The sequence below is a fragment of the Acidovorax sp. GW458-11-26-14-TSB4 genome (genome assembly GCF_059423865.1).
In genome coordinates, this window is sequence record NZ_JBWKYR010000013.1 from 110,848 (window position 1) to 157,420 (window position 46,573).

30 protein-coding genes and 3 pseudogenes (1 of these 33 cut by a window edge) are annotated in these 46,573 nt (G+C 68.8%); 14 read left to right on the plus strand and 19 right to left on the minus strand.

Annotated features, from left to right (window positions below):
- The 4 genes and pseudogenes from AC07X5_RS23155 to AC07X5_RS23170 all read right to left on the minus strand — a co-directional run.
- On the minus strand, positions 1 to 569 hold the 5' portion of the coding sequence (locus AC07X5_RS23155; protein ID WP_494772011.1) for an alpha/beta hydrolase. Its footprint begins 427 nt before the window's first position; 569 of the gene's 996 nt are visible here — the first part of the coding sequence; its start codon is at positions 567 to 569; its stop codon lies off the left edge, out of view.
- A 61-nt stretch (positions 570 to 630) separates the two neighbouring features.
- Positions 631 to 1,209 (minus strand): annotated as a pseudogene (locus AC07X5_RS23160) (substrate binding domain-containing protein); the annotation flags it as partial.
- 266 nt (positions 1,210 to 1,475) lie between these two features.
- Positions 1,476 to 1,820 (minus strand): annotated as a pseudogene (locus tag AC07X5_RS23165) (LysR family transcriptional regulator); the annotation flags it as partial.
- A gap of 56 nt (positions 1,821 to 1,876) precedes the next feature.
- Positions 1,877 to 2,860 (minus strand): quinone oxidoreductase family protein, encoded by a 984-nt coding sequence (locus tag AC07X5_RS23170; protein WP_494772012.1) that lies wholly within the window; start codon positions 2,858 to 2,860, stop codon positions 1,877 to 1,879.
- An 888-nt stretch (positions 2,861 to 3,748) separates the two neighbouring features.
- Here AC07X5_RS23170 and AC07X5_RS23175 point away from each other — a divergent pair.
- A complete protein-coding gene (locus AC07X5_RS23175; RefSeq protein ID WP_494772013.1) occupies positions 3,749 to 5,545 on the plus strand; it encodes an RCC1 domain-containing protein in 1,797 nt (598 codons plus the stop codon).
- Between the two features lie 187 nt (positions 5,546 to 5,732).
- Here the strand turns inward: AC07X5_RS23175 and AC07X5_RS23180 are convergent, their stop codons facing one another.
- Both AC07X5_RS23180 and AC07X5_RS23185 read right to left on the minus strand, forming a co-directional pair.
- Positions 5,733 to 6,581 (minus strand): hypothetical protein, encoded by an 849-nt coding sequence (locus AC07X5_RS23180; protein ID WP_494772014.1) that lies wholly within the window; start codon positions 6,579 to 6,581, stop codon positions 5,733 to 5,735.
- Positions 6,571 to 7,320, minus strand: coding sequence for a hypothetical protein (locus AC07X5_RS23185; RefSeq protein ID WP_494772015.1), 750 nt, complete (start codon positions 7,318 to 7,320; stop codon positions 6,571 to 6,573). Before AC07X5_RS23185 ends, AC07X5_RS23180 begins: the two co-directional genes overlap by 11 nt.
- A gap of 313 nt (positions 7,321 to 7,633) precedes the next feature.
- Here AC07X5_RS23185 and AC07X5_RS23190 point away from each other — a divergent pair, with 313 nt between their 5' ends.
- Positions 7,634 to 8,470: a dienelactone hydrolase family protein gene (locus AC07X5_RS23190; protein WP_494772016.1), complete on the plus strand. Its 837-nt coding sequence runs from the start codon at positions 7,634 to 7,636 to the stop codon at positions 8,468 to 8,470.
- 82 nt (positions 8,471 to 8,552) lie between these two features.
- On the opposite strand, the gene AC07X5_RS23195 is transcribed toward AC07X5_RS23190, so the two are convergent.
- Positions 8,553 to 10,595: a tetratricopeptide repeat protein gene (locus AC07X5_RS23195; RefSeq protein ID WP_494772017.1), complete on the minus strand. Its 2,043-nt coding sequence runs from the start codon at positions 10,593 to 10,595 to the stop codon at positions 8,553 to 8,555.
- Between the two features lie 204 nt (positions 10,596 to 10,799).
- Here AC07X5_RS23195 and AC07X5_RS23200 point away from each other — a divergent pair, with 204 nt between their 5' ends.
- The 5 genes from AC07X5_RS23200 to AC07X5_RS23220 all read left to right on the plus strand — a co-directional run bounded on the left by AC07X5_RS23200 (position 10,800) and on the right by AC07X5_RS23220 (position 20,201).
- A complete protein-coding gene (locus tag AC07X5_RS23200) occupies positions 10,800 to 12,629 on the plus strand; it encodes an RCC1 domain-containing protein (RefSeq protein WP_494772018.1) in 1,830 nt (609 codons plus the stop codon).
- 49 nt (positions 12,630 to 12,678) lie between these two features.
- Positions 12,679 to 14,526: an RCC1 domain-containing protein gene (locus AC07X5_RS23205; RefSeq protein ID WP_494772019.1), complete on the plus strand. Its 1,848-nt coding sequence runs from the start codon at positions 12,679 to 12,681 to the stop codon at positions 14,524 to 14,526.
- 281 nt (positions 14,527 to 14,807) lie between these two features.
- Complete coding sequence (locus tag AC07X5_RS23210; RefSeq protein ID WP_409958828.1) at positions 14,808 to 15,068, plus strand: hypothetical protein; 261 nt, start codon at positions 14,808 to 14,810, stop codon at positions 15,066 to 15,068.
- A gap of 655 nt (positions 15,069 to 15,723) precedes the next feature.
- Positions 15,724 to 19,797: a hypothetical protein gene (locus AC07X5_RS23215; RefSeq protein WP_494772020.1), complete on the plus strand. Its 4,074-nt coding sequence runs from the start codon at positions 15,724 to 15,726 to the stop codon at positions 19,795 to 19,797.
- Positions 19,767 to 20,201 (plus strand): hypothetical protein, encoded by a 435-nt coding sequence (locus AC07X5_RS23220; RefSeq protein WP_494772021.1) that lies wholly within the window; start codon positions 19,767 to 19,769, stop codon positions 20,199 to 20,201. The genes AC07X5_RS23215 and AC07X5_RS23220 overlap by 31 nt, the downstream gene beginning before the upstream one ends.
- Before the next feature lie 96 nt (positions 20,202 to 20,297).
- Here the strand turns inward: AC07X5_RS23220 and AC07X5_RS23225 are convergent, their stop codons facing one another.
- Together AC07X5_RS23225 and AC07X5_RS23230 are read right to left on the minus strand one after the other, a co-directional pair.
- Positions 20,298 to 22,262 carry a sensor domain-containing protein gene (locus tag AC07X5_RS23225; protein ID WP_494772022.1) on the minus strand — a complete coding sequence of 655 codons (1,965 nt, stop codon included), beginning with the start codon at positions 22,260 to 22,262 and terminating at the stop codon, positions 20,298 to 20,300.
- Between the two features lie 130 nt (positions 22,263 to 22,392).
- Positions 22,393 to 22,722 (minus strand): annotated as a pseudogene (locus AC07X5_RS23230) (GFA family protein); the annotation flags it as partial.
- 302 nt (positions 22,723 to 23,024) lie between these two features.
- On the opposite strand from AC07X5_RS23230, the gene AC07X5_RS23235 reads away from it, so the two are divergent.
- The 3 genes from AC07X5_RS23235 (at position 23,025) to AC07X5_RS23245 (ending at position 26,298) form a co-directional block, all read left to right on the plus strand.
- On the plus strand, positions 23,025 to 24,257 hold the full coding sequence (locus AC07X5_RS23235) for an NAD(P)/FAD-dependent oxidoreductase (RefSeq protein ID WP_494772023.1): 1,233 nt from the start codon (positions 23,025 to 23,027) through the stop codon (positions 24,255 to 24,257).
- Between the two features lie 252 nt (positions 24,258 to 24,509).
- Positions 24,510 to 25,301, plus strand: a complete 792-nt coding sequence (locus tag AC07X5_RS23240; protein ID WP_494772024.1) for a hypothetical protein — start codon at positions 24,510 to 24,512, stop codon at positions 25,299 to 25,301.
- Between the two features lie 193 nt (positions 25,302 to 25,494).
- Positions 25,495 to 26,298, plus strand: a complete 804-nt coding sequence (locus AC07X5_RS23245; protein WP_494772025.1) for a hypothetical protein — start codon at positions 25,495 to 25,497, stop codon at positions 26,296 to 26,298.
- Positions 26,299 to 26,337: 39 nt separating this feature from the next.
- Here the strand turns inward: AC07X5_RS23245 and AC07X5_RS23250 are convergent, their stop codons facing one another.
- Complete coding sequence (locus tag AC07X5_RS23250; protein ID WP_494772026.1) at positions 26,338 to 26,739, minus strand: hypothetical protein; 402 nt, start codon at positions 26,737 to 26,739, stop codon at positions 26,338 to 26,340.
- 215 nt (positions 26,740 to 26,954) lie between these two features.
- On the opposite strand from AC07X5_RS23250, the gene AC07X5_RS23255 reads away from it, so the two are divergent.
- The 3 genes from AC07X5_RS23255 to AC07X5_RS23265 all read left to right on the plus strand — a co-directional run bounded on the left by AC07X5_RS23255 (position 26,955) and on the right by AC07X5_RS23265 (position 30,240).
- On the plus strand, positions 26,955 to 27,710 hold the full coding sequence (locus AC07X5_RS23255; RefSeq protein WP_494772027.1) for a hypothetical protein: 756 nt from the start codon (positions 26,955 to 26,957) through the stop codon (positions 27,708 to 27,710).
- Between the two features lie 217 nt (positions 27,711 to 27,927).
- A complete protein-coding gene (locus AC07X5_RS23260) occupies positions 27,928 to 29,490 on the plus strand; it encodes a M12 family metallo-peptidase (RefSeq protein WP_494772028.1) in 1,563 nt (520 codons plus the stop codon).
- 447 nt (positions 29,491 to 29,937) lie between these two features.
- Positions 29,938 to 30,240, plus strand: coding sequence for a hypothetical protein (locus tag AC07X5_RS23265; protein WP_494772029.1), 303 nt, complete (start codon positions 29,938 to 29,940; stop codon positions 30,238 to 30,240).
- Positions 30,241 to 30,607: 367 nt separating this feature from the next.
- Here AC07X5_RS23265 and AC07X5_RS23270 read toward each other — a convergent pair whose 3' ends face one another.
- From AC07X5_RS23270 to AC07X5_RS23310, 9 genes are all read right to left on the minus strand, one after another.
- Positions 30,608 to 31,693 (minus strand): hypothetical protein, encoded by a 1,086-nt coding sequence (locus AC07X5_RS23270; protein ID WP_494772030.1) that lies wholly within the window; start codon positions 31,691 to 31,693, stop codon positions 30,608 to 30,610.
- A 32-nt stretch (positions 31,694 to 31,725) separates the two neighbouring features.
- On the minus strand, positions 31,726 to 32,697 hold the full coding sequence (locus AC07X5_RS23275) for a hypothetical protein (protein WP_494772031.1): 972 nt from the start codon (positions 32,695 to 32,697) through the stop codon (positions 31,726 to 31,728).
- 343 nt (positions 32,698 to 33,040) lie between these two features.
- Positions 33,041 to 33,880, minus strand: coding sequence for a hypothetical protein (locus AC07X5_RS23280; RefSeq protein WP_409960448.1), 840 nt, complete (start codon positions 33,878 to 33,880; stop codon positions 33,041 to 33,043).
- Complete coding sequence (locus tag AC07X5_RS23285) at positions 33,877 to 34,410, minus strand: hypothetical protein (RefSeq protein WP_409960449.1); 534 nt, start codon at positions 34,408 to 34,410, stop codon at positions 33,877 to 33,879. Before AC07X5_RS23285 ends, AC07X5_RS23280 begins: the two co-directional genes overlap by 4 nt.
- A gap of 10 nt (positions 34,411 to 34,420) precedes the next feature.
- On the minus strand, positions 34,421 to 35,308 hold the full coding sequence (locus AC07X5_RS23290; RefSeq protein WP_494772032.1) for a hypothetical protein: 888 nt from the start codon (positions 35,306 to 35,308) through the stop codon (positions 34,421 to 34,423).
- Positions 35,309 to 35,311: 3 nt separating this feature from the next.
- A complete protein-coding gene (locus tag AC07X5_RS23295; RefSeq protein WP_409960451.1) occupies positions 35,312 to 35,758 on the minus strand; it encodes a GNAT family N-acetyltransferase in 447 nt (148 codons plus the stop codon).
- A 1-nt stretch (position 35,759) separates the two neighbouring features.
- Positions 35,760 to 37,169, minus strand: coding sequence for a hypothetical protein (locus AC07X5_RS23300; protein WP_494772033.1), 1,410 nt, complete (start codon positions 37,167 to 37,169; stop codon positions 35,760 to 35,762).
- A gap of 2 nt (positions 37,170 to 37,171) precedes the next feature.
- Positions 37,172 to 37,408, minus strand: coding sequence for a hypothetical protein (locus AC07X5_RS23305; RefSeq protein ID WP_409960453.1), 237 nt, complete (start codon positions 37,406 to 37,408; stop codon positions 37,172 to 37,174).
- Positions 37,409 to 37,424: 16 nt separating this feature from the next.
- Positions 37,425 to 39,710, minus strand: a complete 2,286-nt coding sequence (locus AC07X5_RS23310) for a portal protein (RefSeq protein ID WP_494772034.1) — start codon at positions 39,708 to 39,710, stop codon at positions 37,425 to 37,427.
- Between the two features lie 565 nt (positions 39,711 to 40,275).
- Here AC07X5_RS23310 and AC07X5_RS23315 point away from each other — a divergent pair.
- On the plus strand, positions 40,276 to 46,573 hold a 6,298-nt coding region (locus tag AC07X5_RS23315; RefSeq protein WP_494772035.1), incomplete at its 3' end, for a DUF4347 domain-containing protein.

The following is a 46,573-nucleotide window of genomic DNA, read 5'->3' on the forward strand; positions in this document are numbered from 1 at the left end:
GCCGGGTTGGCGCGCAACTGGTCGCGCAGCACCTGGCCCAGGGGGCGGCCGGGCGTGGCCGCCAGCACCAGGCCGCAGATGCCGCTCGCGGCCTCTCTGCCTTGCAGGGCCGCCAGCGCCACCATGCCGCCTTCGCTGTGCCCCAGCACCCAGACGCAGGGCACACCCGTGCTGCGCCGGATGGCGCCTACCCAGCTGTGCACGTCGGCCACGTAGTCGGGAATGGTGACGGCGTTGGCATCGGCCACGGCCTTGCTGCTCTCGAACATGCCGCGCTTGTCGATGCGCACCGTGGCAATGCCCCGGGCCGCCAGGCCCTGCGCCAGCAGCCTGTAGGTGGCGGCATTGACGCCCAGGGGGTTGTTGTTGCCGTTGCGGTCCGTGGGGCCCGAACCGGGGACGATGAGCACCACGGGCACCCCTGCCTGGGCAGGGGCCAGCAGGCTGCCCTTGAGCGGGCCCAGCGGGCCGCGCGCCTCGATGGGCTGGTCGCGCGGGCCAGCCGCCGGCTGCGCCATTGCAGCCAGGGCCGCGGTCGACACCACCAGGCCGAACAGAAATGTTTTCATGGAGCCGAGTATGCCCACCGCCCGGAGCAGGAATGTGAGAAGTCGTTGCCCCATGGGGTATTCATCGCAACCGCCACGGCGCGCCCTGCGCGAACTGCCCCACCATCCACGCCTTGAACGCGGCCATGGCCGCCGTGCTGAAGCGCCCCGAAGGCCGCACCAGGTAGATGCCGGCATGCGCATTGAGCCCCCAGGGTGCCAGCACCGGCACCAGGTGGCCTGCAGCGATGTCGGGACTGACCAGCCAATCGCCCGCGGCCATGATGCCCAGGCCCAGGCGCGCGGCGGCCAGCAGGGCCTCGTTGTCGTTGCTGATGAGGGTGCCCTGTATCTGCACCGATTCGGTCACGCCATCGCGCGTGAGGCGCCATTCGGGGTACGAGCGCAACCCCGTGAAACCCAGGCAGTTGTGCTGCGCAAGATCGCCCGGCACCCGCGGCGTGCCATGGCGCTGCAGATAGGCCGGCGCCGCGCAGAGGATGCGCCGGTGCTCGCACAGCCGCGTGGCGACCAGGCGGCTGTCTTCCAGTTCGCCGATGCGGATGGCCGCGTCGAAATGCTCGGCCACGATGTCGACGAAACGCTCGGCGTATTCCACCTCGACCACCACCTCGGGGTGGGCCATGGCAAAGCCGGCCACCATGGGGTGGGGCCTGTTAGCCCTATTTTCGGGGTCGCGAAGGCCCTTGTCGGCGTGCCAATCTAGGCACGCGACGCCGCGTGTGCATGTGCACAGGCAAGGAGCGCAACGACGAGTGGCGCGCCGGCAAGGGCCTTCCCTTCGGGTTGCCCGGCCTGGGGGCCGTCTGCGGCGTTGCCCGCGCTTGCAAGGTGCACACCTTGCTGCGCACGGGTGCCTAGCATCCAGCCCCCAGGCCGGGCAACGCGATCCCCGAAAATAGGGCTAACAGGCCCCAGCCACCTTCGCCCCAACGCAGCGGGCATGGAAAGGCGCAGGCGCCCACGCACCTCGCGCGCGCCCTGCGCGGCCTCTTTCTCGGCCTCGGCGATCAAGAGCGCGGCATGGCGCACCTTCTCGACCAGGCGCAGGCCATCGTCGGTAAAGCGCAGCTGGCGCGTGGTGCGCTCCACCAGGCGCACGCCCAGGCGTGCCTCCAGCGCGGCCAGGCGCTTGGAGAGCACCGAGGGGTGCTTGTTCAGCGCCCGGCCTGCGGCCGCGAACGAGCCCTCGGCATGCAGCGCGAGCAGCGTGGCAAGTTCATCGGCATGTTGGCTGTCGAGCAGGTCCATGGGGCATTCGCAAAGCAGTCACGGGGACTGTACGCCATGGCCCTGCCCTCATTTTTTCAGGGGATCAAGACAATCGCGCCTTGGGATCGGCCTTGCTCCAGATCCGCATGCGCCGCCGCCACCTCGGCCAGCGGGTAGCGGTGCCACACCTGGGGCCGGATGATGCCTGCCGCCACCGCGTCGAGCACATCGCGCGCCCGCTCCTGGTACTCGGCCGCCGTGGCGGTGTGGGCGGCCAGCGAGGGGCGCGTGGCGAACAGCGAGCCCTTGGCATTGAGCGTGCCCATGTCGATGGGTGCAGGCGCACCCGAGAGTGCCCCGAACGACACGAACAGCCCGCGCGGGCGCAGGCTGTCGAGCGAGGCCTCCAGCGACACCCGACCGATGGGGTCGTACACCACGTCGGCGCCCTGGCCCTCTGTGGCCTGCTTCACCTGCGCGGCCAATGTGGCGGGGTCGAAAACGAAGGCCTCGTGACAGCCCGCAGCCCGCGCGCGCTCCACGCTCTCGGCCTTGGACACCACGCCGATGACCAGGGCCCCCAGGTGCCGCGCCCAGGCTGCCATGATCTGCCCCAACCCGCCTGCCGCGCCGTAGAGCACGATGCGCGTGCCCGGCCCCACGGCATACGTCGTCTTGAGCAGGTACTGCACCGTGATGCCCTTGAACAGCACGGCCGCCGCATCGTCGAACGATAGCGCATCCGGCAGCTTCACCAGCCGGTCCGCCGGGAAGCGCCGCGCTCTGGCATAGGCCCCGAGCGGCCCCGCGGCATAAGCCACGCGGTCGCCCACGGCGACATTCGTCACTCCCGTGCCAATGGCCGCCACCGTGCCCGCCCCTTCGAGCCCCAGGCCCGATGGCAAGGCGATGCGCACCGCACCCTTGCGTTGGCTCACATCCAGCGGGTTCACGCCGATGGCGGCCTGGGTGAGCCAGACTTCGCCAGGGCCGGGGGACTGGGTCTGCGCTTGTTCAAGGCGCATCACCTCCGGGGCGCCGGTTGCGTGGATGACGACTTGGTGCTGCTGCTGTGCCATGCGGGCTTTCCTGCTTCTTGCGGTTGGGATCCGCCAAGGGTTAGGCATGCGAGCCCGCGACAGCAATCGGGCTGGCTGCAGTTGAGCCGTGCATGGGTTGCAGCAATGGGAGGCGTAGCGCGCTCACCCCACCACTTGCAAAGACAGGCACCGGCTCAGTCGTACGAATAATGGAAGGGCCGCGGGTCCTTCTTGGGCCACAGATCGGTGAAGTCCTCGCCCGTGGCCTCGCGGAACGCCACCCGCAGCTTCTTCTCCACCTTGCGCGTGCCCAGTTACTTCCTGAAGGTCCAGAAAGCCGCATTGGGATAGCCGGTGTAGATGAAGAAGTTGACGGTGCCCGAACCGACATCGTGTCCATCGACATCGCAGGTTTAGAACGTGTTTACGATCTTTGCGAGGCCGCGTTGGGGTGCAATCGGGATGAGTGGATGCTTCGGGTGCGCCGCATGGGCTCGTGCCCATGCAAGCAGCCGGGGCGTCCAATCGCCCGATTTCGCCCCAACCTTCGGGCAAGTGCCTTGCCGGGCGGTCCGCGGCGTTGCGGCACTTTTTGATAGCCGAGCTATCAACTGCGCACCGCGCCTTGCATCCCATCCCGGCAAGGCGCTTGCGCGGCCCCGTAAAGATCGTAAACACGTTCTTAGGCATGCAGGCGATCAGGCGGTCTTCAAAGGCATGCACCTAGTCCAGCGAGGTGAAGTAGCTGCCGGGAAACTGGAGGACCAGTTGGTAGCGCACGGGCTCGGTCGTCATGGGACAGCTTGGATTGAAGGGTTTGCAAACAGAAATTCCGGTCGGCATTGTGTCGCGCCTGGGCGCCAGGCCATTCGTGACCAGGTGTTTTTTGTGTGTGCATACGGCAGCAAAGCTGATAGAACGGCCGCCATGCGCAACACCTTCTCAGCTCCCCTCCTCTGGCTTGGGGCCCTGCTCGCCAGCCTGTTGATTCTGGCCGCTGCGCCGGCCCAAGCCACCACGCTCAGCACCGGCTACGACACCTCGTGCTCCGTCTCCAACGACTGGGTCGCCCAGTGCTGGGGCGCCGTGCCGCTGGCCAGGACCAGCAGCGCAGGCATTGCCGACCTGCGCGCGGGCAAGGGCTTCAACTGCGCGCTGCGCAAGGACGAAACCGTGAGCTGCTGGGGCACCATGGGCAGCCTCTCGTTCGGCCCGGCCACGGCTGACACACCGGGCCAGGCCATCGCAGGCGTGCGGCAGGCCACCCAGTTGGCGGTGGGCGCCACCCATGCCTGCGCGCTCAGCGGCGCTGTTGTGTACTGCTGGGGCGATGGCAGCCGGGGCCAGCGCGGCGCGCCGGTGAGCGCCACGCCATCGGCCCAGGCCTCGTATGCCGAAGGCCTGTACGACGTGACCCGTGTGGCCGCCGGCAACGGCAGCACCTGCGCGGTCAAGCGCGATGGCAGCGTGTGGTGCTACGGCACCGGCAGCCCGCAGCTCACCGCGCCGGGCGGCATGGCCCCCGCGCCCGGCACGGGCACGCGGGTGCCGGGCATCGGCGATGCGGTGGACGTGGCCCTCTTCGACGGCCACGCCTGTGTGCTGCGCAAGACCGGCGCCATCGCCTGCTGGGGCAGCAATGCCCAGGGGGAGCTGGGTACGCCGGCCAGTGCCACGCCGGTGACCGCACCGGTGGAGGTGCAGGGCCTGGGCGGTGCGGCCAAGGCCGTTGCCGTGGGCCCCGGATACAGCTGCGCCGTGCTCACCGACGGAACGGTGAAATGCTGGGGCGGCAACGCCGGCGCACAGTTGGGCATCGGCTACCACCGTGATTCAGCCGCGCCGGAAACGGGCAATGTGCTGGGCATCACCGATGCCACCGCCATCAGCACAGGCGCCACACACGCCTGCGCGGTGCTCGACGGCGGCTATGTCAACTGCTGGGGCACCGGCATCGGCCGCGGCGACGGCCTGTGCGATACTGCAGGGGCTTACTACCCGGGCGTGCAGTACAGCCATCCCACTTCCAATCTCGCTGCCTGCTTCAGTAGAGTGTCTGCCACGCCCTACGCAGTGCAGGATCTTGGCCCGCTGGCCGATGCGAACATGGTGCTGGACTGGGCAGAGGCCAGCCTTCCAAGGACTTTTCCACCCCAGTTCAACCTCCCCTCGTTGCCCGGTCGCATCGGAAACTACCTGGTCCGCGCCTACCCGGGCAACACCTACCTCGCCGTCAACGGCCACGGCACCCCGCACCTGATGTACCTGGGCCCCGACAGCGGCGGCCAGCTGCGCGACCTGGGCCGCCTTGCCCACTGGGCACGGCAAGCCCGTGCCTCCCAGCCCGTCACGCCGCCCATCAGCAACAGCTTGCAGCTGCAGCACGTATCGGTCAACGTGGACTTCTTTGGCAAGTCGTCCCAGACCAGTTGCAACAACCTGTATGTCTGGTTCATGGTGAGCCCCACCCCTGGCCATACCCTGCCCGCCGGATTCAAGCCGACCTCGATCCGGCTGCTCAAAGGCGACACCTATGTGGATGTGCCCAACGTGACAGAGGAAAGTCAATACACCCCATCACCCGACGTTTACAGGGGCCGTGCCTCGGGCTGTCCCGCCACCATCATCCGCGGGGACGCCGACGTGGAGCTGGTGCTGTATTTCACCATCGACGGGCAAGCGGGGCAGGTGCGGGCGCGGGCCAAGGTGTTGGAGACGTCCTGAGAACAAGTCCCGAGTCCTGGCCTCGGGTCAGAAATCACACGTGGTGCGTGCCGTGCACATGTTGCCGCGCTGCCGGTAGGCCTGGCTATACAGGCAGGCCGCCTCGCTCTCTACCAGCCTGATGCTGCCGAAAAGCGCCGGCCCCGCGCGGTGCGACTGCTCGCGGTGCGGCGCCCAGTAGGCCCGGTCATCGGCCGTGCACCTGCTGCACATGCAGGCCCAGCCGCGAAACGCGGCCAGATACAGCGACCGTATCGTCCGCTGCTGGCACCGCTCCCGCAAGTCGGCCATCCAGGCAGATGCGGGCCGTAGCGCCCTTGAATTCAAGCCGGGCAGATTGATCGCAGTTGCGCTTCCTTCCATCGTGCACCTGCACCGAGGCGACACGCACATCCACGCGCGAAGGCGCGCCGAAGGTCCACCCCAGCAGGGCCGCCCATCCCCATGGGATGGAAATCAAAAAGCCCGCCATGAACACCACCATCGTGGGATACAAGAAAACCCAGCGCACAAACCCTGTAGGGTACTGCGCTCGAATCGACCCGGTCGATCTTTCATGGAGATACAGGCCCACCGCGCATACCGGTGCCAGCACCACAAACAATTGCCCTCCCAACGCACCGTAGGCAGTACCTCCCGACCAGATGAAACCCGATCCAAGGGTGACTTCCAACAACAGCCCGGCGAACGCGGCGGCAAAAACCAGTGCGACGACGATGCGCACCCTGTCCGATGTCCCTCGGTGGCGAAGCGGCCTCCCCGCACTGCGGTGCGCAGCATGGGCATCCGGGGTCTCAATGGCTTGCTGCGGTTGCTGCGGTTGCTGTTGCGGCAACCCCGCCGCGCGCATCTGGGCCTGCAGGATGGCATCCAGCCGGGCCTCGATGGCTGCGCTGGCCTTGGCATCCAGCAGCCCTTTTTCTTCGAGCGCCATGCCTTCCCGAAGCACGGCCGCCACCTCCGGCCCCAGGGCGTCGACGGCGTTACCTGGCGCGGTCTGCGCAGGCAGCAGGGTGTTGGCAGGCTTACTTGGCATGGATCTCCCGCACATACAAACCCAGGCGCGAAACGCGCCCATACACCGCCACTGCATCCCCAGCCCCTGGCGCCTTGGCTGCCAGGCGATCCTCCACGCAGATGCGTGCAACCGTGCCACGGAACTCCAGGCGCGCATGCTGGCCGCAGGGAACATAGTTGCGCAGCACTTCGACCGAGACCACGCGCGCGTCCACGCGCTGCGGCGTGCCGGCCATCCACCCCAGGTAAGCCACCCAGCCCCAGGGCGCAGCGGCCATCGCTGCTGCGCACATCAACGCCAGGAAAGGGTACGCGATCACCGTGCGGAAGAACGCGCCAGGAATGGTTTGCGCCAGCTCGGGCAAGACCCGTTCAAAGCGAAAGAATGCCCAGACGAAGACCGGGACCAGGGCACCCACCACCCAAGGCATGGCAGCGCGCAACGCGGCGCTGCCGAAGAACAGGAAGCCCCCGCCCATGGACAGCTCGAAATACAGGCCGCCAAGCACAAACACCAGCGCTACAACGGCGGGAATCGCGAAGCGGTAAGCCAGCAGCTTCCTGGCGGAAAGCCTTTCGCGCTGCAGCCGGTTCAACCGGGCCTGCCGCGCCCGCGAGGCATAGGCATCACCCATGCCACTGCGGATCTGGTCCAGCACCTGCAGCTCGGCATACCGCTGCCGGGCGGCCAGCTCCTGCGGGCTTTTACGACGGCTTGGCTGAGCGCCGGCATGGGCGCTGCTGGTCAGTGGCGTCACCTCCCCTGTGCGAAGCGCCTTGCCAGGCGGTGCATTACTGGCCGCAGGCAGCAGGGAGGCTCCCGGGCGGAGCCTGTCTCTCATGTTCTGGTCGTTCTTGTTTGTTGGATGGAAAAAATCCCTCGCAACCATCGTAAGCGCAGCCCCGGAATCGGCCAATTCCGCGTTTGCCATGCAGTTTGTGGGTGATTTGGGCAGCCCTCAACGCACCGCGCAACGGCGCCAAAACGCCTGCAGCATTCATGTTTGTCACGTACCATGGCACGCCCTGCCGCAACTGTTTTGTTTTGACCGAAAAGGAGCTGGACCTACCATGTGCGATTCCAACGACGATCTCCACAAGTACACCCGCCGCGACTTCACCGCGTGGGCGGCTTCCGCCGGTTTGCTGACCACCTTGCCGGCGGTGGCCAACGCCGCAGCGGTGGCCGAGCGTGACGTGACCATCACCACGCCGGACGGCAGCTGCGATGCCTACTTCGTCGCCCCGACCTCTGGCCCGGCCCCCGGCGTGCTGGTATGGCCCGACATATTCGGCCTGCGCCCGGCCTTCCGGCAGATGGGCAAGCGCCTGGCCGAGTCGGGCTACAGCGTGCTCGTCGTCAACCCCTTCTACCGGCAGAAGAAGGCGCCGACCGCACCACAGGGCGGCCAGACGCCGATTGCCGAGGTGATGCCCCTGATGCAGGCCCTGACGCCCGCCATGCACCTGAGCGACGGCAAGACCTTCGTGGCCTGGCTCGACGCCCAGGCCGAGGTGGACAAGGCGCGCAAGATCGGTACCACCGGCTACTGCATGGGCGGGCCGATTGCGGTGCGCACGGCCACGGTGGCGGCGGGCCGCGTGGGTGCCGTGGCGAGCTTCCACGGCGCCGCCATGGTGACGCCAGCGCCCGACAGCCCCCACCGCCTGGTGGCGCAGACCAAGGCGCAGTACCTGATTGCGATTGCCGAGAACGACGACACCAAGGACCCCGAGTCCAAGACCAGCCTGCGCACCGCGTTCGAGAGCGCCAAGCTGCAGGCCGAGGTGGAGGTCTACCCCGCCGCGCACGGCTGGTGCCCGCCCGACACGCGGGTCTACGACGCCGCCCAGGCCGACCGCGCCTGGACACGCATGCTCGCCACATTCGGCAAGGCACTGGCCTGATCCCGGCCTGAATGAACGCATCCCCGGCGCTGCGGCGCCCGGGCATGCATGTGCGGGGTTGCCTCAGGGCAGCCCAGGTGGTTCAATCCCGCCCGCGAAACGACTTCATCAGCATCCAGATGCACACGGCCATGCCCACCAGCGGGATGGCCGCCACCGCGGCCACCAGGGCGCGCGCGGCCGGGCCCCAGTCGAAATCGCGCCCCGTGCGCCAGGCGCCGAAGGCGGCGATCAAGCCCAGGATGTACATGCCCGTGCGAAAGCTCGGGCCGGATTTGCCCGAGGCGATGAGCAGCACCACGCTGGCCGCGCCGATGGCCAGGCCCAGGTGGCCCAGGTGCACAGAGGTGCCCTTGCGGGATGCATCGCTGCGGCGCGCCCCGGCCCGGCGGGTGCCGTTGTCCTCATCTTCTTCTTCGTCGGCGCGGTTGCGCGAGGGCCTGGGCGGGGAGGATGGCGACGGCGATGCACCACCCTGCGGCGGTGCGGCGCCGCCGCCGGCACGGCCCCAGTCGGTGCCCGACAACCCTGCCATCGCTGCACCGCTGGCCGCACCTGCGACGGCGGAAGCGGCGGGCGCAACGCCCCGCCCTGCCGCGCTGCCGGCGCCAGCCTGCAAACCCTTCTCGCGCAGCACGGCGCGCAGGCGGCCGGGTTCGCGCAGGGCCGCGACCAGCGCGCGCACAGGGCCTTGTTCGTTTGGCGCGATCTTCAGGGCGTCCACGCGCACGGTGGTGCCGCGCGTGTTGGCCAGCATGAAGAGCGCCTGGGCCACCAGCCTATCCCTGGGCCCGCCGCTGCCGTTCTCGATGGCCACCCCCAGGTTGTAGGTCGCGTCGGCGTGGCCGGCCTCGGCCGCCTGGGCATACCAGTCGCGCGCCAGGGCCAGGTTCACCGCGCCGCCGTCGCGGCCGTGCTCGTCCAGCGTGCCCATATGGTAGGCCGCATGCGGGTTGCCCTCGCGCGCAAACCAGCCCACCAGGTCGCGCGCGACCGAACCGGTCCACACGACGGGAGCGGTCGCGTGCGCGGCCGGCTCCAGGGGCGCCAGGCTCAGCCCGCCTGGGGATGCGGCCGCTTCCTTCGCCTGGCGCTGCCTTTGCTCCTGCTGCCGCTGCTCTTGGGCCGCGGCGTTCCACTTGGCGGCCAGGGCCATGTCCACCGGGCCGCCCCAACCGCGCTCGTGCATCAGCGCGAACAGGCGCTTGGCGGGCTCGTGGTCCCAATCCACGGCGCGCTGGCACCAATAGCGCGCGTTCTCGAAATTGGGCTCCTCCCAGCCGATCACCGCCTCCAGCGCGCGCTGGAAGGCCGCCACCTCGTGGCCCTGCAGGGCCGCAGCCTCCAGGCCGTCGGAGGCTTCAATGCGCTTTCGGCTGTAGAGCATCATCTGCTCGGTGCGCGCAAAGGCCTCGTCCAACGCCTTGCGTTCGCTGTCGATGATGGACAGCAGCAGCGAACCCGATGCGGACTTGAGCCGCGCATGCAGGGTCTGGATGCGCCCCTTGGCATCGTCCGGGAAGCGCTCGTAGAAGGCCTGCGCATCCGCGCGCGTGGCCTGGTCGTAGGCGCCCATCATCTGCAGCGCGGCCGCCAGTTCGAAGTGGCGGCGCCGGTCCAGCGTGCCGAAGCGCAGCGCCCGGCCCAGCGCGTACTGGGCATGCGGATTGCCGCGCGCGGCATGGTGGCGGTACTCGGCCCAGGCGGTGTCCAGATCACCCGCCTCGCGCGCCTGCTCTGCGCGCCGGACCTGCAGGTCCGGCTCCTCGGGCGTGTCGCCATTGCCCAGGTAGTGCACGCCGCTTTGCGGGTCGTACAGGTTCAGGCCCAGCCGGGTGGCCTGCTCCCAAGCCAGGTTGAAGGCCGCATCCCAATGCTCCGTGCGGGTGTTGATGCCAAAACCCAGCGTGGCATCGTCGGTGACACCGTCCTCGCTGCCGTCCAGCCACACGTCCATCGCTTCGGGGTAGCGCTCCTGCAGCGCCCGGCCCCACTCCAGGAACTTGGGGTTCTGCCCTGGCGGCGGGCTGTCGCTGACGCGCTCGAACTGCGCATCGGCCTCCTTCTTGGTGGTCGGCCACGGCCAATCGGCGGGTTTTTCCCACAGCTGCAGGGTGTAACTCATCGGTAGGTCCCTCCCAAGAACGCGGCGGTGCCGGTGTTTTGGGGGGAATTCTAGGGCGCTGCGTGCGTGTCGGGCGGGCCACGGCAGCGCCGCAGCCGGCTCATCTGCCGCATTTCGTTACACCAAGCCTGTGACCGCAGCCACACGTGCCGGGGAAGCCGCGTTCCTAGAATCGCCCAAAAACATCCCGAGAGGTTGAGGACCATGGACGACAGACACACCCCGGTGCGTGCACCACGGCTGGTGCGCAGGGCATTGGCCATCGTTGCGCTGGCGCTGCCCGCTGCCTTTGCGCCCCCGGCATCGATGGCCACCACCGTGAGCATGGGCTACGGCCATGGCTGCTCGGTGGCCGATACCACTCTGGCGACCTGCTGGGGCAGCCTGGCGCTGCCGGACCTCGGTCCTTTCACGGTGAGCGACGTGAAGGTGGGCCGCGACTTCAGCTGTGCCCGGCTGGGCGGCGTAGTCAAGTGCTGGGGCAACAACGATGTCTCGCAGCTGGGCGAGTCGGCCACCAACCCCGAAGGCCAATGGGCGCGCGGGCCCCAGCAGGCACAGCAGATCGCCGTGGGGCCGCGGCACGCATGCGCTCTTTCCTATGGCGCAATTTACTGCTGGGGCGATGCCAGCCAGGGCCAGATGGGTGAGCCCGCCCGGGCGAGCGTGCCGGTGGCGAGCCAAGTCCAGGGGCTCAAGAGGGTTGTGCACATTGCCGCAGGCAACGGCGCCACCTGCGTGGTCCAGGAGGACCGCAGCGTGGCCTGCGTGGGCGCGGGCAGCGGCCTGGCGGGTGCCGCCGAGGCACCGCGCACGCCCCGCACGGTGCCCGGCATCGGCGACGCGCTGGAGGTGTCGATCTTCGATGGCCATGCCTGCGTGCTGCGCGTGGGCGGCAAGGTCTCGTGCTGGGGCAACAACCGCTACGGCGAGCTGGGCGTGCCGGCCAGCAGCGGCCCGCTCACCAGCCCCGTGGAGGTGCCCGGCCTGGGCGCGGCCGCCAAGGCCGTGGCAGTGGGCAATGGCTACACCTGTGCGCTGCTGGAGGGCGGCACGGTGAAGTGCTGGGGCACCCATGCCAACGGCCAGCTGGGCACGGGCCTGGCCCCCAGCACCGCCACCCCGGCCACGGGCCTGGTCATCGGCATCACCGATGCCACCGCCATCAGCGCAGGCCAGACGGCGGCGTGCGCGGCCCTCGAAGGCGGCTACGTACAGTGCTGGGGCGAAGGCGCGGGCTGGAGCAGCTACCCCTGCCGCGTCCCCGGCGGCCCCTACCCCGGGCATGCCGACTCCTTTATCGACCTGCCCGTATGCCGCGCGCCCGGCTCCGCCGCGCCCATGGCCGTCAAGGGCCTGGGTCCGGCGAACGATGCGGTGCAGGTGCTGGAGTGGGCAGAGAGGACCCTGCCGCAGATCTTTGCCGCCCAGGCCGCCGACATGCCGGGCCATATCGACAGCTACTACCTGCGCACGTACCCGGGCGGACACCAGCTGGCCGTCAATGGCAATGGCACGCCGCACCTCATGTACCTGGGGCCCATCACAGGGGGGCAACTGGCCGACCTGGGACCGCTGCGCCAATGGCTGCGCAAGGCGGCCGAGCACGAAGGCATGGTGAGCGGCATGCAGCTCCAGGCGGCCCCCTACGTCAAGCTGATCGGCTACAACGGGGTATGCGATGGATTCACGGTTCCCTACGCCATCCGGGGTGGTTTGCACGGTTTGCCAGCAGATGCGGTCACCACCTCGGTGCGTGTGGAAGGCGGCGGAAAATCCATGGAATTCCCCATCCTGAGCCGGTTCCAGATGACGGTCCTCACCACCGAGAGCGACTGGATTTCCCAACGCACGCGCCGACAGGGCGAACCCATCCCTTCCGGTATGAAGGAAGAACCTGTGCTGTTCGGCAGGGCGCAAGGTTGCCCCAGCTTCGGTAAGGTGTCCGAAGACGTGGATGTGATCGTCTTCTACGCCCTCGGCAACCGCAAGGGGCAGTTGCGCACCCGAGCAAAGATCGACTCGGTGATCTAGGCGGCGCAGCCCTGGCCTTGTTCTCTCGCATCTTCAAAGGACCAACGCCATGACAGGAAGATTCAATGCCGCGACGCTTCTCCAGAAGCTGCTCGCCAGCGCCGCCCTGCTGCTGGCCGCCGCATTCACGCCCACGGCATCCATGGCCACCACGATCAGCGTGGGCCACAGCCACGGCTGCTCGGTATCCGACACCCACCAGCCCACCTGCTGGGGCAGCCTGCCCATGCAGGACCAGGCGCCCGACACGGTGCTCGACGTGCGGGCGGGGCGCGATTTCAGCTGCGCCCTGATGGCGGGCCGCACCGTGCGCTGCTGGGGCAACAACGATTTTTCGCAACTGGGCGTCAACGCCATCACCACAGCCAGCCCGGGCGTGGGAGGCGTGTGGCGCTTCACGCAACTGGCGGTGGGCGCAACGCATGCCTGCGCCCTGCTCGACTCCCAGGCCTACTGCTGGGGCGACGGCAGCCGAGGACAGCTGGGCGCTGGCAGTGCAGCCAGCTCGGCGGCTCCCATCGCGGTGGAGGGGCTGTCCAAGGCTGTGCACCTCGCGGCGGGCCAGGGTGCCACCTGCGTGGTGCAGTGGGACGGCAAGGTCGTCTGCGTCGGCCTGGGCAGCGAGCTCTCGGGCGGCCTGGATGAGCCGCGCGTGGCGCGCACCGTGCCCGGCATCACCGATGCACGCGAGGTCGCGCTCTTCGACGGCCACGCCTGCGTGCTGCGCGCGCAGGGCAAGGTGTCGTGCTGGGGGCGCAACAGCCATGGTCAGTTGGGCACGCCGGCCGGCAGCGACATCCAGCGCAGCCCGGTCGAGGTGGCGAACCTGGGCGCGGCGGCCAAGGCCGTCGCCGTGGGCAACGGCTTCAGCTGCGCCCTGCTGGTCAATGGCACCGTGAGGTGCTGGGGCAACAACACCAATGGCCAATTGGGCACGGCCCTGGGGGGTGCCGCCACCGGGCTGGTCACCGGCATCACCACCGCCACCGCCATCAGCGCCGGGCAGACAGCGGCCTGCGTGGCCCTGCACGGCGGCTATGTGCAGTGCTGGGGCCAGGGCACGGGTTGGGGCAACGGCATCTGCGGCACACTGGGCGGTACCTACCCGGAGCACCCTGCATCGTGGGGCCCCATTGTTGACATCGCCATCTGCCGCCCACCGGGCTCGTTCGCACCGCTGGCCGTCAAAGGCCTGGGCGCCGCCAGCGATGCAGCCCAGGTGCTGGACTGGGCCGAGCAGGCCATGCCCGGGACCTTCCAGGCCCAGGCATCCACCGATCCGGATCCGGGCAATACCCAGCTCCACTTGCGCCAGTACCCGGGCGGCCACACCCTGGGCGTCAACGCCCATGGCACGCCGCACCTGCTGTACCTGGGGCCCATCAGCGAGGGCCGGCTGCTCGACCTGGGGCCGCTGGACCGCTGGCTGAGCGAGGCACGCCAGGAGGAAGGCGAGAAAAGCGGCCTGCAGCTGCAGGCCGCGCCCTACCTCAACCTCATGCCCGGCGTCGCCTTCACGGACCGGATCCCCAGCCCGTGCAGCGACTTCCTGGTGCCCTTTGCCATTCGCGGCGGTGCGAACGGCTTGCCCAAAGGGCTGGTCGCCACCAGCGTGCGGGTGCAGAACACCAGCGGCACGGGCATGGAGTTCCCCATCCGCGAGCAATACCGCCAGGAGCGCCTGACAACCGATACGGACTGGATCATGCAGCGCATCCTCCAGCCAGGCCAAGCCGTGCCGGCCGGGATGAAGCAGGAAACGGTGCTGGCCGGCGTTGCCGCAGGCTGCCCGGTGGCAGTGGGCACGAACGACGAGGTGGGCGTGACGGTGCTCTACACCCTGGACGGCCGCAAGGGACAGCTGCGCACGCGGGCCTCGGTGAGCGCAGCCTACTGACCGCGGCCTGGGGGCAGTTGCATCCGCCTCAAGCATTCGCCCGCAACGCCAGGGTCACGCCATGCGGCAGGCGGCGAAAAGCAAAGTCTGGAAAGAATCGGGCGAGGCCTTCTGGCCACCGCCAGGCACGCGGGGCAGTCCACGGCGGCCAGCATATGGGCGCCGCGCTTTGGGCGGTCGGATGACAGGGTGGGTGCTGCTGCGGCAACTGCGGCTGCGCTACCATGCGAGGACCGGCCGGCACCCGGCCTAGCCGCCTTGCAACAGGAGTACGCACACCCATGGAGGGCTTCCTTGAGCTGTTTGTCTACGTCCTGGTCAACTATGTCTTCCTCTACACGGGCAAGGCAGTTGTCTATGTACTGACCTTGGGGCGCTGGCGCGGCGAGTGCGGAGACAACGAAGGCCGCATCCACGGCGCAGCGGGCGCACTGACTTTTGTGCGTGATGGGCAACGGGTACTCACGGACCGCAGCGCCGCCTTCGTGGGCGGGATTGCCTGCATCGTGCTGGGTTTTGCCTGGGTGGTGGTGGCGCAGTAGACGCTGTCTTGCCCACCCGCCTGCCCGCACAGGCTGCGGCGCCAGGCCCAGGCGGCGGCGAGCCCCGGCCTACGCCCGCTGAAAATGCTGTTCAAAGACCTCCACGTCGTAGGCCGTGTGCTTCTCGCGCAGCAATTCGGCGGCGGCGATCGGCTTCGCAGCCCCGGTCGAAGAGGTTGTCGATGTTCAGCGCCAGCTTGAGGTGTGGCGTGATCGGGTAGGCCGCATACAGCGACCACACGCTGTAGCCGCTCGCCCGCCAGTCCGCCAGCGCACCGTGCCCAGTGCGTCGTAGACATCGCTTACCGCGCGCACGCCCGCGCCCAGCTCGGCCCGCCGCACACTGCCGGCGGCGGGCAAGGCGCCCACGCAGTCTTTCAGGGCGCAAATCCGGGCCGGGTGAGCAGGTATTGGGTTTTGGGCGGTAGTGCCATGACCCGGCTTTCGGCCTGGGTCAGCACACAAGGTGGACATGTCTCTGGGCGTGACCAAGCCTGCCGGAAAAGAAGCCCATGGCAGGGCCCACGGCATGCCACGCCGTGCCCTGCATATATGCCGCAGCTGTGCACGCCCCCCGTGCGCGCGACACAGTGGCAGACCTCAAGAACCTGTTCACGACAGGTTCCAAACCACGGTCGCTGCGCGGAGCCCTTCCATGAACCTGTACCAACTGGCCTCGCAAGACGAGGCCTGGGGGGCTTACGCCCCCGATAACGACACCACACCCTGGACCGCCTGGCCTGCGGACCCGCCCGCCCCCATGCCGCCCGGCCCAGTACCTCTTGACGCGGCCCTGGATGCCGCCGCGCGCGAATACGGGGTGAATGCCGGTGTGCTGCGCGCGCTGGGCCCTGGCAGCTCGGTCGATTCCATTTTCGACACCGCAGCCTCGCTGCGCTCGCGCCTGGAGGCATTTGGCGGCGACTACGCCCAGGCCCTGGCCTCGTATCGCCAGGCAGAAGAAGGCCAGGGCGGCAATATTGCCTTGGCGCCACCAGCCGCCGCCCTCTCTCCCCCACCCCTGGCCGATGCGCAGATGCCAGCCCCGGGGCCTGCACCAGAACAAGCCCCCTCGGCACGGCCTACAGCGCCGGCACCACGGCCCCGGCCTGCGCGGCTCCCGGCAAGCACGCCCGTGCCAGGGGCGCCGCCACCGCAAGCGGCAAGGCCAGACCAGCCCCCTGCCCCGCCAGACGGCCGGCTGGGCTCCGCCGACGCCCCGCGCAACGTGCTGTACCGCCCGGCCCCGGCAGCGCAAAAGCCCGTGGTGGATGAGGTCAAGAATCAGCTGGCATCGGGCACCAAGACCCTGGCCCGGATGCTGCCGGGCACCGGGGCTGCAGCACACTGGGTGGCCAGCCAGTCCGAACCTGCTGCCGGCCAAGCCGCGCCACCCAGCGCAGGCAGCGTCTTTGAGCGCACGGCGTTGCCAGTGGCAGACCTGCCCTCCCGCGATTTGCCGCTGCGGCCCGAAACACGCAAGGCCGCCAACAACGCCTGGGATGCCGCCAGCCCGCAGGACCGCCAACGCATGCAAGCCCTGCCCGGATGGCAAGGCCAGCTCGCACGCGAAAGGGCCGCGCAATTCGCGCAGGCGGACAAGGGCATCTTTGCGGAATCGCCGACGGCGGCCTTGTTCGATCCCCGTGTCGAAGGGCGTACCAGGACGCTGATCGCCAAGGGCGAGCACCCCGACTTCGCACGGCGCGCAGCCCGCGAAGGCGCCGCCGCTGGCGTCGCGCCAGGGCAGGAGGTAAAGGCACTGGGGTCCACGGTGCAGCAGGCCCCCCGCCACGCCGCCAAGGTCCCGGTGCACGCGATGACCCCCCTGTCGGTTGCGCAAGACGCGCTGTCAGGGGCCTTGCAGATGGGCCCCACCGCCGCGAAAGGGGGCGCCGACATCGTGCGCCTGGCCACCGGCGATGCCGTGGGCAAGGATTTTTCAGACTCGATGGCTGCCCGCGCGCAGATCATCAAGGACATGGTGGGCAGCGACCGCGCCAAGGCACAGGAGCACAACTTCCAGGTCGACTGGGCCGACCCGAACGTCAGCGCCATGCAGATGCTTGCACGCAACAAGGGCGCCGTCGGCGACAAGCTGCTGCCCTCGGCGGGCAGCATGCTGTTGCCTGCCGGCGTCGCAACCGGCGCGGGCAAGGCAGCCACACTGGGCAGGACAGCCCTGGCACTGGACAGGACCGCCCTGGCAGCCCGCGTGGCATCGGCGCAGACGGCCGCAGGCATCGGCGCCACGGCCGCGCAGAACGCCGCCGACGTGTTCACTGGCCTGCTGGACAAAGGGCATTCGCCAGAAGAGGCCTACACCTCCGCAGGTATCAGCGTGCCCTTCAGCATCATCGCCGGCAAGCTCACCGGCGGCGGCGCCGAGACCGCACTGGCGCGCCAGGCCATGCGCCAGGGAACCGACAAGGCCGCCCAAGGCGGCCTCGCCAGCGGCGCCGCTGGTGCGTTGAAGGCAGGCGTGCGCGACGGCACGCAGGAGGTAATCGAAGACTCTGGCCAGATGATCGGCGAAGCCATCGCCACAGACGTGGCCCCCACGGCCAACGAAGCCGCCAAACGCGGACTGCTCGCATTCACCATGGGCACCGCCATGGGCGGCGGCATGCACGCCGCTGGCGCCACGCACGCACCGCGCGTACAGAACCAAGCCACCACGCCCCAAGTGCCCAGGCAGCAGGACGCGGCCGCCAACATGACGGGCCCAACGACCGAAGGCACGGCGCCAGCAGCAGAGCTCGCGCGCAGCACAGCCACTGGCTCCGGCACAGACACAGGCAACGCCGTCCCGGCAGCCGGGCAAGCGTCTGCGCCCGACATGGCTGCGGGCCCCACCGGCGAGCCCGCGCCCGGCGCAGCCACCTGGTCCGACGTGGCCGCCGCCGCCAAAAAGGCCCGCGCCGAGGCCGACATACTGCGCCAGGCCGCAGCCCTGCCCGAGCAGAATGCCGCAGCCAGCACACCAGACACCACCATCCGCAACACCCCATCGGCCACGCCTGCGATGGCGACCACGGCCAAGGCCGCAGCGACGAATACCGATAGCGGCACCAGCACCGGCAGCACCAGCCACACACGGCAAAGAGCCGACACCCCGCCGCAAGAGCAGGCCAGCAGCGATGCGGGCCAGGCGGGCACCTCCACCCAGGCAGGCGCCACAGATCCAGCCACCAATGCACCCGGCGCCCCGGCACCCACAGCTTCCGCGGCAGGCCCTCAAGCCGATGCCAATGCCGCCACAGACACGGCGCCAGCCACCACACAGCACGGCACCGCCCGCCACACCGCAGCGGCACAGGTCCAGCCTTCGGCCACCGCCTCCATAGACGCAAAGGTCCAGGCCCTGGACTCCGGCATGCTCGTCGTCGGCGGCGACCAGGCCACCATCCTGGCGCACCTGCAGGCCGGCGGCGTGCGCGGTGCCGAACCATTCGCGGGTGTGACCCTGGTGCCTGTGGACCAGGCGGCACTGGCACAACGGGTGCTCAGCCGCCCACTCGCTGCACAGACTGGCCCGGTTGGCCCTGTTGGCACGCAGGCAGACCGTGGGTCTCAGCGCGCATCGGCAACGGCCACCTTGCCCCGGACCAGAACTGCCGCGCAGCTCGCGCCCGCTGCCACCCAAGCGCCGACGGCTGGCGGCTCCACAGCCGGCTCCAGCCCAGTGGGCGCCAGTGCTCCTCGTACTGAGGGGCGGCATGGCTCGCCAACGAATGTGGCGAATGCTGGATCGTCTCATCCCGTACCGGTCATGGAGATGCAGCGCGACGGCACGCTGATGGTCCGGGGCGACCCCGTACAGCTGCAGGAGCGCCTGCGCCAAGGCGGCGTGGATCGCGTGCTGCGGCGCGAGGGCGGCGTGCTCGTCGGGCTCGACCAGGTGGGCAAGGCGCGGCAGTTGCTGCAGCAGCCACCACGCGCACAAGCCTTGGCAGGCGCCACCCTGCCCTCTCAGCCTTCCCTTGCCTCCCTATCCGGCCAGCAATTCAGCCGCAGAGCACTACCTTCGCCGGACCGCCCCTCACGGGCCAGGGGCCTGCCCTCCAAACCCGCCACCGTTCAATCGGTGCGCGCTGCAGTTGCCAGGCTCACCAACAGCATGGGCCTGCTGGCCAACGGCCTCGGCCGTGTGGTGGTGGCCACCTCGGCCGACATCCAGGCGCATTGGGAGCCGCTGGTCGGCGAAGTTGACATGGGCTCGCAAGGCGCAGGTCCAGCCCCCGGCCACCGCCCCGATAGACGCACAGGTGCAGGCCCTCGACTCCGGCATGCTCGTCGTTGGGGGCGACCAGGCCACCATCCTCGCGCACCTGCAGGCAGGCGGCGTGCGCGGTGCCGAGCCATTCGCGGGCGTGACCCTGGTGCCCGTGGACCAAGCGGCACTAGCACAACGGGTCTTGCTTCGCCCATCGCGCTCTCTGACGCCATCAGGCCCGTCAGAAGGTCATACATCGGAGTCTGCAAAGAGCGACGGGACCGCTGCGCGAAGGCCTGCGCGCGACACATCTGGCGAGCAAGGAGCCGGACCCCACACTGGAGATCGCCAAGAGCATCCCCGCTACACTTTCAGCGATCACAACGTCCCCACCCAACCTGCCCCATCCATTGTCCGACATGGCCCGGAATCCACCTCACCAGAACCGGTCGCCCATGTCGATGCACGAGTCAGAGACGCGCATGGACTACTACCAACCACGTGGGCCGTTGAGCTGGGAGTCGGACGATCAGGGCACCCCGGGCGAGGCCGATTTGGCCCCCATCAATTTGCAGCAGCCGTCCCAAGGCACGGTGAAGGTCCCCCGCCTATCCAACTGGATGATGGACGAGGACCCACGATTGATCAGCCCCAAGCTCCCGCCCTGGACACTCTGCGGAGGGCTGGTGATGCCGTACCGTCTTGAACCGCCCCTTTCGTGGGACGGCTGGGATTCCACGATCGAATCCAGCAAACCGGGCACCGAGCCCCTGTCGGAGCGCACGCCCAGCCCGACGGCGGATGGAGGCAACCCGCTCAACGCGAGAACCAATGGACCAGCCAGGGGATTCTGCGGGGGGATTGAAGAGCATCCCTACCGCATCGGGCCAACGCTCTCCTGGGACGACGTGGACTAAGCGCCCGCCTCCACCCAGTCCCAGCCCGGCCCTCACTGCGCAGCGCGCAAATCGCTCCGGGTGGCTGTCACGGGACAGCGGGTGTGCCAGCTCACCCTACGCCTTGCGCCCCCGCCCGGCCGCCTTGGCGCGGTAGAGCGAGGCGTCGGCCCGCTCCATGAGGCCGCGCCAGCCGTCGTCGCCCGCAAAGGCCACGCCCACGCTGGCGCCGATGAGCACCCTGCGCCCGTCCAGGTCGAAAGGTTTGGCGGCGGTGGCCACGAGTTTGTCGGCCACCTGCTCGGCGGCGGCGCGGCTGGGCATGCCGCCCAGCACCACCACTAACTCGTCGCCGCCCACGCGGGCCACCAGGTCCATGGGCCGCACCAGGGCCAGAAAGCGCCCGGCCACGGCCTGCAGCAGTTGGTCGCCCACCGGGTGGCCCCAGGTGTCGTTGACGGGCTTGAAGCGGTCCAGGTCCACGTACAGCATGGCCACGCCGTGGGCCTCTCCGATGGGTATGCGCTGCAGGTAGGCCTGCAGGCCCTGCCGGTTCATGAGGCCGGTGAGGCAGTCACGCTCGCTCAGGCCGATAAGGCGCGACTCGCGCTGGCGGTGGATGGTGACGTCGTCCAGCACGGCGATGAAGCCGTCGGGCGTGCCGCCTTCCGACAGGCGGGGCACGAGGGTGAGGGCCATGTTGCGCTGGCGCCCGCCCAGGTGCAGGTCCAGCTCGAACGAGGTGGGCTCGCCGCCGAGCGCCTTCCGGATGTGGGCCATGCTGCCCCGCAGTTCCTGGATGGGCATGACCTCGCCGATCCTGTGGCCCACAATCTCGGCACACGAGGGGCCCACCAGCTTCTCGAAGGCGGAGTTGACGAACTCGTAGCGGCCCTCGCGGTCGACCACGGCGATGACGTCGGGGATGGCCTCGGCAATGGAGCTGAGCGTGCGCTGCTGGCGAAACAGGTCGGCGCGGGCGCGCTGCTGCGCCGAGGTGCCGCGCATGACGGCGGTGTAGCGAACCACCTGGCCGGTAGCGTCCCTGTGCGAGAGCACCGAGTGGTCCACCGCAATCGGCTGGCCGGCCACGAGCACGGTGCTTTCGCCCATCCACACGCCGGTCTTGTGCACCGAGGGCATGACCTCGTCGCGGTAGCGGCGCGTGGTCTCGGGGGTGTTGAAGTCGGTGAAGCGGTGCTGGGTGACGTCGTAGCCGGCATCGTAGCCCTGGGCCTGGCGCGCAGCCGGGTTCATGTAGGTCACGCGGCCGTCCCTGCCGGCCTGCGCCACGTAGTCGGGCGTGGCCTCCAGGATCTGGGCGAGCATGTGCAGCGATTCTTCGGCGCACTTGCGGCCGGTGATGTCTTGCAGCGCGCCGACCACGCGCACCGGTGCGCCCTGCTCGTCGTACTCGGTGTTGCCGATGGCGCGCGCCCACACGCGCCGGCCGTCGGGGGTGCGCAGGGGGGTTTCGATCTCCCACTTGTGGCCGTCGTCGATGCCTTGCTCGAAGGCGGCGACGAGCCGCTCCTGCGCGCCTTCTTCGTAGAACCCGATCACGCCGGGCAGCGTGGGCACAAAGGTCTCGTCCACGCCGTGGATGCGCCGCACCATGGCGGACCAGTGGACCTGGCGGATGCGCAGGTCCACCGTCCAGGAGCCGACCAGGGCCAGCTCGCCGGTGCGCTGCAGCAGGCCCTGGTTGGCGCGCAGTTCGCGCTCCACCGCCTGGCGCTGGCTGGTGTCGCGCAGGAACGCGGTGGCCCCGATGCCGCCGGCCATGCGCAGCGGCGCGATGGACAGCTCCGCCGGCAGGCGATGACCGTCCTTGTGCAGCGCATCCACCTCGAAGCGGCGGCGCAGCACCGGGCCTTCGCCGGTGCGCTGCAGCCGGGCCATGCCGTAGAGGTGGGCGCTGCGCATCTCGGGCGGGATGATGAGCTCGTGCATGGGACGCCCGATGGCCTCGTCGTAGCTCCAGCCCAGGGTGGCCTGCGCCTGGGGGTTCCACTCGGTGATAAAGCCGCCGGGGTCGATGCTGATGAAGGCGTCCTCCGTGCTGGCGAGCATGCTCTGCATGCGTTTCGTCGCGCGCTAGTTGGCCCGGCCCGGCGGTATCGACCGCGGTGCTGCCTTGCGCCGGCGCCTGGACCTGGCTGCCCAGTGGCCCGCGCGCATCCCAGCGCGGGCGCTGGCTGGCGAAGTCGCTGCGCGTGCTGCGGATGGCGCTGGCATCATCGAGCGTGCCCACGGCCACCGCAACCAGGCCCGGCTGCGTGTCGTCCAGGCGAAACAGCTGGCTGCCGCAGGTGGGGCACAGCTGGCGCGCGCCCTGCTCCGACGAGCGCCAAGTGTGCACCGCGCCGTAGACGCGCAGGGTGGCCCGGTCGCCAGCGATCCAGGCCATGCTGGCGCCGCCACAGGCGCGGCGGCAAAGCTCGCAGTGGCATACCACGGCCTCCAGCTCCAGCGCGTGCACGGCGTACTCGACACGGCGGCAAGCGCAGTGGCCTCTCAACACAACAGGAGCCGTGCTCATACGCACCCTTCCTTCCCGGGCAGGGACCGCAGCTGCCGCGCCCTGCGCCAGGCGGGCCCGTGGAACAACGGTAACTGCTCTTGCCGCCAACTTTTGTAGGACAGGTCTTACGCGAGCCGCCTGTGCTGCGCGGACCCCGCGCAGGCCTCGCGCCTCCGCCCATGCGCACCGCTGCGCGCATTGATTGCCGAAATGGCAATCGACTCTTCTCCAAATGGCGCGTGCGGGCACGGGTTTTCCCGGCGGCGGACGGCACAATCGAGGCCATCCACTGCACCGCCGCCATCAATAATCACCACCCCATGCAAACCCTTGTTCTCGGCGCCGGCATGGTCGGCGTCAGCACCGCCCTCGCCTTGCAGCAGCGCGGCCATGCCGTCACCCTGGTCGACCGCAAGGCCCCGGGCCAGGAGACCTCGTACGGCAATGCCGGCATCATCCAGCGCGAGGCCGTGCAGCCCTATGCCTTTCCGCGCAACATCGCCACGCTGGCACGCATTGCCACCGGGCTGAGCAACGACGCCCACTACCACTGGGGCGCCCTGCTGCGCCTGGCGCCGCAGCTGCTGGGCTACTGGGCCGCCTCGGCGCCTGCGCGCTACGCGCCCATCGCCCAGGCCTACAGCCGCCTGATCGCCCACTGCCTGACCGAGCATGGCGGCTGGATCGAGGCGGCCGGCGCCGCCGACCTGGTGCACCGGCAAGGCTGGATGCAGCTGTACCGCACCGCCCCGGTGTTCGATGCGGCGGCCACGCTGGCGCGCACCACCGCAGCCGCGCACGGCCTGGCCTGCAAGGTGCTGGACAGCGCCGCCCTGGCCGCCGCCCAGCCCGTGCTGCGGATACCGCTGGCCGGCGCCGTGCACTGGCAGGACCCGTGGACCGTGCGCGACCCTGGCGAGCTGGTGGCGCGCTATGCGCGGCTGTTCGTGCAGCGCGGCGGCCACCTGGCCACGGGCGATGCGCTCACGCTGCGCCAGGAGGGCAGCGGCTGGGCCGTGCAGGCGGACTCCGGCAGCATCAGCGCGCAGCACGCCGTCATCGCCCTGGGCCCCTGGGCCGGCGAACTCACCACGCGCCTGGGCTACCGCCTGCCGCTGTTCAGCAAGCGCGGCTACCACCGCCACTTTGCCGGCGGCCCCAGCCTGGCCATGCCCGCGCTGGACATCGAGCGCGGCGTGATGCTGGCCCCCATGGCGCGCGGCCTGCGCCTGACCACGGGCGCCGAGTTCGCGCTGCAGGACGCGCCCGCCACACCCGTGCAGCTGCGCCGCGCCGAGCAGTCCACGCGCGAGCTGCTGCCCCTGGGCGAGCCTGTGGAGGCCACGCCCTGGCTGGGCGCGCGCCCCTGCACCGCCGACATGCTGCCCGTGCTGGGCCCGGCGCCGCGCCACGCGGGCCTGTGGTTCAACTTCGGCCACGCGCACCAGGGTTTCACCCTGGGCCCCGTCACCGGTCGGCTGGTGTCCGAGTTGGTCAGCGGTGAGAAGCCGTTCGTGGACCCAGCGCCTTATTTGGCGCAGCGGTTTTTGTAACAGCGCAGTCCGCGCACGCGGCGCGGTCCCGCCCCTCACCGCGCCCTGCAGCGCGTTCGGCGGTGAACCCTGCTGGCATCACCCATATTGGCGATTGTGGTGATCGCTCCATTGTTTTGAAATCAAGAAACCAATGGATACAAGTGTGTCCATGTGGACACATGCGCTTCGTGCGCGTTTTTCTTGTCATCCTCTGCCGGCCACCACAACCCCAAGAATCCCACGCCGGCTCAACTTCGATCCATCACCGCCATGCGCCTTACCTGCACGCTCAAGAAAATTGCCGCCGCCACCGCCCTCGTCGTCGCCAGCCTGGGCGCCGCCAGTTCCGCGTGGGCCGACATCACCGCATCGGCCACCACCAGCGGCTCGGCCAGCGCCTACACCCTGGTCGCCCGAATCACGCCCGACGCGCAGTACCTGGGCCGCGGCAAGCTGTACTTCGTGATGCTGCACGGATCGCAGATCTACGTGCTGTCGGAAACGCGCGGCTTCATCCCTTACACCGGCGGCGAGCCCGAGGCCTACCGCGGCATCACCCAGGCCACCGAGACCATCACCGTGCAGGGCTGGAACACCACCGCCCAGGCCGGCGCCGCCATCTTCGTGGGCTTTGGCACCGATGTGATGGACATGATCAACAACGGCAGGTTCAAGCAGGTGGCCACCCTGCCCCAGGCGCCCGCGCCGACACCCACGCCCACGCCAACGCCAACGCCCCCCGTTGTGACCAACCCCTATGCGGCCTACAGCGGCAACTACCTGTGCATCAGCGAAACGGGGTCCAGCTACACGGTTTCCGCCACCATCACGGCCACCCAGGCGGTGGTGGATACGTCCAGGATCCTCACCATTCCGGACTACACCTTCAACGTGCCCTACAGCAACATTGGCACCACTGGCGACCGCATCTATACCAACAACGCATTCCCGCTGCGCCTGGTGTCGGTGGACACGACCGCTGGAGCCCGCTACCCGCTGGCCCTGGGCTACGCGAGCAATGGCTCCAGCACCCCGCGCGTTTTCATCTGCTCCCGGCGCTGAGCGCCATCAGGGCAGGCAACTGGCGCGGCCGACGGCATGGACGAGTGACGCACAACCGCCGCGCAGACTGGGGCCGTGCCAGCGACACGCAGGCCAGGGCCGCACCACACCCACGCTTGCAGGCCGCGGCAGCCGTTGATCCGCGAACCGGATGGCCGGCAGCGCCGGCCCCACCACCTCGATTCCTACCGCCATGAAGTTCGCCAGCCCATTCAAGAAAATCTCCGCCGCCACCGCCCTCGTCGTCGCCAGCCTGGGCGCCGCCAGCCCTGTGTGGGCCGACATCACGGCATCGGCCACCGCCAGCGGCTCGGCCCGCGCCTACACCCTGGTGACCCGCATCACGCCCGACGCGCAGTACGTGGGCCGCGGCAAGCTGTACTTCGTGATGCTGCACGGCTCGCAGATCTATGTGCTGTCCGAAACGCGCGGCTTCCTTGCCTACACCGGCGGCGAGCCAGTGGAGTACCGCACCATCACCCAGGCCAACGAGACCATCACCGTGCAGGGCTGGAACACCACGGCGCAGGCCGGCGCGTCGATCTTCGTGGGCTACGGCTCCGACGTGATGGACATGCTCAACAATGGCAGGTTCAAGCTGGTGGCCACGCTGCCGGCGGCGCCCGCGCCCGCGCCGACACCAGCTCCCGCTCCGGCGCCCACGCCCGCACCGGCCCCGTCCAGTCCCTACGCAGTGCACAACGGCAGCTACATGTGCTATGACCGCTCCGGGCGCTCAGCCTCCGTGACGGCCACATTCACGGCCAGCCGGGCAGTGGTCGACACCACGTGGCTGACGGGCATCCCCGACTACACCTTCAACGTGCCCGTCAGCACGCTGGTCCAGGAGCCGGGCCTGATGATCTACAACAACCTGAGCTATCCGGTGCGGGTGGTGGTGCTCGACCTGACGCGGACCCTGCCCTACGGCATGTCGCTCGTCTACCAATCGAGCATGTACAGCGCCGAAGTGGCCTATAGCTGCCTGCGGCGCTAACACCGCGCCGAGCGCTGCATCTGGAGCCTGCCCAGGCTCCTACACATTCACCGCCGCCCCATCTACCGCCCAGCGGCACTCCGCCATCCAGGTGGGCAGTGCCGGGTCGCGCACCACAGGCGCCAGGGCGCGCAGCGTGGTGTCCATCTGGCCGTCAAACCAGTGCAGCTTGCGCTCGGCGAACTGGATGGACGACAGCGCCTGCAGCACCAGTTTGCCGCCATCGACCACCGGCAGCGGCAGCGCCGCGTTGAACGCCATGTCCAACGACGGGTGCTCACGCACCAGCTCCTGCAAAAAGGCGCAGGCCCCATCGATGGCTTGCGCATGCCGCGCATGGAAGGCCGGGCTCATTTCCTGTGCGCCCAGAAACTTGGCAATCCCCGCGAGCGACTCGAACGGGGTGGGCAGGCGGGTGGGTGTGGGGGTCGTTGAGGGCATGGTGGCAATCGGCTGGGCTGAGGAATGGCAATGTCAACGCAACGGCGCGCAGGCACCATCCATCATGGCCAGCGCGCACCTGAAGTATGCGCCTACCGCAGGCCCTGCAACCCAGGCAGGGTGCAAAATGCACCGTAGATGCCCGCCTTACCTTACGTAAACCACCGGCAACGCAGCCGCGTTGCATGAAAGTGCTGCTGCAACCGGACCCTGCCATGCCCATCCGTACCACCTTGCGCAACCTCATCGCCAGCGCCGCCCTGGCACTGGGCCTGGGCGCCACGCCCGCCTTTGCCCAGATCACCACGGTGGCCACCACTATCAGCGGCACCACGCAGGCCCTGAACTTCGCCGTCAGCGTCAACCCCGAGGCGCAGTTCCTGGGCCAGGGCAAGCTGTACTTTGTGGTGCTGCACAACAACCAGTTCTACCTGCTGTCCGAGACACGCGGCTTCGTGCCCTACATGGGCGGCGAGATCCCCGAGTACCGCACCATGCGCCAGCCGACAGAGACCATCGCCGTCAGCAACTGGAACACCCGCGCCCAGTTGGGCGGGGCCGTCTTCGTGGGCTACGGCACCGATTTCTTCGAGATGCTGGCCGCCGGCCGCTACCGCCAGGTGGCCACCCTGGCGGAGTACCCCATTCCTCCCGTGGTGGACCCCTACGCGGCCTTCAGCGGCGCCTACCTGTGCTCCAGCGGCACGGGCGCCAGCTACAACGCCACCGCCACCATCACCACCGCCCAGGCGGTGGTGGACACATCGCGCATCCCCGCCATCCCGGTGCCCAGCGTCAGCCTGCCGTTCGACGGCCTGGGCAGCAGCGGCGACCGCCTCTATGCCAACCGCGGCTTCCCGTTGTACCTGGTGTCGCTGGACACCGCCGTGGGCGCACGCTACCCGCTGGCACTGGCCTACCAGGCCAGCGACTTCAGCACCTCTCACATCTTCGTGTGCACAAGGCGCTGAAAACGCCCTTCCCTTCGGCGTTGCAGGCCTGCGGCAAGGCCCGTGAGGCCACCGCCCAGCGCCGCCCGGCGACCGCCTGTCGGCGCGCGGCGCCATGTCGTGACATTTGGTTTCGCGCCACAGTGAGCGCGGCACCCCGGTGATAGATTCGCCGGTCGCTCGGCCCTGTGCCGGGCGTTTTTTCCGCCCGAATCCACGCCAACCCATCCCGCACGACATGGCCGTTACCGTCTCCGACCTGCAGAACATGCGCTTTTCCGGCAACCCACAGGCCGATGCCCTGCTGGGTGGCACGCCCATCTGGAACTTCTGGCCCGACGGCCGCAAGGTGATCTACTACACCTTCGACGCCAGCGCCGGCAGCGAGGCGACCAAGAAGACCGGCAGCGCGGTCACAGCCTTCAACGCCGACCAAAAGCAATCCACCCTGCAGATCCTGCAGCACGCCTCGGCCGTCACCGGCATCGTCTTCTCCGAGGTGGCCACCTCGGCCCAGGCCGACCTGCACTTCGCCGCCACCAACCTGCAGGGCCCCTCCACCGCAGGCCTGGCATCGTCGGGCTACGGCTACAGCTACTCCGGCCCCAACCAGACCGTGAACTCGCTGAACATCGAGGCCGTGGTCTACCTGGACAACGTGGAGCACGCCGGCATCAACAACCGGCCCACGGCCGGCGGCGCCGGCTACGAAGTGCTGCTGCACGAAGTGGGGCATGCGCTGGGCCTGTCGCACCCCTTCGACTCCTCGCGCCCCCTGCCTGCGGGGCAGGACAACACCAACAACACCGTCATGTCGTACACGCATGCCGGCCCCAACAAGACCACCTTCCAGGCGTATGACCTGCTGGCGCTCGACTGGCTCTACGGCCGCGATGGCCTGGGCGGCACCTATGGCTTCAACTCCACCAAGGGCCCGACGCTGACCTTCGATACAGCCCCGGCACCCGCGCCGGCACCAGCCCCCGCTCCAGCACCCACGCCAGCGCCCGGACCAGCCCCTGCACCAGCGCCCACCCCCACCCCCACCCCCACCCCCACCCCCACCCCCACGCCCGCGCCTGCGCCTACCCCGGATCCCAAGCCGGGCCCTGCTCCCGCGCCCACACCAGTCCCTGCGCCCACGCCGCCCAAGCCGGTCCCTACGCCCAGCAACCCCAACCTGCCCACCGGCACCACGGGCACCGCCGACGCCGACCTGTTCAACAGCAAGCCCGCCAACGAAACCTTCACCGGCGCAGCCGGTGTGGACACGCTGGTGACCCACGGCCTGCGCGGTGGCTACACACTGCAGCCACTGCCCGGTGGCGGCTGGCAGCTCAACGACAAGGGTGCCGGCCACGACGGCCTGGACTCCCTGCAGCAGATCGAACGTGTGCGCTTTTCCGACCACTCCGTGGCGCTGGACCTGAACGGCGCCGCCGGCACCGCGGCGCGCCTCATCAGCACCCTGGTCGGCCCCGACGCGCTGAAGAACCGCGAACTGGTGGGCGCCGTGATCCGCGTGGTGGACGAATCGGGTGCCACGCCCCAGCAACTGGCCGAGCTGGGCCTGGCCGCCGTGGCAGGCGCCTCGGCCACGCCCGAGCAGGTGGTGGCCCTGCTGTACGCCAACCTGTTCGGCACCGCGGCCGACGCCGCCACCGTACAGAGCCTGGCGGGCCTGCTCAAATCGGGCAGCTACACCGGCGCATCAATGGCCTGGGCCGTGGCCAGCTCCGACCTCACTGCCAGCAAGATCAACCTGGTGGGGCTGAGCGAAACCGGTCTGGCCTATATCTGAAGTGAAACACCCCCGCAGGCGCTTCGCGCCTCGGTGCCACCGCCAGAGGCGGTGGCTCTTCGGGCACGTCCAAGCCTGCGCAGGCAGGCTTGGAGCCGCGGCCCTCAGCCCCTCTCTCGAGCGGCAAGCCGCAGACAGCGCTCCAACACAGCAAGACGACTCAACGGCGCTAGACGGTTGAGGGCGGCACCGCTGGGCGCCCGGCGGGTCACGGCGCCCCGCATCGCCCCCGCCCAGCACCATCGGCCGCCCCCCTTTTTGGGGGATACCGCCCGCGAGCGATTTGCGCTCCAATCACTTCCGATGCCCCAAGGCAAGCATTTTTTGCCAAGGGCAGACATGCTCGCCCTGTGCGCGCCAAGCCCCGGGGCGCAAACCACGCCCTGCGGGTACCACGGCCCCTGGGGCACAACACCTGGCCAATCCGGTGACGGTGGCATCTGAATCGTGATTACCGCTCTCTTCGAATTCACCCGCGCCGGCGTCTGCAGGTTTCCGCCCAGCGTATCCGCCTCCACCGACGCCCAGGCCGTGCTGCTCAACTGGGCACTCATGGCCAACGACCGCGCCTTCCGCACCGTGCTCGATCTGCCCGACCGCCTGGTGGCCGAACTCAGCTGGAACGAGCGCCACGACACCGCCCAACGGCACGACCTCGACGATTGGGCCCACCGCCTGGACATCACCGTGTCCAGTGCCCTGCGCATGTCGCAGGTCGACCGGCCTGCCGCGCGCCCCCTGGCGGCGTAAGAGGCCCATGGCCCGCGCGGGGCCCTGCCTCAGCCTGCCGCCGCACGCACCCGGTACGGCCTGATCGAGAAAAGCCCACGTCCAGCTCGACACTCCCGGCCGTCACCACAACCTTCCCCGGCCCGTCCATCAGCGCGCCTGTGGGGATGCCCGCGCCTTCCAGCCACTGGCGCACCGCCTGGGTGTCGCCCTCCACGTCGAGCATGCCGCCCTCGCGCGTCTTCCACTGCACCGGTGGTGGCGACTGCCTCACCGCATCGGCTGCAGCGCCAGCCTGCGGCTGCGCCAGCAGCTCCTGGGCCCGTGCTGCCTGCTCGGGTGCCACCCATACGCTTTCGGGCCACATCCACACCAGGTTCAGGGCTGCTCACACTGGTTTCGAGCTCGCGAAACGAATGTGAGCCGGCCCTGGCCCGGCATCGCGCAGTCGCTTGTCCAATTGCCAAGGGTGGTCTCCATCCACGCTCAGCGTGCCTTTGTCGGTCAGGTGCATCGCACCGACGAGCACCCGCCGCGGCAGCATCTGCAGTCGAATCCAGAACTGGAGTGCCTTGGAAGTCTTGGGTCCCTGTGATTTGTGGTGCTGTCGCTGATGCCTGCTGGGGGATGGTGCCGGCACCGGCCTCGAGCGCAGCAGCAACCACCAGCACCGACGTGCCCCGCGGGCTGGGCTTGAAAACTCCCTTTCCGTAACAGGGCCGACATCCACCCCGGCGTTCTGCAATTGGGAGTGCGATGAAGGCATGTCTTGAACCGCTGGGGAACGGACCAAGGCAACCGGCAAAGCTCCCGCGCCAGCCAACGCCTGCTTCGCCCGCTCGACACTCCCAGCCGTCACCGCAACCTTCCCCGGACCATCCATCAGCGCGCCTGTGGGGATGCCGGCAACCTCAAGCCACTGGCGCACAGCTTGGGGGTCTCCCTCCACGTCGAGCATGCCGCCCCGGCGCATCTTCATCTGCACTTGTGGTGGCTGCCTCACTGCATCCACCGCAGTGCCAGGCTGTGGCGATGCCAGCACCTGCCGTGCCCGTGCAGCCTGCTCGGGTGCTACCCATACGCTGTCGGGCCACATCCAAACCTGGTCTACCCCGGCAGCGCGCAGCCGCTTGTCCAATTGCCGGGGGTCTCCCTCCACGCTCAGCGTGCCTTTGTCGGTCAGGTACATTGCACCAACAGATGTTTCCGCCGCAGCATCGGCAGTCGAATCAGGCGCGGAAGCGCCTTGGGGGCCAGGTCCATGCGAGCCCGGTGTTGCCTGCTGTGTGTCAACCGCTTCAGCAGCAGCCTGATGCGCGCTGGCCCCAACCTCGCCGCCAGGAGCAACGGCTGTTGCCAGCGCATCCATGTGGCTGCCCGGCAAGACCTGCGCGCCCCGTTCCATGGAAACAGAGTCCATCGCCTGCGGCACGACCGGCGTCACCGGCTGGCCTTGCACCAGGGACTGAAGCAAGTCGTCTGCATACCCACTGCCACGCTCTGCAGTTACCGCCGAGTTGTCTGGTATGGCGTTGTGGGCATCGGACGGGCTTTGCTGCGGGTTGACCCCTCTGGGGTGCTTGGGTCTCTGCGATGGGGCGTGGCCTGCACCCGGGGTCCTTTGGGACCGCCCGGCACGACGCTAGAGCCGGCCCCAACCAGTGCACTGCGGTCCACGTCGTCAAGCAAGCCCTTGTCCTTGCCCGACGCGTAGATGTCGACAGCGTTGCCGCCGATGGTGTCGGCCGACTCCTGGATGGCTCCGATCACCGCTTTCGTGCTGATCTCGGAGCCGGTGGCCAAAAGGCGCTTGCCTGCATCAGCCAGCACCTGGGCGCGCACCGGCGGCGGGATGCGGAGCACCATGTCCTTGATCGTGTTCCCCGCAGGCAGTGGCAGCTTCTCGGTAGCGAACGCCAGACCGCCCTTGAGCGCAGCGGCTGCGGCGCTATCGCCCTCTGCGTAGGCCGATCCCGCCGCGCTGGCCGCCATGGGTGCCGACAGGCTGGCCTGTGCGCCGGGCACCATCATGGACGCAAGAAACTGCGCAGCGGGCAAGGAGTTGCCTGCGAGTTGGACCGCCATCCAGCGGCCGAACTCGCCGTTCTCCCAGGCCTGCGCCGGGCTTTGGCGCGACAAGGTGGAGGCGTAGTCCTGGCTCATCTGGCGCAGTTCGTCCACCAGGGGCATGTTCGGCACGCGACCAAAAACGGGGGAACCGCCGCCATCAACCAGGAGCTTGTTGACCCCCTCGGTGAACAGCCCCGCCGCCGCCGACGGGACATTCAAGGTCCCGGCCAGCGAACCTGCCGCGCCCTGTTTGAAAGCAGCCTTGATGGGGTTGGCTTCGGCATAGGCTTGCACCCTGCTCTGAGGCGTTGATGCACGCATCTCTGGCGAATTGGCTATGCGCTGGCGCTGCTCCGCGGCTTCGGCATAGTCGCGGCGGGAGAGCCTCTCGGCCTCGGCCAGGTCCATGCCAGTTGCACCGCCGGCCACATCACGCCCCTCCAGCACGCTCTGCCACTCTGGGCGCGGCCGGTTGGAGGCTTCAATGGCCGGCCGCATCCAGGCATCACCGCCACGGCGGCCCCTCTCGCCAGGCTGTAGGCCTGGTCTGCAGCATCCGACACAATGGACGCTTGCTTTGGAGCATGGGTCCTGCGGCCATCCTGTGCACGCACGGCCGGCGCCGCATCTACCAGCGAAGTCGCCTGCACGCCATCGCCCGGCCCCAGCGCCACCAGTTCGAACTGAGGCCAATCAACCTCCGCATCGGAAACGCCCGGCGCATCCACCAGCTCAAACTGGGACCAGTCCATCACCGCCCCTTTGCCTGGAGTTCAGGCCGGCCATTGCGCACCACGTACTGCTGGCCATTGGCGTCGCGCACGACCGCGCCGTCGCGCGGCGCGGACGAGAGCGGCCGAGTCAGCTTGGCGCCGGTGCCTGCCAGCGAGCCGGGGCCAAGCCCACCATTGGGGACGGAGCCCATGGGCTGCAGAGCAGACTCTGCCCCAGGGCGCACACCTGGGCGCTCGGGCTGCGGGGCACTGCCGCGCTGGAAGGCCGCGGCCACGTCAAGGGCCGAGCCACCGCCCTGCTCCACCGCCACGGCGCTGGCTTCGGCCAGGTCGTTCAATCCAAACTGCCGCTCGCCGCGCGCATGCGCCTCCAGCTTGCCCGGGTCCAGGAACAGCGTGTACAGCCGCTGCAGGGCCTGCGCGCCCTTCTCGCGGTCGTAGGCGGCGCGCTCCAGCGTGGTGGTGGGCGGCGCGGCGCCCATGTCGCCGGTACGGTCGTAGCGTGCAAAGTCCCCGGCCGTCCGTGCCACGGCGTTCATCACCGGCATGCCAAAGCCCACATCGGCCAGGCGCAGGCCAGCGTCTTCATCGACGGCGCGCACGCGGTTGATGAGGTCCTGCCGCTGCCCCGGCGTCTGGGCGCGGGCGGCCTCCTCCATCAGGTTGAAGCCCCGGCTGCCGGCCAGGCGCGTGCTCATCTGCTCCTGCTGCCATTGCCGGTCGGCCATGCGCTCCTGCTGCTTTTCATGCAGCAGCGCGCGCTGCGCCTGCACCTTGTCTTCGTCGGTGGCCACGGCCGACATGCCGGCGCCCACGCCCTGCAGCGTGCCACCCAGGAGATTGGCGAAGAAGCTCATTGCACACCTCCCTGCGGCAAGGCCACGTGCGCGCCGTGGGCCGTTTGCGGGCCTGTGCCGGGCGGGGGGGGCCGTCGCGGCGCTGCGCCCCGCGTCGGCGGCATCAGGCCCGCATCGGCGTCCAAGCGCATGTACTCGGCGATGGACTCCTGCATCACCCGCTGCAAAAAGGGCTCCAGCTGGTCGTCGGGTACCAGGCCAGCGTCGTTGGCCAGGCCGGCCACGTCTTTCACGAACTGCACACCGGCATGCAGCAGCACGGCAGGGTCCACAGGCTGGCCGGCCTTTTCCGACTCCATCGCAAGAAAGCGCAGGGTCGCCGTGCCGAAACGCACCGCCGCCCCCGCCGGGTCGATGTCCATCGCCGCGCGCCATTCCCGGGCCGACTCGCCCAGCAACTGGCGCGCGCGGCCGAGGATCATGTCGAACTGCGCCTGTTGCTCAGCGCTGGCGGGGGTCTTGCCGCCCGGGGCGGCGGCGCTGGCGCCTTGCCCGGCCGGGCCCTGCATGGCCATTTCATGGAGGTTCATCGGGGGTCCTTCATTGCACGATGCGCGTGGTTGGGGTGAAGCCATAGCGCTGCTTTTGCCAGGCAAGCTTGTCCTTTTCGGCCTTGGCATTGGCCGCGCCGCTGATACCGACGCCTACGCCCTTGATCAGCTCGCCGACGGCTTTGTCGTTGGAAAGCAGCCTGTCGAAAAAGCTGTTGGCTTGCGGCTTGGCGGCGGCCTGCAGCCCAGAAGCATTGGTAGCGGACGCACCTGGCTTCGACATGGAGTTCTGGGCGGCAGAAGCGTTGGGCTTCGCGGCGTCGGCAGCCGCAGCCTGCGGGCCTACGGCACCGCCCTGCGACGTGTTTGTGGCTGGTGGCGCTGCAAGGGCTTTCGCATCTTTCCCCAGCGCGCCACCGTCGCCCAGCAGGTCAACACCCTTGCTGACTTCGGGTGCGAAGGGGGTAGGCGTCCGCGCGGCGCTCATCTCGATGGAGGTCGTGTCACCCGGCGTGAGCGTGCTGTTGCCAAACGCGTCCGTCGTGCCCGAGAAGTCGCCAGTAGCCAGGCTCGCCGTGCCCACGCCGTCCGCGAGCGGGAATGCGTCCTTCATCGAATTGAGCCCGAAGGAATCCGTGCCATCGAGCATGGCTTTCGCGCTCAGTGTGCCGCCCGCCTCCGTCAGGCCAGCGGCTCCCTCTGCCCCGCTGCCGAAATCGAACCCTCCGTTCACGGCCCCGTAGACGGCCCCGGCCACGTTGGCAATCATCACCAGGTCCTCTCCGAACACCTTGGACGCGGCCTTGTTGATCTTGTCGTTGACGCCCGTTACCTGGAAGACCACCGATGCCGCCGTGGCCATCATCGTGGCGGTGGTCGCGGCAACACCCAAGGCAGTGGCGCCGTAGGAAACGAGGATGGGAACAATGATGGCCATGGATCAGCTCTCCAGTGCGGACACGTAGGCCGTGCCCATGACGCCAAAGCCGCGGCGGGCCATGACCTTGTTGAAACGTGCCGGATCGGCGATGCCGGCGTAGTCGTGCACCACCAGTTGCACGGCGCGCATGCGCCGTGCCCAGTCCTGCAGGGCGGCCAGCAGGCGCAGGCCGGAGCCGTTCTCGGCGTACCACAGCAGCTCATAGGCGGTCTGGTGGCGGTTGAACAGCCCGGGCTGCACGATGCCGGCGATGAGGCCGCGCACCGTGCCGCCCTGCTCGCTCACGAAAACCGCACCGGCCAGGCCGTGGATGACGCCGAGAAAGGACGCCTGCACATGCGCGAGTTCCACCGGCTGGCTGGCGAACTGGCTGGCGGCGTGCTCGCGCAGGGCCAGCGCAGTCAGGGCGGGAAGGTCTTCGCGCGTGGCGCGGCGGATGATGGTCATGTCACACCCCGTTCCCGGCACCTACGTTGCTGTCATAGACTCCAACGGGGTTGGGTGCAGGCGCTGGAGCGGCCTTCGGCTCCGTCTTGATGATCCAGCTGTCCGGGTTGTAGCCCAGGCGGTTCGACAGCGCCGTGAGCTGCGGGTTGTAGGTCGCGGCCAGGTCGGCGATGGCGCGGTCCGCCTTCTCGGGCGACAGATCCGCCGTGTTGACCTGGAACACCTTGTTGGCGTACTCGGCGCGCAGGTTGTTCAGCGAGGCCCGGTCATCCGCGTTCATCTGCTGCTGGGCCCTGCGGTCGTCGGCATCCACCTGCATCTGCGTGCGCAGCACGCTGGTGTCGGGCTGGACGCTGGCCAGCCTGCCGCTCAGGTCCATCTGGCCCAGTTGCAGGCGTGCCGCAATGTCCTTGTCGTCGCGCAGGGCCTGCTGCTGGGCCGTGAACTGGTCGCGGGCCGACTGGTAGCCGTTCTGGATCGCGTCGCGCTCCAGCGTCAGCTGCTGCTGGCGGTCCAGCATCCTGTAGTCGCGGTCGAACTGCTGCTGCGCCGCCCACTCGTTGGCCTGCACGTTGAAGTCGGCCATGTAGGCATCGCGCACGAACTGGTTGTTGTCGCGCGCGAAGGTGTTGGCCTGGCCGGCGTTGAACTCGCCCGCCCGGGCGTAGGTGGCCGCGTCCTGGGTGGCGATGGGCATGGCCGCGTCGTACAGCGCCGACTCGCCGGCCGTGGCCGCCATGCTGCTGTTGAGCAACCCCCGCGTATTGGCCGTCTGCATGGCGCGCGCACGCGCCTGCTGCATCAGCGGGCTGTCGTCGGCAATGATCTGCTGCAGCTGGCTGCGCACTGTCTCGTTGGGCGCCACGTCCCAGCGCGTCATGCCCTGCAGCTGCGACAGGTTGATGCCCGTGGTGGGCGGCTTCTTCGTGTCCTTGGTCCAGCCCTTCTGGGCGTCGTAGGTGTAGTCGTAATACGGCTTCTCCAGCCCGCCCTGGGTGCCGTAGCCGCCCATCGCCGAATCCTCGGCCGACCAGCCGTAGATCTGGCCGAACTGCTTTTGCGTGAGATTCATGCCCGTGGCCTGCTGCGCTGCCTCCTGGCTGGTCTTGCCCACGGACCACTGGCGCGCCTTGCCGATCTCGTCGGCGGTCAGGTCGCGCCCACCCTCCCATCCCGAGGACACCGGGGTTGCAGCAGCCACGGCGGGTGCGGGCGCAGCGGCCGGTGTGGAAGCCGAGCTGTAGGAACCCCCATCGGGCGTGCTGCCCCAGGCCTGGCGGGCCAGGTTGAACTGCTCCTGCGTCACGCCAAAGTTCTTGGCGCCGGAGTCGAAGATGTCGGCGTCGTTCATGCCGCTGGCCTTGGCGTTGTTGTAGGCCGTGGTGATCTGGTCTTGCGTATATCCCGCCATGGTCAATATCCTTTGCTGCGATCGGTGGTGCCGCGCTGCTGCGCCTGCAGGGTGATGCGCGCGGGCAGCGCCAGCAGGGCCCCAAGCTCCTGGATGGCGGCCTGCGCGGCGCGGATCTCGGCATCGGTGGAGCGCGCCGTGGTGCACACCGCCGTCAGCTCCGCGATGCGCTCGGCCGCGTAGGCCTGCACGCCGCGCCACACGGCCGTGGCGGGGTTGATCTGTTCCATCCAGCTCATGTGAAATTCCCTCTGGTCATATCCCCCTCCCGTTCATGGCGGCGAACTGCATCTCGGCGTTGAGCATCTGCGCCCGGTTGTCGCGGTCGGCCTGGCGGTCGGCCAGCACGGCGCGGGTCTTGTGCGCCTCGAAAGCCTGGCGTTGCGTGGCCTCGGCCTGGCCGGTGCGCTCGCGCGCAGCGCTGCGTGCGGCATCCAGTGCCATGCGCTGCTGCGCCAGCTCGCGTTGGGCCAGGCTTTCCTCACGCCGCATCTGCAGGCGGGCCTTTTCCAGCTCGCCCTCCATCGCGGCCTGCTCGCGCTGCTGGGCCACACGCTCGGCCTGCGGGTCCGCCTTGCCCGGGGGCTGCTGCGCCTCGGCCTGCTGCATGCGGGCGATCTCCTGCTCGGTGGGCAGCACGCGGTCGGGGTCGAGCTTGAAGGCGCGCGCAAACTCGCGCATCAGCCGCATCTGGTTGCTCGGCGGCAGGCCCATGGCCTGCGCCGTCTGCATGAAGGCCTGCAGCCGCTGCGCCTGGCCCTCCAGCTCCACCAGCGCGGCAATGCCCAGCGCGCGCACGCGGCTGTCGCCCTTGATCTCGGCCTTCTCGCTGTACTGCATGTTCCAGTCGAAAAAGCGCGTGATGAGCGGCGTGACGATGTCGTCGTCCCAGTTGCGCACCGCGCGGCGCACCCACAGGTTGGCCGCGTTGTAGGCAATGCTGGCGCCCGTGGCGCTCTGCATGTAGTTGGGCGCCTCGGTGCCCTGCAAAAAGGCTGGCAGCGTGCCCACCTCTTCGATGAGCTGCTTGCTCATGCCGAAGATGGCCTGCAGCTCCTGCAGCCTCGCATCGATGGCAATGAACTGGATGCCCTGGCGCGCGTCCGAGCCCGGGCGCTTGTTGCGCCAGAACTTGCCCGGCGCCATGCGCCAGGAGCCGTCCACCGGCTCGATGGCCTGGTCGTCCACCACCACCTGGGGCAGCACGCACAGGCCCATGTTGTCGTGCATGGCGCGAAAGGCGCTGTTGGCGCTCTCCTGGTTGTCGCGCACCTCGTACGGCATGCCAAAGCCGAAGATGCTGGCCTCGTCCATCTGCCAGGTGAACACGCTGTAGGGGTGCTCGTTGCTGTCCAGCGGGTTCAGCGCCGCCTTGAGCACCTCGCCCTGGCTGCCGAACCAGACCACGCCGGTGTAGGTCCTGAGCGGGTCTTCATCCACCGCGCAGCCGCAGTCGATCAGGTCCTGCGCGCTGATCGGGCCGTGGTACTCCCACACCTCGTAGCGCCGGTCCTTGGCGCCACTGGCGCCGCTGATGGCGCGCAGCCGCTCGCGGTGGTTGCTGGAGGGCGTGCCAGGCTCGGCGCCCAGCATGCGGCGCAGCGCATCGGCGTCCACGTCGGGCATGTCCTGCAGGTCGGCCGCCTCCTGGCGCGTGAGGTAGTGGCGCTCGAACACGAACTCCGCCTCGCGGATGTGCGTGCTGCTCATGTCGGGAAAAAAGTTCCAGATGTCCACGCGCCCCGCCTGCGGCAGCGGCTTGCGTGCCAGGCTCATCACATACGCGCCATCGCCCTGCCGCTCCCAGCGCTTGGTGGTGCGGAACATGGGCACCGGCCCCTTGATGACGCCCGTGCCGTACAGCACCGCATCGTGGATCACATCGCGCGCATGGCGCGGGTAGCTGCACTCGGCCAGTTGGTCGTCGATCTCGCGCTGCATCGCGTCGCAGCGCTTGGCCGCCTCGCCCACCAACTGGCCGATGGCCTGCTTGATGCCGCCGGCCGTCAGCATCGGCCCCTCGGGCGACTGCATGGGCGTGGCAGGCGGCAGCTGCCCGGCCAGGTCCAGGGCCTCGTCCAGGTCGGGCACGGGCGTGGGCTCGATCACATAGCTGCGCTCCTCGCTGGGGAACAGCATGTCGAACAGCCGCGCCTCCACCAACCCGCACAGCCGGCGCGTGAGCGGCACGAACACGCGGCTGCCGTACTCGTTTTCGTCGCCGAACATGCCAGGGTCGTACTGTCCGTTGAACTGGCGCACATCCTTGTACCAGCGCTCCTCGGTCACCTGGCGCTGCTGCACCTGCTCCTGCGCCAGGGTCAGCAGCCGCCGCCCCAGCGCGCCCACGCGCACGGCGCGGGCCTCGGCCTCGCGGCGTTGCTGCGCGGCGTCGGCCTCTGCCGCATCAGCCAGCAAGGCCAGCGCCTCGTCGGTGCCCATGGCCCCCGTGGCGACCAGGGCGGTGATGCCATCGGCATCCAGGGCAGGCAGGCCCTCGGCCAGGGCCTGCGGCGGGAAAGAAAGCGGTGGATTGCGCATGCACCGCAGTGTTGCGGGGCACCCGTTGGCGGACAACGCGCGGCATATATGCAGGCAGGCGGCCCGACCCCTCTTCGCCGGCAGCAACCGCCTTGCCCGCGTTAGTCACATCTTCGCCATGTTGCCACCCCATCGCGCGCCCAGGGCAGCGAGGCGCACGCCCTTTGCTGGCACGCCCGCGTGAATCATTCGGTTACCGACGAACGCCGTGCAGAGTTTTTGTTGACCCTTGCGGATCTTTCACTTACTTTCAACCACCACCCCAGACCGGGGGACTTTCTGGCATAGCGCCTGCCCTGGATGAACGCAACCGAAGCAACGAACCTTGATACCTGGCGCGAACCGCGTTGCCAAACAGCTTGCCAGGCGCCCTTCGCGCTTGCGTTCACCCTGTGTTGACAGACCGCCGGCCTATCTGCACTTGGCGCACCCTTGCGCCCATGCATTCGGCCGGCAACCTCGCGATCACCGGCGCCACAGCCCAGGCCACGGCGCGCCATACCACGCAGGTGTGCATGCGGGGCCTGGCGAGCAGCCCATTCACCCATTTCACTGAAGCAGCACCATGACCACCCTCCAGACCAACGATGCGGCCGCCCGCGAAATCATCTTTGTCGACAGCCGCGTCAAGGACGCCGATACCCTGCTCAAGGGCTTTCCGCCCGGCGCGCAGGTGGTCTACCTGGATGCGGGCAAGGACGGCCTGGCGCAGATGGCGGCGGCGCTGGGCGAGCGCGGCGACGTGGGCGCCGTGCATGTGCTGGCCCACGGCAGCGAAGGGCAGCTGTGGCTGGGCACCACCTTCCTCGATTCCGGCAACCTGGCCGGGCACGGTGATGCGCTGGCCGCCATCGGGCGCGGCATCACGGCCGATGGCGACCTGCTGGTGTATGCCTGCAACCTGGCCCAGGGCGAGGTTGGCGCGCAGTTCGTCAGCAGCCTGGCGGCCCTCACCGGGGCCGACGTGGCAGCCAGCGACGACCGCACGGGCGCGGGCGGGGATTGGGAGTTGGAAATCACCAACGGGCATGTCGAAGCGGTATCCGGCGTCACCGCAGACGCTGCGGCCAGCTACGAGCACGCACTGGCAACCGTCACCGTCACCACAGGTGCCGACAGCGGCGCGGGCTCCCTGCGCCAGGCCATCGCATCCGCCACCGCCGGCGACACCATTACCTTCAGCGCCGTGTCGACCGTCACGCTGGCCAGCGGCGAGCTTGTCATCAACAAGAACCTGATCATAGACGGCGACCTGGACAACAACGGCACTGCAGACGTCACCATCGATGCCAACTACACCAGCCGTGTGCTGAGCATTACCACGGGCTCGACTGTGACGCTGGATGGCCTGGTGATCACGCATGGATCGCTTTCGGGTGTCGGTGGGAATGGCGGCACACTTAGCACCGATGGCGGCAATGCCCTCGGCGCAGGCATCTCTAACGCAGGTACGCTGACCATCAACAACACCAGTGTGACGGCCAACGGCGCTGGTGGAGGTGGCGGCGGTGCAGGTGTGACAAACGTCTATGTTGGTGGTGGTGGCGGCGGCGGCGGCCCACTCATCAATGGTGCAAGCCAAGGGGTTGGAGGCCGCGGAGGTGATGCAGGGCCTGGTACCGGCAACTACGCAGGGTCCGCCGGAGTCAGCGGCGCAGGCGGCATGGGAGGTGGCCATGACGGCGTCACCATGGGCGGCAAGGGCGGAGCGACCGCGGGGGGGGCCGGTGGCATCGGCTCGTTCAACTATTCCACCGGCGGCGCCGGTGCCACAGCCACCAGCGGTACGCTCAAGGTCAGTGGCGGCGGCGGCGGCTCCGGCTGGGATGCCACCGGCAAAGCCGGCGGCATGGGCGTAGGCGGCATTTACAACGCCGCCACTGGCACCATTGCCGTCATCGGCACCTCGGCCATCACCAACAACGTGGGCGCGGGCGGCGGCGGCGGCGGCGGCAGCGGCACTGGAAGCAACGACGAAAGTGGCGGCGCCGGGGGCCTTGGTGTCGGCGGTGTCTACAACCTTGGCACCTTCAAGATCACCACCGCCAATTTCGGGCTCATGTCGAACAACGTCGGCGTCAGCGGCAGCGGCGGGCTGGAAGACGGCGCCGGCAGCACGGGCACGGTACCCACGGCCGTCACGCACCTCGGCGGCACGGGCACGACCGACACCGCCTACGTTCCCCCGCCCACCCTCACCAGCGCCACCTACGACGCGGCCACCGGCGCCCTTTCGGTCACCGGCACCAACATGACCGCCGGCGACACCATCGCCGTCAACAAGCTCACGCTCATCGGCGAGGGCAGCACTGCCCACATCCTTACCAGCGGCAACGTGACCGCCAGCAGCGCCACCACGTTCAGCGTCACGCTCAACGCCACCGACCAGGCGGCAGTCAACCTGATCCTCAACAAGAACGGCACGGCCTCCACAGGCGGCACCACCTTCAACCTGGTCGCTGCCGATGACTGGGATGCCAACGTCACTGCGGGCAACACGGCCGATGCAAGCAATGCCGTGACGGTGAGCAACGTGGCCGTGCCCACCATCACCAGCGCCACCTACAACGCAGCCACCGGTGTCCTGCTGGTCACGGGCACAGGCTTCCTCAAGCTCGATGGCGCCACCAACGACATCGACGTCAGCAAGCTCACCTTCATGGGCGAAGGCGGGGCCACCCGCCCACTGACCACCAGCAGCGTGGAGATCACCAGCGGCACATCGTTCACGGTCACGCTCAATGGCGCAGACCTTGCCGCCGTCAACCAGATCGCCAACAAGAACGGCACCACATCCACCGGCGCCACCACCTACAACCTGGCTGCGGCAGAGGACTGGGCTGCGGGGGCCGATACGGCTGTCGTGGTGGCCGATCTCACGGGCAATGGCATCACGGTCTCCAACGTGGCCGTGCCCACCCTCACCAGCGCCACCTACAACGCGGCCACCGGGGTATTGACGGTAACAGGCACGGGCTTCCTCAGGCTCAACGGCGCCACCAACGACATCGACGTCAGCAAGCTCAGCTTCCTGGGCGAAGGCAGTTCCAGCCACGTGCTGACCTCCACCAGCGTGGAGATCACCAATGGCACCACGTTCTCGGTCACGCTCAACGCCACCGACAGAGCGGCCATCAACCAGATTGCCAACAAGAACGGCTCCAGCTCCACCGGCGCCACCACCTACAACCTGGGCGCCGCCGAGGACTGGGCCGCAGGGGCCGATACGGCTGTCGTGGTGGCCGATCTCACCGGCAATGGCATCACGGTCTCCAACGTGGCCGTGCCCACCATCACCAACGCCACCTACGACGCCAGCAACGGAACCCTGGTGGTCACGGGCACGGGTTTCCTCAAGCTCAATGGCGCCACCAATGACGTCGACGTCAGCAAGCTGACCATCACAGGCCAGGGCGGCGCACCCTACCCGCTGACCACGTCCAGCGTGGAGATCACCTCTGACACCCAGTTCACCGTCGTGCTCTCCGGCACCGACCAGGCCGGCCTGCGCACCCTGGTCAACGCCAACGGCACGCAGTCCTCGGGCGGCACCACCTACAACCTGGCCGCCAACGAAGACTGGGCTGCCGGCGCCGATGCCGCAGTCGTCGTCGCCGACCTCACGGGCAATGGCATCACCGTCTCCAATGTGGTCTCGCCCACCCTCACTTCGGCCACCTACGATGCCGCCACCGGCACCCTGTTGGTGACGGCCACCGGCATGCTCACGGGCGATGCCATCGACGCCACCAAGCTGACCCTCACCGGCCAAGGCGGCAGCTTCGCACTGACCGCAGACACCTCCAACACCACCGCCACGAGCGCCACCGCCTTCACGCTCACGCTCGGCGCCGCCGACAAGCTGGCCGTCAATGGCATCCTGAACAACAACGGCACCGCCGCCGCAAACGCCACGGTCTTCAACCTGGCCGGGGCCACGGGCTGGAACTCCACGGTCAACGCGCCAGCGGACACCACCGGCAACGGCATCACGGTCTCCAACGTGGTGGCCCCCACCATCACCAGCGCCACCTACGACGGCGCCACGGGCACCCTGGTGGTCACCGGCACCGGCCTGGTCAAGACCGTGGGTGCCACCAACGACATCACCGTCAACAAGCTCACCATCACCGGCGAGGGCGGTTCCTACGCCCTGTCCACCACGGCCGATGTGGAGGTCACCTCGGCCACCAGCTTCACCCTCACCCTCGCCGGTGCAGACATCGCGGCCGTCAACGCCCTGCTCAACAAGAACGGCACCAGCTCGGCCGGCAACACCACCTACAACATCGCCGCCGCCGACGACTGGAACAGCGCCATCACCGGCGCCAGCATTGCCGACCTCACGGGCAACGCCATCACCGTGTCCAATGCCGCCCCCGGCATCCAGTCGGCCAGCTACAACGCCAGCACCGGCGTGCTCACCGTCGCCGCGCTCAACATCGCCACGAACGACGCCATCGACGTCACCAAGCTAACCCTCACCGGCCAGGGCGGCAGCTTCGCACTGACCGCAGACACCGCCAACGTCACAGCCACCAGCGCCACCGCCTTCACGGTCACGCTCGGCGCCGCCGACAAGCTGGCCGTCAACGGCATCCTGAACAACAACGGCACCGCCGCTGCGGACACCACGGTCTTCAATCTGGCCGCCGCCGCCAGCTGGAACACCACCCGCGCCAGCGGCGCCGACACCACCGGCAACGGCGTCACGGTCTCCGCTGTAGCAGCCCCCACCATCACCAACGCCACCTACGACGGCGCCACGGGCACCCTGGTGGTCACCGGCTCCGGCCTGGTCAAGACCGTGGGTGCCACCAACGACATCACCGTCAACAAGCTCACCATCACCGGCGAGGGCGGTTCCTACGCCCTGTCCACCACGGCCGATGTGGAGGTCACCTCGGCCACCAGCTTCACCCTCACCCTTGCCGGCGCCGACATCGCGGCCGTCAACGCCCTGCTCAACAAGAATGGCACCAGCTCGGCCGGCAACACCACCTACAACATCGCCGCCGCCGACGACTGGAACAGCGCCATCACCGGCGCCAGCATTGCCGACCTCACGGGCAACGCCATCTCCGTGTCCAATGCCGCCCCCGGCATCCAGTCGGCCAGCTACAACGCCAGCACCGGCGTGCTCACCGTCGCCGCGCTGAACATCGTCGCTGGCGATGGCATCGATGTCAGCAAGCTGTCGGTTGCGGGCCAGGGCGGCGGCTCCTATGGGCTGACCACGTCCAATGTCACCGCCACCAGTGCCTCGGAGTTCTCGGTCACACTGAACGCCGCAGACAAGCTGGCCATCAACGGCATCCTGAACAACAACGGAACCTCCGCTGCGGACACCACGGTGTTCAACCTGGCGGCAGGCGCCAGCTGGAACACCACCCGCGCCAGCGGCGCCGACACCACCGGCAACGGCGTCACGGTCTCCAATGTGGTGGCCCCCACCATCACCAGCGCCACCTACGACGCCACCACCCACATCCTGACCGTCACCGGCACCGGCCTGGTGGGGACCCTGGGTGCCACCAACGACATCACCGTCAACAAGCTCTCCATCACCGGCGAGGGCGGCTCCCGTGCCCTGTCCACCACGGGCAATGTGGAAGTCACCTCCGACTCCAGCTTCGCGGTCACCCTCTCGGGTGCCGACATTGCTGCGGTGGAGGCCCTGTTCAACAAGAACGGCGCCACCTCCACCGGCGGCACCACCTACAACCTGGCCGCCGCCGATGACTGGAACAGCGCGGTCACGGGTGCCAGCATTGCCGATGCGGTCTCGGCCATCACGGTCTCCAATGTGCCGGCCCCCGCCATCACCAGCGCCACCTACGATGCGGCCACTGGCGCCCTGGTGGTCACGGGCACCGGGTTCTCGGGCCGGGCCGGCGCAGCCAACGATATCCTGGCCACCAAGTTCAGCTTGACCGGAGAGGGCGGCGCCACCCATGTGCTGACGGCCTCCACCGCCAACGCGGAGATCACCAGCGCCACGTCGTTCACGCTGTCCCTGAGTGCCGCCGACCGGGCGGCCGTGGCCCAGCTGACCAACAAGAATGGCACCAGTTCCACCAGCGGCACCACCTACAACCTGGCGGCGGACGAGGACTGGGCCGCCGGGGCCGATGCCGCCCTGGCGATCATGGACGCCACCAATGCCGTCACGGTCTCCAGCGTGGCCGTGCCCACAGTCACCAGCGCCACCTACAACGTGGGCACCGGTGTGCTGGTGGTCACGGGCACCGGGCTGCTGGGCAAGAGCGGCGCACTCAACGACATCGCAGCCAACAAGCTGACTTTCACCGGCAAGGCCGGCGGTACCCATCTGCTGGCCAGCACCACCGATGTCGAGATCACCAGCGCCACCTCGTTCACGCTCACGCTGGGCGCCACCGACAAGACCGCCGTGAACCTGCTGCTGGACAAGGAGGGCACCAGCTCCAGCGACAGCACCGTCTACAACATCGCCTTTGCCGAGGACTGGAACACCGGGGCCGATGCGGGCGTGGTGATTGCCGACCTGGCGGGCAATGCGGTCACGGTGGGTGGCTTTCCTTCGGACGGTGGCGGCACGCCTCCGAGCACTGGCACGGTGGACGGGGTGCCCGTCATCACCGAGCCAGGCCCCGGCGGCTCCACCGTCGTCACCATCCCGGTGGTGCTGCCCACCCGCCCGGACGTGCCCGGCACACCCACCCCGCTGGCCGACATCCCCCTGGTCACCTCGCCCAGCGGTACCCCCATCGTCTCGGTGAGCGTGCCCACGGGCGTGGGCCTCTCGGCCGAGGGCCTGACCACCACCACCGCCGGCTCGGCCGCCCTGGCCGAACTCGGCTTCCGCATCGAGCGCATTGCCG

Bases quoted from the DNA above. Each gene is read 5' to 3' on its own strand.
- AC07X5_RS23170 (WP_494772012.1), bottom strand. From the start codon at position 2,860: ATGGCACAGCAGCAGCACCAAGTCGTCATCCACGCAACCGGCGCCCCG.
- AC07X5_RS23300 (WP_494772033.1), bottom strand. From the start codon at position 37,169: ATGGCGGGATATACGCAAGACCAGATCACCACGGCCTACAACAACGCC.
- AC07X5_RS23240 (WP_494772024.1), top strand. From the start codon at position 24,510: ATGCGCCTTACCTGCACGCTCAAGAAAATTGCCGCCGCCACCGCCCTC.
- AC07X5_RS23275 (WP_494772031.1), bottom strand. From the start codon at position 32,697: ATGGACCTGGCCGAGGCCGAGAGGCTCTCCCGCCGCGACTATGCCGAA.
- AC07X5_RS23225 (WP_494772022.1), bottom strand. From the start codon at position 22,262: ATGCAGAGCATGCTCGCCAGCACGGAGGACGCCTTCATCAGCATCGAC.
- AC07X5_RS23190 (WP_494772016.1), top strand. From the start codon at position 7,634: ATGTGCGATTCCAACGACGATCTCCACAAGTACACCCGCCGCGACTTC.
- AC07X5_RS23210 (WP_409958828.1), top strand. From the start codon at position 14,808: ATGGAGGGCTTCCTTGAGCTGTTTGTCTACGTCCTGGTCAACTATGTC.
- AC07X5_RS23285 (WP_409960449.1), bottom strand. From the start codon at position 34,410: ATGAACCTCCATGAAATGGCCATGCAGGGCCCGGCCGGGCAAGGCGCC.
- AC07X5_RS23215 (WP_494772020.1), top strand. From the start codon at position 15,724: ATGAACCTGTACCAACTGGCCTCGCAAGACGAGGCCTGGGGGGCTTAC.
- AC07X5_RS23280 (WP_409960448.1), bottom strand. From the start codon at position 33,880: ATGAGCTTCTTCGCCAATCTCCTGGGTGGCACGCTGCAGGGCGTGGGC.
- AC07X5_RS23175 (WP_494772013.1), top strand. From the start codon at position 3,749: ATGCGCAACACCTTCTCAGCTCCCCTCCTCTGGCTTGGGGCCCTGCTC.
- AC07X5_RS23235 (WP_494772023.1), top strand. From the start codon at position 23,025: ATGCAAACCCTTGTTCTCGGCGCCGGCATGGTCGGCGTCAGCACCGCC.
- AC07X5_RS23310 (WP_494772034.1), bottom strand. From the start codon at position 39,710: ATGCGCAATCCACCGCTTTCTTTCCCGCCGCAGGCCCTGGCCGAGGGC.
- AC07X5_RS23195 (WP_494772017.1), bottom strand. From the start codon at position 10,595: ATGAGTTACACCCTGCAGCTGTGGGAAAAACCCGCCGATTGGCCGTGG.
- AC07X5_RS23220 (WP_494772021.1), top strand. From the start codon at position 19,767: ATGGACTACTACCAACCACGTGGGCCGTTGAGCTGGGAGTCGGACGAT.
- AC07X5_RS23305 (WP_409960453.1), bottom strand. From the start codon at position 37,408: ATGAGCTGGATGGAACAGATCAACCCCGCCACGGCCGTGTGGCGCGGC.
- AC07X5_RS23205 (WP_494772019.1), top strand. From the start codon at position 12,679: ATGACAGGAAGATTCAATGCCGCGACGCTTCTCCAGAAGCTGCTCGCC.
- AC07X5_RS23180 (WP_494772014.1), bottom strand. From the start codon at position 6,581: ATGCCAAGTAAGCCTGCCAACACCCTGCTGCCTGCGCAGACCGCGCCA.
- AC07X5_RS23260 (WP_494772028.1), top strand. From the start codon at position 27,928: ATGGCCGTTACCGTCTCCGACCTGCAGAACATGCGCTTTTCCGGCAAC.
- AC07X5_RS23290 (WP_494772032.1), bottom strand. From the start codon at position 35,308: ATGGCCATCATTGTTCCCATCCTCGTTTCCTACGGCGCCACTGCCTTG.
- AC07X5_RS23245 (WP_494772025.1), top strand. From the start codon at position 25,495: ATGAAGTTCGCCAGCCCATTCAAGAAAATCTCCGCCGCCACCGCCCTC.
- AC07X5_RS23200 (WP_494772018.1), top strand. From the start codon at position 10,800: ATGGACGACAGACACACCCCGGTGCGTGCACCACGGCTGGTGCGCAGG.
- AC07X5_RS23295 (WP_409960451.1), bottom strand. From the start codon at position 35,758: ATGACCATCATCCGCCGCGCCACGCGCGAAGACCTTCCCGCCCTGACT.
- AC07X5_RS23255 (WP_494772027.1), top strand. From the start codon at position 26,955: ATGCCCATCCGTACCACCTTGCGCAACCTCATCGCCAGCGCCGCCCTG.
- AC07X5_RS23250 (WP_494772026.1), bottom strand. From the start codon at position 26,739: ATGCCCTCAACGACCCCCACACCCACCCGCCTGCCCACCCCGTTCGAG.